The organism is Streptomyces sp. SAS_272 (genome assembly GCF_052543235.1).
In genome coordinates, this window is sequence record NZ_JBMNDR010000002.1 from 1 (window position 1) to 57,671 (window position 57,671).

The window sequence follows — 57,671 nt, forward strand, 5'->3', positions numbered from 1 at the left end:
GCCCTTAAGCCCGGACAAAGCCCCCGGCGCACCCCTCCCAGGCCCCCTCCGAGGCCAGGACCGCGCCCGTCCACCGGCTGCGCGCCGTCGAGAACCTCCACCACCGCCCGGAGCGGTGGGGCCGGGCGGGACGCGGGGAGCGTTGGGATCAGACGGTCGCGGGGACCGGCGCGGCGGCCCGGGAGGCCAGGTAGGTGCGCGCGCCCTTGCCGGGCGTCTTGCGGCCCAGGTGCCCAGCGGCCACCAGCTGCTCCAGCAGCGGGGCCGACCGCGGCGACCGGCAGCGCGGGTCGGCATGGAGACGGCGCTGCACCTCCAGGGCCACATCGGCGCCGACCGTGTCGAGGAGCCGCACCGGACCCAGCGGCTGGCCTCCCACGCTCCGGGCGGCCGCGTCCAGCGCCGCGGTCGTCGTCGCCTCCGCGTCCAGCAGCTCGAGGGCCTGATTCAGATACGGGAAGAGCAGCGCGTTGACGATGAACCCGGCCCGGTCGCCGCAGCGCACGGCCTGCTTGCCGAGCCGTTCGGCCACCGCGCGGGCACGGGCCAGGTTGTGCGCGCTGGTGCCCTTCGCCGCAACCAGTTCCACCAGGCGCATCACCGGGGCCGGGTTGAAGAAGTGCAGGCCCAGCACGTCCGCCGGCCGGCCCGCCGGCTCGGTGCAGTCGGCGACCGACAGGCTGGAGGTGGACGTCGCCAGCAGGGTGCGCGGCGCGCAGACCTCGCCCAGCTCGGCGAACAGCGCTCGCTTGACCTCCAGGTCCTCCACCACGGCCTCGACGACGAGGTCCACCGCGACCAGCACCGAGCGGTCCGCGGTCGCCGTGAAGCAGCTCTCCCCGCCCTCCACGTCGGGGCCCGTGCGCTGCAGCGCGAACTCCACGCGCTCCGCGGCCGCCTGAGCCTTCTCCTCGGTCCTGGCCAGCAGCGTGGTGTCGAAGCCGCCGCGCACGAAGGACTCCGCGATGCCGGTGGCCATCGTCCCGGAGCCGACGACCACCACCCGGCGTCCGGGCGGGGCGGTCGGCTCCGCCGGACGGCCCGGCCCCGGGCCCCGGTCGTGGCGGTGGAAGCCGCGGCCCGTCTTGCGGCCGAGCGCGCCCCGGGCGATCAGCTCGTCGAGCACCGGGGCCGGCGACGCGTGCCCGTCGGACGTCTCGGCGAGGCGGGAGAGCAGGTCGCGGGCCGTGTCCAGGCCGATCGCGTCGAGCACGGCGAGCGGCCCCTCACGCCAGCCGCAGCCGAGCCGCATCGCGGTGTCGACGTCCTCGGCGGTGGCGTACCCGTCGTGGACCATCCACGCGGCCCGGTTCAGCAGGCCGAGCAGCAGACCCGGCGCGAGCGAGCCGGGGCGGTCGACGACCCGGTGCGCGGTGATCCCGGCCGCCGTGAGGATGTGCTCCACCCGCTCGGCGGCGGCGTCCCCGGCGCGGGCGGCTCGGGCGACCTCCACGGCGTCGAGGTCGTCGGCGCGCAGGAAGCGCAGCGCGAACAGGTCGGGGCCCGCGGCCTCCTCGAGGTCGGCGAGGGACGTCGTCAGCGCGGTGGTGAGCACCGGGGTGCCCGGCCGCAGGTGCCGGCGCACCTTGGCCAGCACCAGCCGCTTCAGCGCGGCCGGTTCCGGCACCGCCTCGATGACCAGGTCGGCCGTGGCGACCCCGGCGGGGAAGCGGGTCACGGTGCGGGGGCGCTCGGACGGGCTCAGGTCCCGGACGCGGCCCAGAGCCGCCGGGTCGTCGTCGACGCCGACGACGGTGAGCCCCGCGCCGGCCAGTCGGCGCACCAGGGCCAGTCCGGTGCCGCCCAGACCGACGACGGTGACGGTGTACGGAGACGGCGCGGGGGCGCCGTCCGGCTGATCGGGCATGGTGTGCTCCTGCTTGTCGAGGCGGTCAGGGCGGTCAGGGCGGTCGGGGCGGTCGGGGGTTGCCGAGGGTCGTCCAGCGCGGTCGAGGACGGTCGGAGACCGTCGGCGGGTCCGTCGGCGGGCGCCGGGGCGGGGGCCGGTGCGCCGTCAGTAGCGGCTGCCGGTGGGGGCGGGGGCGGTGTCGAGGTCCCGCAGGTCCTGCGCGGTCAGGCGCAGGGCGGCCGCGGCCAGGTTGTCCGCCAGATAGCGGGGCTGCTTGGTGCCGGGGACGGGGACGACGTGGTCGCCCTGGGCGAGGGTCCAGGCCAGGGCGACCTGGGCGGCGGTCGCGCCGTGCCGGGCGGCCACCTTCTCCACCGTGTGCGTGATGCGCAGGTTGGCGGTGAACGCAGGCCCGGTGAAACGGGGGTTGGCGGCCCGGAAGTCGCCGGCCTCGAAATCGTCCGGCCGGGTGTAGCGGCCGGTGAGGAATCCCCGGCCGAGCGGTGCGAACGGCACGAAGGCGGCGCCGTGCGCGGCGCACCAGCCGGAGATCCCGGTGCCCGGATCGAGCGGTTCGCGGGTCCACAGCGACAGTTCGGACTGCACCGCCGCCACCGGATGGACGCGGTGGGCGACGTCGGCCTGCTCCCGGGTCACCTCCGACAGCCCGAGGTGGCGCACCTTGCCCGCGCGCACCAGTTCGGCCAGCGCGCCCCACGACTCCTCCAGCGGTACGGCGGGATCGACGCGGTGCAGGTAGTACAGGTCGATGACGTCGACGCCGAGCCGGCGCAGGGAGGCGTCCGCCGATCGGCGGATGTGCTCGGGGGAACCGTCGCGGCTCAGTGCGCGGGTGGCCAGGTCGTCCACGACGATGCCGGTCTTGGTAGCCACCACGGCGTCGCCGCGGCGTCCGGCGAGGGCACGGCCGACGAGGGTCTCGTTGTGGCCCTCGCCGTAGGCGTCGGCCGTGTCCAGCAGGACCGGGCCGGCGTCCAGGGCCTGCCGGATCACCGCGACCGACACCGTGTCGTCGCGCTGGGACTCGGCATAGCCCCAGCTCATTCCCATGCACCCGAGGCCGACGGGATGGACGTCGAATCCGGTCGGACCGAGGCTGCGCGTGCTCAAGGGCACGTTCCTTCCTGTGAGGCGGTCGGGCCGGGGCCGGGGTGGTGCGGACACCCCGGCCCCGTCAGGCCGCGGCGGTGAGGACCAGGGCGGCGTTGTGCCCCCCGAACCCCAGGGACGTGCTGGCGGCGACGCTCATCCGCCGGTGCCGGGCCGCTCCGGTGACGACGTCGATGTCGACGTCGATCGCCGGGTCCAGCGATTGCACGTTGGCGGTGGGCGGCACCGCGCCGTGGTAGAGCGCCAGCGCCGTGTACGCCGCCTCGACGGCGCCTGCCGCGGCGAGAGTGTGGCCGGTGACGCCCTTGGTGGAGGAGATCGCCGCGCGGTCGCCGAGCACCGAGTGCAGGGCACGGGCCTCCGTGAGGTCGTTCATCGGGGTGGAGGTGCCGTGCGCGTTGACGTGCTCCACCTCGTCGGGGAGCACGCCGGCGTCGTCCAGGGCGGCCCGCAGCGCCCGGGCCAGGCCCTCGCCCCGCGGGTGCGGGGCGGTGGCGTGGTGCGCGTCGGACGTGGCGCTGAAACCGGCGATGTCCGCATAGCGGCGGGCGCCCCGGGCGGTGGCGTCCGCGCACCGCTCCAGCACCAGGATCGCCGCGCCCTCGCCGGCCACGAAACCGTCCCGGTCCGCCGCGAACGGCCGTGAGGCCGCGCCGGGTTCGTCGGTTCGGCCCGACAACGCGCCCATCCGGGAGAGTCCGTTGAGCGTGCCGGGGCTGATCGCCGACTCGGTGCCGCCGGCCAGGACGACGTCGCACAGTCCGGACAGCAGCCATTCGCGGGCCGTGCCGATCGCGGACGCCCCCGACGCGCACGCGGTCGCGGTGACCAGGCTGGGACCGTGGATGCGCAGATCCATGGCGACGTATCCGGCGACCATGTTGACCATGCTCATGGGGATCATCAGCGCGGACACGTCCTCGGGGGTGCCCTCGGAGTACGTGCGCAGCTGCTTCTCCAGGGTGGCCGCGCCGCCCAGCGAGTTGCCGATGACCACGCCCACCCGGGTGCAGTCCCACGACCCGGTGTCCAGACCGGAGTCGGCGACCGCCTGCCGGGCGCCGACCACGGCGAGCTGGGTGAAGCGGTCCAGCTTCCAGGCGGTGCGCCGGCCCAGCTCGGCCGTCGGGTCGAAGCCGGGAACCCGGCACGAGATGTCGACCTTCTCGCCCTTCAGCTCGGGGTCGGTGGCCCCGGCGGAGACGCCGGACAGCACGCGCCGCCAGTTCTCCGCCACCCCGATGCCGGCCGGGGTGACCAGGCCCATGCCGGTGACCGCGACCCCGCGGCCCCGGGCCACGCCGCTCATGCCTGATCCGCCTTCGCGCGGATCACGCTGACGGCCTCGTCCAGGGTGAAGGCGGACTTCAGCTCGCCCTCCTGAAGGACGATGCCCATTTCCTTGCGCAGGATCAGGCTCAGCTCCACGAGGATCAGGGAGTCGATCTCCAGCTCGTCGAAGGTGGCGCCGGAGAGCAGTTCCGCCTCGTCGAGGCCGAACTTCTCGCTGATCAGGACGGAGACGCGGTGCTTGAGGGACTCCTGGACCTGGATGACGGGAGTGCTCATGGTGGTTTCCTCTCGTGGTTCTTTTCTCGGTGTTGCCGGTTTCGGGGTGTTCTCGGTTTTGTCGGTGTGTTGTGGGGCTGTCGGTGGTGGGGCTGTGGGGTGGTGTGGCCCTGGGGGTTGTCGGTGCGCCGGTGTCTCTCGGCGCGCCGGTGGGGTCAGCCGGCTTCCAGGGCCGGCCAGACCAGCGCGGCCGAGCCCCAGGTGAGGCCGCCGCCGAACCCGGTGAGGAGCACGCGGTGGCCTGGCCGCAGCTCGCCGTCGGCGGCGGCGTCGCGCAGGGCGAGCGGGATCGAGGCGGCCACGGTGTTGCCGACCCGGTCCAGATTGGCCACGATCTGCTTCTCCTCCAGGCCGAGTTGCTCGCCCACGGCGTTGAGGATGCGGATGTTGGCCTGATGCGCCACGACCTTGTCCACCTCGGCGGGCGTCCAGCCGATCCGGTCGAGGAGGGTCTGCGAGGACCGGCTCATGTCCAGCACGGCCCGGGTGAACACCGGGCGGCCGTCCATGGTGAAGAAGTGGTCCCCGTCGTCCGGGGGCCCGGGCGTGGAGCGCTGCCGGGAGCCTCCGGCGCGCACGGTGATCAGGTCGGCGCCCGATCCGTCGCTGCCCAGGTCGAAGCCGAGCAGCGCACCCGGCTCGTCCGCCCCGCCCGCCCGCAGGACCACGGCTCCGGCTCCGTCGCCGAAGATGGCCCGGGTGGTGCGGTCGGCCGGGTCGAGGATGGTCGAGAAGGCGTCCGCCCCGATCACCAGGGCCCGTTCGGCGACCCCCGCGGTGATCATGGAGGTGGCTGTGGCCAGCGCGTACACGAACCCCGTGCACACGGCGGACACGTCGAAGGCGGGCACCGTCCCGAGGCCGAGCCGGTGGGCGACGTCCGGCGCGGTGGCCGGGCACGGCCGGTCCGGCGTGCTGGTGGCCAGCACCACCAAGTCCACTCCGGCCGCGTCCTCCCCGCCGGTCCTGCGGGCCGAGGCGAGGGCGTCCCGGCCGGCCGCCACGGCGAGGTCGGAGGTGGCCTCGCCGGCGGCGACGACATGACGCCGGCCGATCCCGGTCCGGGTGCGGATCCACCGGTCGGAGGTGTCGAGCTGTTCCGCCAGCTCCTCGTTGGAGACGGCCGTCTCCGGCAGGGCGCCGCCGAGACCGCACAGGACCGCGACGCGGCTCATGAGGCCAGCTCCCCCGGCTCGCGGCCGCCCGTACGGTCGGCGTGCGCCGCCAGGGCCGTGACCCGGGCGGCCGGAGCCTGCGGCAGCGCCGCCGCCGCGGCGACCGCGGCGCCGGGCGTGCCCCCGGCGTTCGGCGCACCCACGTCGACCGGCGCATCCGCCTCGACCGGCGCATCCGCCTCGATGGGCGCATCCGCCTCGACCGCCGCGCCCCCGGCGTCAGGCGTGCCCGCCTCGGCCGGCGTGGCCCCTGCGGCAGGCTCAGGGGTGCTTCCCGCCCGGAGGCCGATTCCCGCCCGGAAGCTGCTCCCCGCCCTGCGCAGCGCCGTACGGACCGCTGTCGGCTCGGGCGGGACGATCGCCGCCACATGGCCGTCGGGGCGGACCACGAGGGCCCTGGGGGCGGTGCCGAGCAGGGGGGTGAAACCCGGCCACGCGGAGATGTCCCGGACCGGGACACCGTCGGGGGCGGCCGCCGAGACGGACGCACGGGCGGTCAGCCATGTGGAGTCCTGGCGTTCGCCGGCCCAGAGCAGCAGCGTCAGGCGGGCCGGGTCGATCGAGGGCCAGCGTTCGGCGCCCGGCTGCGGTTCGTCGTGCGCGGCGAACACCGGCAGCCGGTCGCCGACGCGGATCCTGCGGGTCAGCCCCGGCAGGGTGTCGCGCAGGGACTCGGCCGGCCGGTAGCTGACGTCGTGCTGCGCCATCAGCGGGCCGCCGAACCGCTGCAGCACCCCGGTCCGGTGCGCCAGCCGTACGGTGACGTCGCGCAGGGCGAGCTCGTGGCGCCGCTTGAACAGCCCCCAGCCGGTCTGCTTGGCGGTGGTCAGCACGATGCGCTCCGCGGCCAGACGGCGGTCGCTGTCGTAGGTGTCGAGGATGCCCGGTTCGAAGGCGCCCCGGACCACGCCGGCCAGCTTCCAGGCGAGGTTGACGGCGTCCTGGATGCCGGTGTTCATGCCCTGCGCGCCGGCGGCGCTGAACACGTGGGCCGCGTCGCCCGCGAGGAAGACCCGGCCCGCGCGCATGGTCTCGGCCACCCGGCGCCGGGCCCGGAAGATGGTGGACCAGTCGAGCTCGCCGACGACGCCGGGTCGCGGGGAACGCTCGTCGAGGAAGCGCTGGAACAGCTCGGGCGGCGGCCCCTGCTCCCCCCGCCAGTCCGGCACGCTGATGGCGAGCCGGTACTGGCCGTCGCCGAAGGGGGCGATCCCCAGTGCGCCGGAGCGGGAGTAGCAGTACACCAGCGCGTGCTGGTCCAGGTCGCCGGCCACAGGACCGTCGCCGATCGCGAACAGCACGTCGTCGCCGGCGCCCAGCAACTCGATCCCGGCGAAGCGGCGCACCGCGCTGTGCGCGCCGTCCGCGCCGATCACCCAGTCCGCCTCGATGCGCTCGGTGCGCCCGTCGGCCCGCAGCACCTCGGCGACCGGCCGGGGCCCCGAGGTGTCGAGCCCGGTGAGGGAGCCGGACTCGATCTCGCCGCCGTACGCCGCCAGCCGGGTGCGGATCACCTCCTCCGTGGTGTCCTGCGGGACGACCACGCCGAAGGGATAGGGGGTGTCGGTGAGCCGGCTCATCTCGATGGCGCCGAGGTGCCGCTTGTCGGAGTAGTACTGCACCGAGTCCAGCCGGTTGCCCAGCTCGATCAGCGGCTCGGAGGCGCCGATGCGGCCGAGGAGCTCGAGGCTGCGCGGCCAGACCACGCTGGCCCGGGAGTGCTGGGCGGGGCCGGCGGCCGAGTGGTCGACCAGCCGTACCGCGACGCCCTGCGCGAGCAGTTCGGTGGCGAGCACCAGTCCCACGGGGCCGGCGCCCACGACGAGGACGGGACGCCGCTCTCCGGGGTCCTCGCGCTGGGGGAACGCCATGACAGTCCTTTCGACGAAGTTCAGCGACATGCGAAGAGGTTCGGCACGTGCGGTGGGGTGGAGCGGGGTGCACAGCGAAGGGGGCGGGTGACGTCCGCCGGGTCAGGTCCGCCGCACCACGGCGGCGCTCCACGTGAACCCGGCGCCCGCGCTCAGCACGGCCGCGTACGCGCCGCGTTCGAGGCGGTGCGGGCCGCTGTCCGCGGCCAGGGCGGCCAGGTTCGACAGCAGGTCGCCGGCGCCCAGATGGCCCGTGTACTCGCCCAGGTCGGCCGGCGGTGCGTCGGTGACCTCGGCGACGGCGGGGCCGTACACCTCGCGTGCCGTGGCCCGGCCGAGCCGCGGCAGCAGCACGGCGCTCAGCCGCTCCCCGCCGGCGCCGACGCCCGCCTCGGCCAGTGCGGCGGCCAGGACGGCCGTGGTCTCCCGGCGCAGCCGGTCGAGGAAGCGCGGCTTGCCCTGTTCGGCGAGGAACGCCTTCTTGGTCCGGCGGACGTCGACTGCCGCACCGCGGGTGTGCGGCGCCGGGTGGAAGCCGTCGGTGTCCCGGTGGGCGCTCTCCAGTTCCGGCGCCGCACGCGTGCACAGGGCGCGCAGGGAGAGCGCCCCCCTCGGCACGGGCCCGGTGCCGACGACGGCCGCGGTGGCGCCGTCGCCGTACCAGACGCCGTAGTCGCCGCCCCACCGGTCGAAGCCCGGCGGTGCGAAGCGGTCGGCGGTGGTCACCAGGACCGGACCGTCGCCGGGCCGCGCCGCGAGCTGGTGCACCGCGGTGCGCAGGGCGGCGGCCGCGCCGTTGCACATCTGCTGGACGCCGGTCGGGACGGCCTCCAGGGCGCCGATCCCGGCGGCCACGTAGTGGGCCGGCGACCAGAAGTCGTGGCCCTGGTAGTACGTCCAGGCGTGCAGGACGGCGGAGAGGTCCCCGGCGGGCGCCCCGGCCCGGGTCAGGGCGAGCCGGGCGGCGCGCACCGCCATGCGGGGGGCGGACAGCTCGGGGGAGACGGGCAGTTGCCCGTACCCCATGGCGTCCGCCTCCTCGGCGGTGATCCGGCCGGCGGCCAGCGCGTCCACCGTCTTCTCCGCGGTGGGCGGCAGCCACTCGGCGGGCGCGAGCCAGACGCCGTCGGGGGGCATGCCGCCGGCGGCCGTGCCGTCGGGGGTCATATGCACTCCTCGCCGTCGAGCAGCGGGACGCCCGTGGAGGCGGTGGTGGTGTGCATCCGCCCGGAGGCGATGACGTCGCCGTCCTGCTCGAAGTCGATGTGGAAGGTCCGCAGGTCCGGCAGCATCAGGCTGAGGTTGTCCTCGTGCGCGTACGGCTCGGTCTTGCGGATGTGCACCGTCGTGGGCACGTCCAGTTCGGCGTACCGGGTGAAGGAGAACTCGAAGCCGGCGACCGTGCTGCGGCTGACCGAGGCGCCCCACAGGTCGGACACGCCGAGCATGCACAGCTGGCGGGCGGCCTCCATGAGCACCATGCCGGGCACGTGGTCCTGGCCGTGGTCGAACATGCTGCGGTTGTCCAGCGGCACCCGCACGGACGCGGAGGCGTTGTCGCTGCCCACGGTGACGGAGCTGAGGACGACGTTCGCCGGGTCGCTGCGGCCCACCAGGTGCGGGGCGACGTACGCGGTCTGCCGGGGCAGGTCCTGGAACGGCACCAGCGGCCGGCCACGGCCCTGCAGGCGGACCGTGTCGTAGACCTCGGAGGGGATGTAGCCGACGTCCATCCGCACGAAGCCGAGGCAGCGCTGCGCCAGCTTCATGTCGACGCCGAAGGACAGCCGGCGCACATCGCCCGGGGTGCCGCGGCGGTTGCTCGTGCGCACCGAGATGCGCAGCTCGCCCGGCCGCTCCTGCCGCGGGAGGGTCAGCAGCCCCGGCAGCTCCATCGACCAGGACCGCAGCAGGAACTTGCTGCTGCGCGAGACCCCTGCGTACTCGTGGCCGCCGTAGGTCTCGGCCTGCCGGCAGCACTCCAGCAGCAGCATCGGGTCAGGGGTGCCGAGCCGCGAGGTGTGCTCGGTGTAGTAAGCGTGCAGCGGGGGCAGTTGGGCGGCCGCGAGATATTCCTCCTCACCGGTTTTGCGGGCGTCGGTGAGGAACACCTCGGAAAGCGCCCAGCGGTGCAGCAGGGAACGGTCCACGGTGCGCATGAATTCGAGGTTGGCGGCACCCGGCAGGCAGGTCTTCTTTTCTTCAGAGGTCATTTCCTTCGTCCTCCTGATGCGGCGCGAGTGGGGGTCGATTCCCTTTTCTCTCGCGTGATTTCATTGTCGAGGGGGGTGGCAAAGCGCTCACTAAAAGCGGACTCAAAGGGCGGGCGCCGCAAGCCGGCGCTCAGCCCACCCAGGCGAGCGGGCCGCGGTAGCCGTGGCCGGCCCGGTCCCAGTTCGCGCGGGCGGCGGCGGGCTCGGCCGCGTCGCCGGCGCCGCTCTCGGCGCGCGCCCGCAGCACGGTCAGCACGCAGGCCAGCGCGGCCAGTTCGGCGGGGTCGGGGTTGCCGCGGACGACACGGAACGCGGCCTCGCGCAGCGCGTCGGACGGCGACGGCACGCCGGGCTCGGCGCTCACAGCGGGGTGATCCCGTGCTTGCGCTGCGGCAGCGCCCGGTGCTTGGTCCGCAGCATGGCCAGGGAACGCGCCAGCACCGCACGGGTCTCGCCCGGTTCGACGACGTCGTCGACCAGGCCGCGTTCGGCCGCGTAGTACGGGTGCATCAGCTCGGACCGGTACTCCTCGACCATCCGCGCCCGCATCGCCGCGGGGTCGTCGGCGTCGGCGATCTGCCGGCGGAAGATGACGTTCGCGGCGCCCTCGGCGCCCATCACCGCCACCTCGTTGGTGGGCCAGGCGAAGGACAGGTCCGCGCCGACCGACCGGGAGTCCATGACGATGTAGGCGCCGCCGTACGCCTTGCGCAGGATCAGCTGGATGCGGGGCACGGTGGCGTTGCAGTACGCGTACAGCAGCTTCGCGCCGTGCCGGATGATCCCGTTGTGCTCCTGGTCCACGCCGGGCAGGAAGCCGGGCACGTCCAGCATGGTGATCAGCGGGATGTTGAAGGCGTCGCACAGGGAGACGAACCGCGCGGCCTTCTCGCTGGCCTTGATGTCCAGCACCCCGGCGCTGGCGAGGGGCTGGTTGGCGACGATGCCCACCACGTGCCCGTCGATCCGGGAGAGCGCGCACACGACGTTGGGCGCCCAGGTCGGGTGCGTCTCGAAGTACTCGCCGTGGTCGACGATCTCCTCGACGACCTCCCGCACGTCGTAGCCGCGCGAGGGGTCGGCGGGGACGAGGCCGGCGAGCCGGTCGGTGCGCCGGTCCGCCGGATCGTCGCAGGGCAGCACGGGCGCGGACTGCCGGTTGTTGGACGGCAGGTACGACAGCAGGTAGCGCACGTCCTCCAGGCAGCTCGCCTCGTCGTCGTACGCGAACGCGGCCACCCCCGACACCGACGCGTGCACGTCGGCGCCGCCCAGTTCGTCCATGGTCACCTGCTCGCCGGTGACCGCCCGCACGACGTCCGGTCCGGTGATGAACATCTGGGCCACGCCCCGGACCATGAAGGTGAAGTCGGTGAGCGCAGGCGAGTAGGCCGCGCCTCCCGCGCACGGGCCGAGGATCACGCTGATCTGCGGGACGACGCCGGAGGCGCGCGCGTTGCGGCTGAAGATCCCGCCGTACCCGGCGAGCGCGGTCACCCCTTCCTGGATGCGGGCGCCCGCGCCGTCGCAGAGGCTCACCAGCGGGGCGCCGGCCGCCTCCGCGAGGTCCATCAGCTTGTGGATCTTCGCCGCGTGGGACTCGCCGAGCGCCCCGCCGAAGATGCGGAAGTCGTGTGCGTAGACGAAGACCTGACGGCCCTCGACGGCGCCCCACCCGGTGACCACGCCGTCGGTGTGCGGCCTGCGGCGCTCCAGGCCGAAGCCGGTCGCGCGATGCCGGCGCAGCGGCTCCAGCTCGGTGAACGATCCCTCGTCCAGCAGAAGTCCGATGCGCTCGCGGGCGGTGAGCTTGCCTCTCGCGTGCTGCGCCTCGGTGGCCCGCTGTCCTGGGCCCGCGTGCACCTCCGCACGCAGCCGCCGCAGCTCCTCCACCCGCACATGCATGCTGTCGGGCCGCTCGGGTTCCGGCGCGGCAGGCGGCGCCGGGCTGTGCGCCACGGGGTTCTCGACCAGGGTCGTCATGCCTTGTCCTCCCATCCGGACGCCTCTGGAACGAGGCCGCCCGAAAGAAGGGTTCGGGGTCACGGACAATGCCTGACTCAAGCCCTGAAACAGGCGCCGATTCCTTTTCCGGGCCTTGAGCGAAGGGCAGGCCGGGGCGTGAGGAGAACACGGTCCGGAACTTGAGCGGCGTCACCGGACGATGTTTCCGGCCGTTGTCGGAAGCATCGAGAGGGCAGATCATGGTCGCGCACGTTCACGCATTCACCGCCGAGCCGCGGTACGCCGTCCTTTTTCCGGGCCAGGGGGTGCAGCGCCCCGGCATGGGCGAGCCGTGGCGGGCCACGCCGTCCTGGGAACTGGTCGACACCGTCTCCCGGGCCAGCGGGTTCGACGTCGCAGAGCTGCTGCTGACGGCGGATCAGGACACCCTGTCCCGCACCGACCACGCTCAGATCTCGGTGTTCACCGCGTCATTGCTGGCCTGGTCGGAGTTCCGCCGGCACGATCCGTCCGCGCAGGTGGCGGCCGTCGCCGGACACAGCCTCGGGGAGTACTCGGCTCTCGTGGCCGCCGGGGTGCTGACGCCCGCCGACGGCGCCTGGCTGGTGGGCGAGCGGGGCCGGGCCATGGCGGCGGCGGCCCGGCGGCGGCCCGGAGCGATGGCCGCCGTGATGGGCGGCGGCCCGGAGCAGGTCAGGGCCCTGGTGGAGGAGGCCCGCCGGGACGGCGCCGAGCTGTGGGTGGCCAATCACAACAGCCCCCGGCAGACGGTGGTCGCCGGCAGTCGCACGGCCGTGGCGGCCACCGCCGCCCGTGCGGCCGGAGCCGGTCTGCGCTACGCCGTCCTGCCGGTCACCGCCGCCTGCCACAGCCCCTACATGGAGCCGGCCGGCACGGCACTGCGCAGCGCCCTGGAACGGACGCGCTTCGCGGCGGGGTCGATCCCCGTGGTGGCCAACGTCGACGCCCGGGCGCACCGGGGCGGCGACCACTGGCGCGAGCTGTGCGCCCGGCAGCTGGTCAGCCCGGTCCGCTGGGCGGACACCCTGCACGTCCTCCACGAGGAGCTGGACGCCACGGCGTTCCTGGACATCGGTCCCGGCGCCACCCTCGCCGGCCTGGCGAAGCGGACCCTGCCGCAGGTCCCGGCGCCGCGGTTCGCGGTGCCGGCACCGCAGGCGGCCTGACGACCGCACGGCCGTCCGGCAGTATGAGGCCTTGTGACCGGCATCTCGGAGACCCGCGGAGCCGCCGCCGACCCGCCGCGGACCAGGCGGGCGGCGGCCGGCGCCGCGGTCCTGACCCTCGGCGCGGGGCTCGGGCTCCGGGCCGTGGCGGCCGGTGACGTGGCCAAGTACGGCGGGGACGCGCTGTACACCGTCCTGCTGCTCACGCTGATCGTCGCCCTCGCGCCACGGGTGACGCCTCTGACGGCCGCCGGAGGCGCGCTGGCCGCCAGTTGGGCCGTCGAGTTCCTCCAGCTCAGCTCCGTGCCGGCGGACCTCTCCCGGCGCAGCGCCCTCGCCCGTCTGGTGCTCGGCTCCACCTTCAATCCCCCGGACCTGCTCTGGTACGCGGTCGGCGCGCTGGCCGGCTGGGGCGTCCACACCGCGCTGCGCTCCGGCCGCGCGGGCGGAGGTCGCGGGGCAGGCTGAGGCGTCCGGCGTCCGGCGTGCTGCGTCCGGCGAGCGCTGTCCGCCGAGCGGCGTCCGTCCAGCGCTGTCCGCCGGCGCGTCCGTCGTCCGGCGGCTCGGCGGAGGGCCGCTCCGCCGAGCCGCCGGAGCGGCCGTGTCTCAGCGCAGTGCGCTCTTCTGCTGCCATTCGGCCCACGAGAGGTTCCACGTGCCGAAGCCGTTCCCGGGCGCGACCACGCCCTTGGTCTCCTTGCCGGTGATCTCGAACGGGTCGCCCGGCCGCACCTGCCCGTACAGCCAGGCCGCGTTCGCGTCGCTCATCCCTATGCATCCGGAACTGTGGTTGGCGGAGCCGAAGAAGCGGGCGTTCCACGGCGCGGCGTGCGCGTACATGCCCGACCAGGTCAGCCGCATCGAGTAGTCGACCATCTTGTCGTAGGCGTTGCCCAGGCCCACCGTCTCGGAGTTCATGTTGATCGTGCCCTCCTTGGCCATGAGCACGGCGGTGCCGCGCCAGGAGCGCTTGTCGCCGCCGGGCGTCCCGCCGGACACCGGTATGCGCCGCACCGTCCGGCCGTTCCGCTCGAGGGTGAGCTGATGGCTGTCGAGGTCGACCTTGACGATCTGCCGGGCGCCGACGGTGAAGGTGGTCGTGTAGTCGCGCACGAACCAGCCGCCGTCCGGGCCCGAGTCGGTGCCGTTCAGCTCCGCGTTCAGCGTGACCTCGGTCCCGGGCTTCCAGTACGCCTCGGGCCGCCAGTCCACCCGGTCGCCGCCCGACCAGTCGCGTATCCATCCCCAGGAGCCCTTGGTGCCGTTCGAGGTGGTGATCCTCAGCTGCTTCTCGACCTCGGCGCGGTTCTTGACCGGGCGGTCGAAGACCAGGGAGACGGGCTGGGCGACGCCGACGGTGGCGCGGGCGCCCGGTCGCCAGTCGACCTTGTTGACCTTGCCGGCCGGAGCCGTGGTGAACGCGGCCCTGGTGCTCCTGGCGGTGCCGCCGTCGGTCCGGGTCGCCGCCGTCACGGTGTACGCCGCGCCGGGCACCGCCTTGCGGTCGGAGACCCATGAGCGGCCGTCGGCGGCGACCTTCCCGGCGAGCCGGTGGCCCTCGGCGTCGGCGACGGTCACCGAGGTGAGTCGGCCGCCCGCGGCGGTGACCGTCACGGGCCGGCCCGCCGGGACCCCCGTTCCCGTCGGTGTGACGGTGACCGTGACCGGGCGGTCGGCGGCGCCCGCCGGTCCCTTGGCGTCGGACCCGCTCGGGTCGGCGCTCGACGAGCAGGCGGCGAGCGGCGCCAGCAGGGCGGCCACGACGGCGGCCCGGACGCGGGCATGGGTGAGTACGCGTATACGAGGCAACGGGACCTCCGAGAAGGACGCGAACGGCGTCGGTGAGTCGGCGATGACGTGACTGTAGAGCCGGAAAACCCGAGGTCAGACACTATGGAGCAATGTGACGGCCACTGGTGAGGAACGGTCATGGTCCGGTCACATTCACCGCGCGGAGCGGTCATGGGCCGCGGTGAGCATCTGCTGTGTCCCCGCGACAGGTCCGGGGAGAAGGAGAGGCTCAGACCGTGTCAGCGCTGCTCGTGCCGCCCAGTCGTGTGTGCCAAGCCCGGGACCGGGGCGTGACGTTGCGCCCCATCACCGCCGAGACCTACCGCGCCTTCCTCGAGACCCCGGACGGCGCCGCCCTCGGCGCCGGCTTCCTCCAGTGCCCGTCCTGGGCCGACGTCAAGGAGGGCTGGCGCGCCCGACTCCTCGGCTGGGGACCGGATCCGCAGGCGGGCGCGCTGAACGGCGTGGCCCTGGTGCTGCTGCGGCAGTTCCCCGGCACCCGCAAGTACTTCGCGTACCTTCCCGAAGGGCCCGTCGCCGACTGGAACGACCCCGACGTCGACGGCTGGCTCGACCCGCTCCTCGAACACCTGCGCCGCTCGGGCGCGTTCGCCGTGCGCATCGGCCCGTCGCCCGCCTACCGGCGTTGGGACGCCGCCCTGCTCAAGCCGCTCACCGGGCCGGGCCGCCGCCTGGGCGACGTCCTCGCCAGCGAGGTCGACCCGCTCGGCACCGCCGTCGCCGAGCGGCTGCGGGCCCGGGGCTGGCGCCGCTGCGGCGGCGACGGGACCGGCGAGGACGGTGACGCCCAGCCCCGGCACGTCTTCCAGGTGCCGCTCGCCGGACGCACTCCGCAGGACCTGTGGTCCGGCCTCAACCAGGAGTGGCGACGCAATGTGCGCCGGGCCCGGAAGGAGGGCGTGGAGGTGGTGGTCGGCAGCGCGGCGGATCTCCCCGAGTTCCACCGGCTGCTCGGCATCACCGAGCGGCGCGACGGCTTCCGGCTGGGCCGCTCGCTCGCCTACTACGAGCGTCAGTACGCCGCGCTCAACGCCGAGGAACCGGGCCGCATGCGGCTGTACCTCGCCCGTCACCGGGGAGAGGTCCTGGCCGCCCACACGCTGATCACGGTCGGCCGGCGGGCCTGGTACCAGACCGGCGCCTCCGCCGACCACCGTCGAGAGGTCCGGCCCTCCAACGCCCTGCAGTGGCGGATGCTGCTGGACGCCCACGCTCTCGGGGCCGACGTCTACGACATGCGCGGGGTACCCTCCACTCTCGATCCCGACGAACGTGCGTACGGACTGCTGCGCTGGAAGCTCGGCACCGGAGGACAGGTCGTCGAGACGCTGGGGGAATGGGAGAGACCGATGACCGGCAGCGCCAACCACGCGCTCCACCGTGCCTTCCAGGCATACCTGAACCGCCGATGAAGCGGACGCCGATACCGGCCGACGCGGCCGACGCCGGGAGCGCGGGGGCGACGGGGACCACGGAAGCGACGCAGGCCACGGGCGCGACGGAGGCCACGGGCGCGACGGAGACGACGGGCGCGGCGAAGACGGCGAAGGCGTCCTCCGCGGGACGCAGCACCGCCGTCATGGCCGCCGGGTCCGTCGTCTCCCGGGCCACCGGTTTCGTCCGGTCCGCGGTCGTCGCGGCAGCGGTGGGCACCATCGGGCGGACCGCCGACGGTTACGCCGTCGGCAACGCCCTGCCCACCATCGTCTACATGCTGCTCCTCGGCGGCGCGCTGAACGCCGTCTTCGTGCCCGAACTGGTCAAGGCCGCCAAGGAGCACGACGACGGGGGGCGGGCGTACACCGACCGGCTGGTCACCGTCTGCGTCGTCGCCCTGCTGGCGATCACCGCGACCGCGGTGTGGGCGGCTCCCGCCATCGTCGACGCCTACACCGACTACACCGGCCCGCAGGCGGCCATGACCACCGCGTTCGCCCGCTACTGCCTGCCCCAGATCTTCTTCCTCGGACTGTTCACCCTGCTCGGTCAAGTCCTCAACGCGCGGGGCCGGTTCGGCGCGATGATGTGGGCGCCGGTCCTGAACAACGTCGTCGTCATGGCCGTCTTCGGCGGGTACCTGGCCCTGGCCCTCGGAGGCGGGGAGACGCTCACCGCGACCGAGACCGCGGTGCTCGGCTGGGGCACGACCGCCGGCATCGTCGTCCAGGCGCTCGCCCTCGTTCCCGCGCTGCGCGCGGCCCGCTTCCGGTGGCGGCCCCGCTTCGACTGGCGCGGCAGCGGACTGACCCGCCCGCTGCGCTCGGCCGGCTGGCTGGTGCTGCTGGTGCTGGCCAACCAGGCCGCGTACTGGGTCACCACCCGGCTGGCCACGACCGCGGGCCTCGAAGGCGGCCCCGGATACGGCGCGTACAACAACGCCTATGTCCTGTGGGTCGTCCCGCACGGCATCGTCACCGTCTCCGTGGTGACCGCGCTGATGCCCCGGATGAGCGCGGCCGCCGCCGACGGGGACACCGCCGCCGTGCGACGCGACGTCTCCCACGCCCTGCGCGTCAGCGCCTCGGCCGTCGTCCCCGCCGCCTGCGCGCTGTTCGCGCTGGCCCAGCCGGTGATGGCCCTCGTCTTCGGGTACGGCAGGACCAGCGCCGACGACACGGTCGCCATGGCGGGGATCCTCATGGCCTTCGCGCCGGGACTCGTCGCCCTGTCGGGCCAGTACGTCCTGTCCCGTGCCTTCTACGCGCTCTCCGACACCCGGACGCCGTTCCTGCTCAACCTCGTGATCGTCGCCCTCAACGCGGCGCTCTCCCTGGCCGCCGCACACCTGCTGCCGGCCCGCTGGGCGGTGACCGGCATGGCGGGGGCGTACTCACTGGCGCTGTGCGCCGGCTGTGCGGTGACCGGCCGGGTGCTGAGCCGCCGGCTCGCCGTCGCCCACCCCCTGCGCTCGTCCGCCCTCGGCGCCCACGGGCGGCTGCTGCTCGCCGCCGTCCCCGCCACCGCGCTCGGCCGCCTCGCGGCCCTGGGCGCGGCGGGCGCGGGCGCCCTGGCCGCCGCAACTGCCGGCGCGGTCGTCGTCGTCCTCACCTTCGCCCTGCTCGCCCGTCCGCTGCGACTCGCCGAACTCGACACGCTGCTCCGCGGCCTGCGCCGGCGACCGCGACGGACCTGACCACCACAGAGGGAGAACCGCCGATGCCCCGCGTGCTCCTCATCGAGGACGACCCTTCCGTACGCGAGGGCGTCGAACTCGGTCTGCGCCGCCGCGGCCACGAGGTACGGGCGGCCGCGACCGGCGAGGCCGGCCTCGCCGCGCTGGCCGAGTTCCGCCCCGACCTGCTGCTGCTGGACCTGATGCTGCCGGGAATGAACGGCGTGCAGGTCTGCCGGCAGGTCCGCGAGCGCAGCCAGCTGCCGATCATCATGCTCACCGCGCGCGGCGACGACTTCGACGTGGTCATCGGTCTGGAGGCCGGCGCCGACGACTACATCGTCAAGCCCGCCCGGACCGAGGTGATCGAGGCCCGGATCCGGGCCGTGCTGCGCCGCCTGGACGACGGCAACCCGGGCCGCCCGGCCATCGAGGTGTACGGCGCGCTCACCGTCGACCGGGTCGGACTGACCGTCGCCAAAGCCGGCCGGCCGCTCGCCCTCGCCCCCTCGGAGCTCAAGCTCCTGCTGCACCTGTGCGCCGCCCCCGAGCAGGTCTTCAGCAGGCAGCAACTGCTGGAGCACGTCTGGGAGCACAGCTACCACGCCGACGCCCGGCTGGTCGACGCATGCGTGGCACGGCTGCGCGGCAAGATCGAGGACGAGCCCGGCAGCCCGCGTTACGTGCAGACGCTGCGCGGCTTCGGGTACCGCTTCGGACCGCTGTGATCACCGGCTTCCGGCGCGGCGTCCCGCGTCGCGGCGACGACGCGGGGCGAGACGGCGCGCCCGCCGAAGAGCGGTCGCGGGTCAGGGCGTTCGGTCTGCGTACACGGCTGCTGCTCGCATTCCTGCTGGTCGCGGCCGTCAGCGCCGGCACGACGGCCGCGCTGACCTACCGTGAGGCCCGCAACGCGCTGCTGGAGACCGCCCAGGACACGGCGGTCACGTCGTTCCGCGACCAGGTCCAGCAGACGGGCTTCTCCCTGCCGGTGCGCAAGGAGGGCCTGGAGGAGGTCCTGCGGGACATCGCCCGCAAGGGCAAGCCGCACCCCTGGGTGGTGTTCGCCGAGTACGGCTCGCTGCGCGCCTCCTCGGGCGAGAACCCCGTCTCCACCGTCATCACGCCCGAACTGCGGCGCGCCGCGGTGGCCGACCCGCACGGCAGCTTCGAGCGGGTCGTCAAGGACGGCGTCCCCTACCTCACCATCGCCATGCCCACCGTCTTCAAGGCGAGCGCGTCGAGCGTGCTGCCCAGCGGTCTCGTCCTGTACGCCGTCATGCGGATGACCGACGAGCAGCTCAACGTCGACGCGCTCCTCACCGCCGCCCGGGACGGCGCCGTGCCCGGCCTCGTCGTCGCGCTGATCCCCGCCCTGCTCGCGGCCCGCAGCGTGCTGCGTCCGGTGCGGGAACTGAGCCGGGCGGCCCGCAGCATGGGCAGCGGCAGACTCGACACCCGCATCCCGGTGCGCGGCAGTGACGAACTGGCGGACCTGGCACGCACCTTCAACGAGTCGGCGGCGCAACTGGAACGCTCCGTCAAGGAGTTGCGCGATGCCGAGGAGCGCGCCCGCCGGTTCGCCTCCGACGTCTCGCACGAACTGCGCACCCCGCTCGCCGGGATGCTCGCCGTCACCGAGGTCCTCGACGAGGACGCGGACGACCTGGACGCCGACACCGCGCGGGCGGTCCGGCTGGTCAGCGCGGAGACCGGAAAACTCGCCGTGCTCGTCGAGGACCTGATGGAGATCTCCCGCTTCGACGCCCGCGCGGCCGAGCTGAACACCGACGAGGTCGACGTCGCCGAGGCCATCGGCAAGACGCTGCAGCACCGGCACTGGACCGACGGCCGGGTCCGCGTCGAACTGCCCGGCGGCATCCGGGCCCGTCTCGACCCGCGCCGCTTCGACGTGGTGGTCGCCAACCTCGTCGGCAACGCCCTGCGGCACGGCGGCGCGCCCGTCACGGTGCGCCTGCGCACCGAAGCGCGTCCCCCGGGCCTGCCCGTGCTGGTCACCGAGGTCGTGGACAGCGGTCCCGGCATCCGCCCCGAGTCCCTCCCGCACATCTTCGACCGCTTCTACAAGGCCGACGCGGCCCGTGCCCGTTCGGCGGGCAGCGGCCTGGGACTGGCGATCACCCAGGAGAACGTGCGGTTGCACGGCGGAACGATCCACGCGGGGAACCTGCCGGGCGGCGGCGCCGTCTTCACCGTCGAGATACCGCTCCACGCGGAGGAGGCCGGCGGATGAGCGTTGCGCGGATGCGCCGGCGTGCCGCCGCCGTCGCGGCGGCCCTCGTGCTCGGTGCTCCGCTGCTCGGCGGCTGCGGCATCCCGGAGACCGACGTCATCGAGGCGGGCGGTCCCGCCACCGTCCAGGCCTTCCTCACCCGCAGCACCGACCTGCTGCTCTTCTTCCGCTCCCCCGACGGCCGGGTGCGCCCCGTGATACGGACGGTGAAGGTCTCGACCGTGACCGTCGGGGACGGCTCGGCGGACGCGGGCTCCGGCCCGCCGGCGGCACCGGTGGCGCCGGAGAAGATCGTCATGATGCTGCTCGCCGGCCCGCACGAGGAGGACCGGGCCGCCGGCCTGGACACCTCCCTCCCCGCCGCCCTCCCCGGCGTGCCGGTCCGGATCGGAGCCGCCACGGCCGGCAGGGTCACGACCCGCGTGCCCCTCGCCCTTGACGGGCTGGACGACACCGCCCTGCGTCAGCTGACCTGCACGATCGCCTACAGCCTGGACGTCGACGGTCGGATCGTCGTGGAGATGACGGGACAGGACGGCGCGTCGAGGTCCGGCGCCTGCGGACTCGCCCCCGGCAGCGCCGGAGCCGATGCCGTCACCCGTTGACGGGCATGCCGGCGGTCACCGCTCGCCGGTGGACCGATCCGCGCCCGGTGTGGAGTCGGGGTCGGGGTCGGACTCGGGGTCGGGGTCGGACTCGGGGTCGGACTCGGACTTGGGGTCGGACTCGGACGCGGGTTCGGAGTCGGGTTCGGCGTCGAGTTCGGGTTCGGCGTCGGGTTCGGGCCTGCCGGGGCTCCCGGCGGGGGTGGCGGCGGCGGGGGACGTCCACCGCGCCCCGGTGCGCAGCCGGAAAGCGGCGACGGCGGCCTCCACGGTGGGGAAGAAGTCCCGGGCTCCGATGGCGCCGGTCAGCCCGTACCGCTCCAGCTTGCGCCGCACCGGGTCCTTGAGCTCGGCGAACACCAGCCGCACGCCCCGGGCGTCGAGAACCGCGTCGAGTTCCTCCAGGACGTCCGCGGCGGTGGTGTCCACGTCGGTCATGGGCTCCGCCGCGATCACGATCCAGGCCGGCCGCGGGTCGGCGTCGGCCAGCCGCCTGACCTCGTCCCGGAAGGCCTTGGCGTTGACGAAGACGAGCGGGGCGTCGAACCGGTAGATCACCAGCCCCGGCAGCCGCCCGGCCCCCGGGTAGGAGCGGACGTCGTGGAAGCCCTCCAGGTCCTTCACCCGCCCCAGCACCGTGTTGTACGGCCACCAGGCGCGCCGGAAGACGTTGAGGACCGACAGGGCCACCGCTATGGCGATCCCGGGCAGCACGCCCAGCAGCGCCACGCCGACGAAGGCCGCGAGGCACAGCAGGAACTCCGCCCGGCGCTGCCGCCACAGCCGCACCGCCCCCGGGACGTCGGCAAGGGAGAGCGACGCGGTGATGACCACGGCGGCGAGAGCCGGCTGGGGAAGGTTGCGGAACAGGCCGGGCGCCAGTACCAGCATCAGGACGATGAGCGCCGCCCCGACGACGCCGGTGAGCTGGCTTCTGGCTCCCGCGCGTTCCGCCACCGCCGTACGCGATCCGCTGGTGCTGACCGGGAACCCCTGGAAGAGGCCGGCGGCCAGGTTCGCGGCGCCCACCCCGGCCATCTCCTGGTTGCCGCGGACCTCCTGCCCCGTACGGGCCGCGAAGGCCGACGCGTTGGAGATCGTGTCGGCCAGCGACACCAGGGCGATGCCCAGCGCGCCCCCGAACAGCGGCGCGAGGTCGGCGAGTCGGACGTCGGGGATCGTGAACGGCGGGAATCCCTCGGGAAGTTCCCCGACCAGACTGACGCCGTGCTCGCCGAGGTCGAAGACCGTGGCCGCGGCGATCGCGAGGACCACCATCACGAGCACCGCCGGGACCTTCGGCAGGACGCGCTGGAGCACCAGGATCAGGACGATCCCGCCGCCGCCCACCGCGGCGGCCGCCGGCACCGCCGCCCCGTCGCCGAGTTCGCGCACGAGGCCGACGCATTCGCCGATCAGGTCGTCCGCCTCGACCTTGAAGCCGAGCAGCTTGGGCAGCTGGCCGATCAGGATGGTCAGGGCCAGGCCGTTCATGTAGCCGATCATCGTCGGCTTGGAGATCAGGTCGGCGATGAAGCCGAGCTTCGCCACCGAGGCCAGGATCATGACGGCCGCCACCATGAGCGCGAGGACCGACGCCAGGGCGACGGCGCGGTCGGGATCGCCGTCGGCCGCCACCAGCGGCAGCACGGTCGCGGCGATCATCGGCCCCAGCGAGGAGTCGGGGCCCAGCACCAGGATCCTGCTCGGCCCGCACACCGCGTACCCGAGCAGGCAGAGGATCGTCGTGTACAGGCCGGTGATGGGCGGCAGGCCCGCCAGCTCGGCGTACGCCATGCCCTGCGGCACCAGCAGCATGGTCAGGACGACGCCCGCGACCAGGTCCTTGACCAGCCACTCGCGGCGGTAGGACGACACCGCGCGGATCCCGGGCACGGCCCGCCACCACGGGGAGGACGGCCTGCGGCCGGTGTGCTGGCTCGTCACGGGCCGTCCTTCCGTTCTGCCCCGCCGCCCGCGTCAGGCGCGCCTGATCCTACGGGCCAGGAACTTGCCCAGTTCCCACAGGAGCAGCAGCGCGAGGGCGGCGAGCAGGGCCCAGCCGAACTGCCGCGCGTCGATGCGGGTCGTGCCGAGGATGCGGCGGAAGCCGTCCATCTGGGTCACCAGCACCGCGAGCACGAACTGGGTCAGCGCCACCCAGTTCATCTGCCTGCTGTCGAAGGCGGACGTCGTCAGCACCGAGCCCGTCTCACTGCGGCACTCGAACGCGGCGACGATGAGACAGAGGGCGAAGGCGGTGAACGCGATCGACTGTCCGGTCCCGACGCTGTCGAAGTGGCGTTGGCCGAGCTTGATCAGCGCGAGCAGGAGGACGGTGATCGCGAGGCCGCCGGCCCCGACCGTCACCAGGACGGGCCGGGTCAGCACCGACTCCCCGCGCGGACGCGGCCTGCGGCGCATCAGCCCGGGGCTCTCCCGGTCGAAGCCGAGCGCGAAGCCGAACGAGGCGTTGACCACGAAGTGGATCCACAGCACCTGCGGCGGGGTGAACGGCTCACCGGCGGCGATGTCGAGGACGGTGGCCCCGAGGAAGGTCAGGACGAAGGTGACCAGCAGGAGCAGGACGAACCGGATGTACTTGGTGAGGTTGTCGTAGATCCGCCGGCCCTGCTCCACGGCGTAGACGATGGTGGCGAAGGCGTCGTCGGAGAGGATCATCCGTCCGGCGTTCTTCGCCACGTCCGTGCCGCTGCCCATCGCGATGCCGATGTCGGCGGCCTTGATGGCGGGCGCGTCGTTGACGCCGTCCCCGGTCATCGCCACGACGTCGCCCTTCTTCTTGAGCGTGTCGGCGAGCAGCACCTTGTGCTCGGGTGCGACGCGTCCCACCACGCCGATGTCGTCGATGCGGGCGAGCCGTTCGTCCTCGCTCAGGGCGGCGAAGTCGGCGCCGAGGACCGCTTCGCCGGGGATGCCGAGCTGCCGGGCGATCGCCGCGCCGGTGGTGACGTCGTCGCCGGTCACCATGCGGACCCGGATGTGCCCCGCCTGGGCGCCGGCCACGGCCGCCCGGGCGTCCTGGCGGGGCGGATCGACCATGCCGACGAGGCTGGTGATCCGCAGCTCGGTGACGTGGGCGAGGAGGTCGCCGTCGGGGTCGAAGCCGGCCGGGTCCAGATCACGGGTGGCCGCGGCCATCACCCGGCGGCCCTCGCCGCCCATGCGCCGGGTCTGCGCGTCGGCGCGGGCGACCAGTTCCGCGTCCCACGGGACGGTCTCGCCGGCCGCGAGCGCGGTGGCGGCCCGCGCCAGGACCGCCGGAACGGCGCCTTTGACGAAACACCGCACGACCTGCCGTCCGGAGGCGTCGACCGCCGCGTTGAAGGTGGCCATCAGCTTGTACTCCGGGTCGAACGGCAGCGTGGCGAGCCGCGGGAGGCCTTCCCTGGTGGCGTCGACGTCCAGCCCGGCCTTGTGCGCGAGCACCAGCAGCGCGCCCTCGGTGGGATCGCCCACCACGTCGCCGTCCACCAGCTTCGCGTCGCTGGCCACCAGGTACGGCAGGATCGCGTCCTCCAGGCCGGCGGCGGAGTCCGTCGCGCCCGCCGCATGGTGGATCCGCCCGTCGAGTCCGTACCCCGTGCCGGAGACGGTGTACCGGTCGGTGGGACTCAGGACCTCGACGACGGTCATCTGGTTCATCGTCAGGGTGCCGGTCTTGTCCGAGTTGATGGCCGACGTGAACGCCAGGGTCTCCACCGACGGCAGTTCCTTGACGATGGCGTTGCGCTTCGCGAGGTTGAGGCTGCCGACGGACAGGATCGCCTGGGTCACGGTCGGCAGGGCCTCGGGGATGGCGGCGATGGCCAGCGAGACCGCGCTGACGAAGAGGACGTCCCAGGCCTGGTCCCGCTGACGGCCGAGGACGAACATCACGACCATGGTCAGGGCCGCCGCCCCCGTGATCCACAGCGTCAGCCTGTCGAGCTCCCTGGTGAGCGGCGGTGTCTCCCTCTCGGTGGCCTGCAGCATCCCGGAGATCTTGCCTACCTCGGTCCCGGCGCCGGTCGCGGTGACCACGACCACCCCGCTGCCGTGGGTGACCGGCGTGTTCATGAACGCCATGTTCGTCCGGTCGCCGGGCGCCGGCAGGGGGCCCGCCAGGGTGCCGGCGTCCTTCGAGGCGGGCACGCTCTCGCCGGTGAGCGTCGACTCGTCGATCTGCAGTGCGCTGGCCTCGATGATGCGTCCGTCCGCGGCCGTCTGGTCCCCGGCGGCGATGAGCACGATGTCGCCGACCACCAGGTGCTCGGCGGGGATCTCGGCCTCCGTCCCGTCCCTGCGCACCCGCGCCGTCGCCTTCATCATCGACTGCAGCGCGTTCATCGCGCTCTCGGCCCTGCCCTCCTGGCGCAGGCCCACGACCGCGTTCAGCACGGTCAGGACGATCAGCAGGATCGCGGTGGTCCACTCCTGGACGATCAGTGACACGACCGCCGCGGCCACGAGGACGATCTGCATGTAACTGCGGTACTGCGCGACGAACCGGTGCCAGGCCGCGGGCCGCTTCTCCTCGGGCAGCGCGTTCGGGCCGTGCGCGGCCAGGAGCTGCGCGGCCCGGGCCGCGGAGAGACCGGACGCCGGATCGACGTCGAAGGCCGCCACGACCGCTTCGGGAGTGCGCGCGTACCAGTCGTCCACGGGGGGCCGGGACCGCTCGCCCACGGCATGCGAAGGCACCGTCATCGTCCTGCCCTCCGATCCGTGGCCGCGGAGGTGTCCGGGCCGGTCGTTCGCTGGTGCGACAAGCCCTAGCCGTGCTTCCTGCCGTGCTTCCTGCCGTGCTTTCTCCTGTGTGTCCTGCCGTGCCGTCCGCCGTGCTTCCTCCCCGCCGGCGGATGCCGTTCGGCGTACGGATCGGCCGGCGCTCCGGCGGGGGCCTCCCGCTCCAGCTCCCGTCTGGTGGCGAGCAGTTGCCCGCGCGCCTCTTCCCCCACGTCGGGGTACCGGGGGTCGATGTCCATCAGGGTGTGCACGAGGATCGCCGCCGCGCAGATGCGCGCGAACCACTTCCGGTCCGCCGGCACCACGTACCACGGCGCCCACGGCGTACTCGTGGCCGACAGCATCTCCGAGAACGCGTGCTGGTAGTCGTCCCACCGGCGCCGCTCCCGGACGTCGGCGGCGGAGAACTTCCAGTTCTTCTCCGGCAGGTCGATCCGTTTCAGGAAGCGGGTGCGCTGCTCCTCCTTCGACAGGTTCAGGAAGATCTTCACGACCTTGAACCCGTTGTCCGTGAGGTGGCGCTCCCAGTGGTTGATCTCGCGGTAGCGCCGCTTCCACAGGTTCTTCCCGCGCGCGCCGTCCGGCAGCTTCTGACGGTCGAGGATCTCCGGATGGACGCGCACGACGAGAACCTCCTCGTAGTGCGAGCGGTTGAAGATGGCGATCTCGCCGCGGGAGGGCAGCCGCCGGGCGTAACGCCACAGGTAGTCGTGATCGAGCTCCTCGGCGGAGGGCACCTTGAAGCTGCTGACCCGGACGCCCTGCGGATTGACGCCGCTCATCACATGGCGGATGGTGCCGTCCTTGCCGCCCGCGTCGAGAGCCTGCAGACACATCAGCACGCCGTACGCGTCCTGGGCGGCCAGCCGGTCCTGGTACTCGGCCAGCAACGACACCCCGGTCCGCAGCAGCTCGGCCCCGTCCCGCTTCTTCAGGCCGTGCTTGTCCCGAGGGTCGAAGTCCCGGTGCAGGCGCACGTGCGACCCCGGTTCCACGCGGAGCGGCCGGATGAAATCCGCGATGCGTTCGGCTCTCTCGTCGGACATCACGATCAGCCCTTCGCTGGTGGGGCGAGTGCGGAGCACCGCGCCCGGGACCCGCTCCGGCGGTCCCGGAGCGCGCGACGTGATCCCTCGCGCTCATTGTCCGCGCGCCCGGACAAGATCGCCCGCCGGAGGACGGGCACGGCGATCGCTCCCCGGGTGGCGAGGGCGATCGGCGCCGGGCGGCTACCGGGCCAGGGCGTCCGCCGCGCTGTCCGGCCGGCAGATGACGGTGGCGGCGCTGCTGAAGACACCGCCGTTCGGCAGGTTCAGGGCCTTCTCCTGGGCCATCGCGTCGCGTCCCCGGATCGACGACCACGGGAAGCCGTTCCGCACCAGCGGCAGCCGGGGCCGCCTCGTCCCCTCCAAGCGTCCTGGTCGGCGGCGCCGGCTGGCCGCGCGCCGGAGAACACCGGCGCGGACACGTCCTAGGAGGCCCCCTGGCCGGCGGATGCGGCGGTCCAGACGATCTGCGGAGGCTCGACCCGTGCGCACAGCGGCCCGCCCTGCGCGTCGGTCAGGCCGAGCCGTCCGACCAGCAGCCCTTCGCGTGCCGCGGCGGCGAGGACGTCGGCGGGGACGGCGTCGAGCATGAGCTTGGCGCGGCGGAACATGGTGAAGACGCCTGCCTCGTCGACCGTCCCCCACGACAGGTAGACGAACCGCCGGCCCAGGCGGTGCTGCACATACGGCCCCACGACCTCGGTGCCGGCCGGTGTGGCGCTCGTGGTGCACTCGAGGGTCCAGGTCGCGGACGACGCGTCGCCGGGGTGCGGGTCGAGGAGTTCGGCCGGACGGTCCCGGCGCTGCACGGCGACATGGATGTTGGCGTAGGCGGGCGTTCTGCCGTCGGCGGAGGCGGGGCGGGTGAGGCCGGGCAGGTCGACGGCGTCGATGCGGATACGCATGCCGCCCATCCTCCCGCCCGCGCCCACGCCGGGCGAGGCCGACCCCGCGGAGACGAACTCCACCCGGCCCGGCGGCGGAGCCGGCATCACCCGCGTCCCCCACGGCGCCACCCGCGAGGGCGCGGCCCCGGACTCTCTCGCGCGAGGTCGCGTCGCGCGGGGATGCGTGCTGTCCTGGAGGTATCCGCAGGAGTACACGCCGATGCGTCCCATCCGGAGTTCCGTCTTCGCACCCGCCCGGTCGCCCGCGCCGACCGGAGCGGGCGGCGGCCTGTCGCCGGCGCGGGATCTCGCGGTCGCCTGGCTCGTGGTCGTCCTGATCGCGGTGCCCGCCTGGGCGCTCACGATCGCGCAGTCGCGGGACATGGGGGTCGAGGCCGGCACGATGGGAATGGCGCTGCCGCTGTTCCTGCTGCTGTGGGTGACGATGATGGCGGCCATGATGCTGCCGTCCATGGCGCCGGTGGCCCTCACCTGGGTGCGTGGCATCGGCCGGCAGTCCTCCGGCTGGACGCGGACCGGGCGCACCGCCGGGTTCGTGTGCGGCTATCTGCTGGTGTGGACCGCGTTCGGACTGCTCGCCTACGCCGCCCTGGCCTTCACCGGCGGCCTGGTGGACGACCATCCGACCGCGGGGCGCTGGATCGGCGCGGCCGCCTTCCTGCTGGCGGGCCTGTATCAGCTCGGCCCCCTCAAGAACGTCTGTCTGCGCCACTGCCGCGACCCCATGGCTCACCTCGTGCGCTACGCGGGGTTCCGGCGGCCGGCCCGCGATCTCCGGGTCGGCTGCCACCACGGCGCCTACTGCGTCGGCTGCTGCGCGGGACTGATGGTCGTCCTGATCCCGCTCGGGATGATGAACGTGGCGGCGATGGCCCTGCTGGCCGTGGTGATCTTCGTGGAGAAGCTGTGGTCCCGTGGCGCGCTGCTCGGCCGCCTCGTGGGCGTCGCGTTCCTCGTCCTCGCCGTGCTCGCGCCGTTCCAGGACTGGCTGCTGCCCGGGCTGCAGGCGCCGACGCCCTCGATGGACGGCATGTGACGCACTCGTCTCCTCGAGCCGCCGGCCCCCACGGCGGTGGGTCGCGCAAGATCAGCCGCTACCGGCCGCAGTGGCCGGGGACGCGCGCCGGCTCCGCCTCACTCAGGTCCGCTCCAGCCGCCTCACTCAGGTCCGCTCCAGTCGAAGGTGAAGTGCTTGCTCGACTTCCCCGAGCGCTCCCAGGAGAAGCCGAACGCGTCGGCGCGGTCGGCGGTGGCCCGTCCCCAGGTGGCGACCTGGCCGGGGCCGACCTCGGCGCCCGGGGCGTTGTGGACCTGGACTCGGGCACCGTCCGGAGTCGTCGGGCCGGTGAGCGCCTCGGCGGCGGCCGTGACCCGGCCGGGAATCTCCGCCCGCCAGGCGGCGAGGTCCTCGTCGATCTCCACGTGGATGGGGGCGACGTCCATGCCGCGCATCTCGGGGTGGAACATCGCCCCGAACTGCGCCGGCCATCCGCCCGCCTCACCGCCGAAGATCGCTCCCAGTGCACCGCGCTGCCGCTCGTCGGCGCGCTCGTCGAGGAAGACCGCGGCGTAGGGGTCGGTGTGCGTGCCGGCCCAGGGACTGCCGACGAAGGAGGCGAGCATCAGGACGTTGAGACCGTCGAGTCGCACGTCGCCGAAGCCGCCCTCCCGGATGTGCCAGACCAGCACGCCTTCGCAGTCGCCGTAGGTCGGGGGCTGCGCGAACGTGCAGGGGCACGGTATGGCGCACTTGCACACGTCGAACCAGTCACCGGCCAGGCGCCAACGTGTGCCGGTGGTGACCTGCTCTGTCATCTCGCTTCCCTCCTGCCGAGCCCGAAGGGGCCCACTCGGAAGTGGCGAGACCGCGTGTCCCGAGCCCACTCCCGGAACCGGAAGGCGGCCTCCCTTCCAGCTTGCACCTCACACGCCGGCGGGGGAACCCGCGATCGCGGCCCTTCATGTCGCCGCCCTACGACAGGCCGTCGTCGCGGACCCGCTGCACCGACGGGTCAGCCGTGACGCACAGGGGCGGATCGGGGACGACAGCCTCCCCTGCCTGGCGGCTTTCGCCGCTTCGCTGGACGGCTGGCAGGGGGACAGCGACCCGGGGTGGCGCGTCCAGGCGACGAGCCGGCACCCCCTGATCGGCGACGAGACCTTCACCGTGATCGTCGAGGCCACTGCCGGCGCGCCCGTGCAGGCCCACGTGACGGTGGCGGCCACGGTCAGGCACCGCCGCTTCGGCCTCATCCCCTACCGGGCGGACCTCCCCGCCGCCCTGCCCGCCATCGACCTCCGCCACCGGACCGCAGCTCGCGGGGTCCGTGACCGCAACGGTCCGGCGATCCGGTGAACCTTCCGGTCACGGCTTCGGCTAGAAGACGCCCTTGTACTTCTGCCAGCCGGCGCCGATCTTCACGCGCGCGCCGAAGGCGCCGGAACCGGTGCCGTTCTGCCGGTACAGGTTGCCGCCGGTGTCGCGGGCGACGAGGTCGGCCTTGCCGTCACCGGTGATGTCGCCGGCGCCGACGACCGCGTCGTAGGTCCCGCCCCAGCCGGCGAAGAGCTTCACGCGGGCGGAGAAGGTGCCGTTCCCTCTGCCGAGGAAGCGGTACAGATTGTTGGAGGTGTCCTGCGCGAGAAGATCCCCGATCCCGTCACCGTTGAGATCGCCGACGCCGACGACCTTCTTGTACGAGCGCCAGTCGTCGTAGAGCTTCACGGGGGCGGCCAGCCGGCCGGTGCTGGTGCCCCTGTAGAGGTAGACCTTGCCCGTGGAGGGATTGCGGGCGATCAGGTCCGGGCGGCCGTCCTTGTTCACGTCACCGGGTGAGGTCAGGACGTCGAACTGCTGGAAGCCGCCCGACGCGACCGTCGTGTACGGAGTCGTCGACTTCAGCGCCGCCCCGCACGCGGGCTTGTAGAGGCGCAGGGCGCCGGTGCTCAGCCGGACGAGGACGTCGTTGCACCGGTCGCCGTCGAGGTCGCCGACGGGCACCGCCCTGACCGACGCGGACCATCCGCTCCCCGACACCGTCCCGGCGAACTTCCCGGCTCCGTCGCCCTGCTGGAAGGCGAGCGCCCCCGTGGAGTCCAGCGTCAGCAGGTCACCGACGCCGTCGGGCAGCGCCGAGCCGCCGGCGTGGTCCCGCCGCACCGCCGTGCCACCCGTCAGCCGGACCGTGGCGGACTGCACCAGCGCCGCACCCGGCCCGTTCGCCGGCCGGGCCGTCAGCGTCCAGGTGTACGAGCCGTTGGAAAGCAGTCCGCCGGTCGTGCCACGGCCGTCCCACGTCGTGGCGATCGCGTACTCGGCCGCCCCACCGGTGCGGGTGGCCACCACGCGGCCCGTGGCCCGGTGCCGGATCTCCACCTTCCAGGAGGCCGCCGGCTCGGACAGCCACCACTCCGCGCTCCAGGAGACCGGAGTCGCGTCCGTCTCCACCCGCGAGGCGACGTTCCGGTAGGGCGAGACCAGGGCCGCTTCGGGCCGGCCGGTGCGCAGGACGTGGACGGACTGGTCCCTGGAGTAGGCGAGGTCGCCGCTGCGCGGGTCGAGCGCCACGAGCCCCGCGGCGTCGGTCGACCACCGCCGGACGGCCGTACCGGTCTCCAGCCCGTAGAGAACCAGCCCCTGCTCCTCCTCTCGGACGGCGACGACTCCGTCGCCGAGGAACGCCTCCCCAAGGGACGCGAGCGGGATGCTCCTGCGTGACTGGAGGTCGTAGACGCCCGCTCTCAGGTACGGAGCGGCGTTGGTGTTGCACCGCCAGTACAACCGGCGTCCGACGGCCTGGAGTTCGGTCATGCTGGTGCACCCGGTGTCGACCGCGAAGGACGTCAGCGAGGTCCCGGTGCGCGCGTCCTTGGCCGTCACCGTGGCGCCCGTGGCCGCGGACCACACGGTGGTGCCCCAGATCGCACCCACCCGACCGGGCTCCCTGTGCAGCACCTTGCCGGAGTCGATGTCGACGACGCGCAGTTCCCGGAGGCCGCCGCCCACGGGAACGCCGTCGACCAGCAGCAGGTTCCCGGACGCCCCCACGATGCTGGTCTGGTTCCTGCCGGCGCCGTAGGAGTCCTCGAGTCCCGTGTCGAGCGGGGTGCCGGGGAATGCGCCGCCCTTGCCGACGACGGACAGCGCAGGCTGCAAGCCGCCGTCCGTGGTCACGGACCCGCGGTAGACGGTCCGGCCGTCCCCGGTGGCGTACAGCTCGGGGCACGGCTCGTCGAGGTAGCACCTGTAGTTCGGGGACCACGGGCTGCCGATCCTTGCGCGCTCGCCGTATCCGGGCGCGGCGTCGGCGAGCGGGCGCTCGTACGCGGAGGTGAGCCGATCGCCGTACTCCAGTGTCCTGACCCTGCCCTGATCGACCGTCAGCCGCTGGATCGCCATGGGGACCGGCGGGATGCGGACCGCGAGCGTCGCGTACGGCGCCCCGTCCGCTCCGGCGGTGACGGCCTGGTAGCCGTACTCCTGCGCGGTTCGACCACCGAGGAGCTGGACGCCGCCGTCCGGCCGGATCACGACGTGGTCCGCCGCCGCGCGCGCGAGCAGGACGCGCTCGCCGGAACCGTCGAACGGGACGGCCACGACCTTGTAGTGGGCCCCGTCGAAGACGTTGTCGCCGAGCGAGGAGTCGTGGCGGGCGACGATCAGCGCTTCGCCGACGACACCGATGACCTTGGAGTCCGCCAGGCGGACCGACACCTCACGCACCGGCGTGTCGAACCGGCCCTGCTCGTAGATCCGTACGCCGCCGGCCTGGGGAGTGACCAGGTGGTGGGCGGTCACCACGGAATTTCCGTACACCGTGCCTGTCGGCAGATATGTGGCCTGCGCGGTGGCGAGGTCGATCCAGAAGTCCCGGCTGGAGGCTTCTCCGGGGAGCTTCGCCCACGAGAGCAACCCGTGTACGCCGGCCCGCAGGGCGAAGGAGAGGGACGCCCCCTCCGGAAGGCCCGTCACAGCGCGGTCGACCGTGGTCCCGTTCTCGGCGGTCAGCAGATGAACCTCCGTCCGGGTGCCGTCGGTGCGGATGCCGCCTTCTGTCACGACCGTGGTCCCGATCGTCCTGCTGTACCTCTGGCCGGCCGGAACGGTGACCGTCGTGGTCTCGTCCGTGACCATGTTCCGCAGCTGTACGTCGCCGGTAGCGCCGCTGGGCGGCAGCGCCACGACGTCCGACGCCGCCCCGTAGTACTCCACCGGGGCCCGCGGGCTGGTCCCCGCGAGCTTTCGGTCAGTGCCGTCGACGCCCGTCCACACCAGTTCGGAGTCACCGCTCGTGGACCGGTGCAGGAACCCCGACGCGCCGACGGTCGCCACAAGCCCGAGGCCCGGGGTGACGCGCATGGTCGCGGGGATCACGGTCTCGCGGTACGCCCCGGGGTCCGCCGACGCGGTCCCGGCGGCCGGACCGACAGCCAACGGCAAGGACAGGACCACGCAGGCGGCGACGAGCCGCAGACGTGCACAAGCATGACGAGTCAAGAAGACCCTCCCCCGGAAGCGAGGCGGAACCCGCACCGTCAACTCGGTGCCACCGGCTCCCCAGCCGTCGCACCCGCCTCTACAAAGTCGGCTGATCCTACAAGTAGCGCACCCGTTCGGATGACCGCTTTTTCGGACGCAGTCGACCGCACACTCGTGCGCTGTCGGGCCCGCCCCCGGCCCACGGCCCCCTGCTCCAGGCCCTGTTCCGGCCGGCCCCCGGAAGCGCGGCTGCACACGGTGAAGGTCGACTAGAGAAGAGCGAAGGAGCGGGCAAGCGTCCCCTGGCGCCGATCCCGGACGTTGCTGTGCACGACCGCGCTGCAGCGTCCGGGCCGCGTGACGATCCTGACCCCCGACGTGGAGGACATCGGACTGTGACTGCTCACCGCCGAGCATCCACGCGTGCGTGTTGAGAAGGTCTGATATTGCCGCCTTCGGGACCGTCGGTGACGCTCACCCGCTCAACGGCCGATCGCCGACGGGTGCTTGTCAGTGCTTGCCTCTATGGTCTCAAGCGCGCGGTCGGCTTCCGGGGGTTCCAGCTCTGAAGGGATGGCTTCATCCCCGGCCTGTCTGGGGGCGGCTCGGAGACTCGTCCGGGACCTAACCGACGGCCGGGCTTCGTCGATGGCCACGAGGTGACCTGCCAGCGCCGGCCGCGCGCCCCCTCTCGCGGGGGCGACCGCACGCCTTCCCACTGTGCCGGTGGAGCCTCGGGCACTGTGCAGGGGTGTTCACCTGCGTTCATGGACAGGTGGTCACTGATACGGCGCGCATCTGGCACGCGGCGAGTGATCGCCAAGCACAGCAATAAGGCCCGGGTCGATGACCTGGGCCTTCGTCATGGAGCGGGTGACGAGAATCGAACTCGCGCTCTCAGCTTGGGAAGCGACGGCGCTTGCGCGGCCATAGGGCAGCTCAACTGGGCAGATTCGTTGTCAGGCGGCAGGCGTGAGGGACTGGTTGCACCGTTGTTGACCGTGGTCGGGAGCGGCCCGGCCGACCGGCCGACCCCTCCGGCTCGCCGTCCTCCACGAGCCCGGTGAAGCCCGCTCGTACTGAACGCTCGTACTGAAACGGCAACAGAGGAGGAGCCCGCCGAGGAGTCGGACGAGGGGGCGAGGTGGTACCCAAGACGGACGCCCCGGCCGCCGAGAGGTCGCCCGCGGAGCGGTCGGTGGCCGCTCACCCGGACCGGCGCCGAGGCCCCCTCGACCTCTCCGACCGGCGGATTCCCGTGTTCGCACTGGGCGTGGGGCCGGCTCCGGTGGGCCTCGGCATCGGCTTCCTCGGGGTGCGGATGCGCCACCGCTGAGCGGCTCGCGACGGCCCGGGTCCCCCTTGAGTCGGACCTCCGGCGTCCGCCTCAGGACGCTTGTCCACACGGACTTACTCGGTATACATACTCGGTATGTCCATCCGTCACGGGCTTCTCGCCCTCCTCGAACACGGCCCGCGCTACGGCTCACAGCTCCGTACGGAGTTCGAGTCCCGCACCGGCTCCACCTGGCCGCTCAACGTGGGTCAGGTCTACACGACGCTCAGCCGGCTCGAACGCGACGGCATGGTCGTGCAGGACGGCGAGGACGGGGCCGGCCACCCGCTCTACGCGATCACCGACAGCGGTCGCGTCGAACTTCGCAGCTGGTTCGAGAACCCTGTCGACCGCACCAGCCCGGCCCGTGACGAGCTGGCCATCAAGCTGGCCATGGCCGTCGGGGCGCCCGGCGTCGACATTCGTGACGTCATCCAGTCCCAGCGCCGGCACACCGTGAAGGCCATGCAGGACTACACCCGGCTGAAGGCGCGGGCTCTCACCGCCGTGGAGAAGAACGGGGTCCGTGAGCGGGACGACCTCGCCTGGCTCCTCGTCCTGGAGCAGCTGATCTTCCAGACCGAGGCCGAGGCGCGCTGGCTCGACCACTGCGAGTCCCGGCTGATCCGTCTCTCGGCGACCGCCCCGGCGGCGGGGCCGGAGCCGGCCTCGCCGGGGGCGGCAGAGGGAGCGGCGAGGACGGGGGCGCGGGCGGCGGGGGCCGGGGCAGAGGGGGCCGCACGCCACCGCCCGTGATGTCCGCCCTTCACGACCGGCCTTGAGCACCCGAACGACCGGATCCACAGGGCCGACCAAGCCCACCGGCTCCACCCGACCCACCCATAGCACCGGAAGACTCCAAACCACCCGACCAGACCCATACCGTACGCGCGGCGCCGCTGACGACCGTCCGTCGCACCGATGTCCGGCCGTTCGCCGGCGTACGCCCGAGGGGGAACCATGTCCACACAGCAGCAGCCCGTGCTGCGTCTGCAGAACCTGACCCGCGTCCACGGCTCCGGCGCCACCGAGGTGCACGCCCTGCGCGGCATCGACCTCGACGTCCACCCCGGTGAACTCGTCGCCGTCATGGGCCCGTCGGGCTCCGGCAAGTCCACCCTGCTCACCATCGCCGGCGGCCTCGACAACCCCACCTCCGGGCAGGTCTTCGTCGAGGGCACCGACATCACCGTCCTCGGCATCAAGGGGCTCGCCGCCCTGCGCCGCCGCAGCATCGGCTACGTCTTTCAGGACTACAACCTCATCCCGGCCCTCACCGCCGCCGAGAACGTGGCCCTGCCCCGCGAACTGGACGGCATATCGGCCCGCAAGGCCCGCACCGAGGCCCTCGCCGCCCTCGCCGAGATGGACCTCGGCCAACTCGCCGACCGGTTCCCCGACGAGATGTCCGGCGGCCAGCAGCAGCGCGTGGCCATCGCCCGCGCCCTCGTCGGCGACCGCCGGCTCGTCCTCGCCGATGAGCCCACCGGCGCCCTCGACTCCGAGACCGGCGAGTCCGTGCTGGCCCTGCTGCGCTCCCGCTGCGACGCCGGAGCCGCCGGCGTCATGGTCACCCACGAGCCGCGGTTCGCCGCCTGGGCCGACCGGGTCGTCTTCCTGCGGGACGGCGCCGTCGTCGACCAGACCGTACGCAGCGACGCCGACTCGCTCCTGACCGGCCGGGCGGCCCAGCGGTGACGACCTGGTTCCACTCCTGGCGGGCCGCGGTCCGCATCGCCCGCCGTGACGCCTGGCGCTTCAAGGGCCGCAGCTTCCTCGTCCTCGCCATGATCGCGCTGCCGATTCTGGGCGTGAGCGCCCTGGACCTGACCCTGCGCAGCGCCGAACTCACCCCCGCGCAGCGGATGGAGCGCACCCTGGGCGCCGCCGACGCTCGCTTCTCCGACCCCCGAACGGCCGGCGTGGCCATCCTGCAGGACCCCGAGGGCGATCAGCACACCCCGGCCGGGGACTACGACTCGCCGGGCACGTCCTGGCCCGACGGCCCGACCGATGTCACCAAGACCATCCCGGCCGGTTCGACGGTGCTGACCGACAGCACGGGCAGCGCCAAGCTGACCACCAGGTACGGTCTGCTCCAGACCGAGGTCCGTGAGCTGGCCGCCGTCGATCCCGTCGCCCGGGGCATCATGCGGCTGCAGGAGGGCCGCTTCCCCGAGAAGAACGACGAGATCGCCGCGACCACCCGGTTCCTGGAGAGCAGCGGGCTGTCCGTCGGCTCCACCCTCACCGCCCGCGGCTTCGACCGCACCTATGTGATCAGCGGCTCGTACGAGTTGCCCAGCGACCTCACGGCACAGCAGGTCAACGCCCTGCCGGGGGCCTTCCTCGCGCCGTACGCCAAGGCGGTCGAGAAGGCCGGACTGCCGAAGCCCGACATCTCCACCACCTACCTGGTGAAGAAGGCCGGTGGTTTCACGTGGAACACGGTCCAGGCGATCAACGCCAAGGGTGTCCTGGTCACGTCGCGCGTCGTGGCCCTCGACCCGCCCGCCGACTCCAAGGTGCCGCTCTACCAGAAGGAAGGCTGGGCCACCTACGAGAGCAGCGGGGGCGCCGACGCCGCCGCGCTCGCCGCCGTGGGCACGGTCGTCGGCCTGGCGATGCTGGAGATCTGCCTGCTCGCCGGTCCCGCCTTTGCCGTCGGCGCCCGTCGTTCCCGCCGCCAGCTGGGCCTGGTCGGTGCCAACGGCGGTGCCCGCAGCCACATCCGGGCCATCGTGCTGAGCGGCGGCCTGGTCATCGGCGTCGCGGCTGCCCTGGTCGGCATTGTCCTCGCCCTGATCCTGACCTTCGCCCTCCGGCCGCTCCTCGAGGACTACATGGGGCAGCGGTTCGGCGGCTTCACCGTCAGGCCGCTGGAACTGCTCGCCATCGCCGCGCTCGCCGTCCTCACCGGCCTGCTCGCCGCGATCATCCCGGCCGTCACCGCCTCCCGGCAGACCGTACTGGCCTCCCTCACCGGCCGTCGCGGCGTGCGCCGCAGCAACCGCGTGCTGCCGCTGATCGGCTTCGGCGCCGTCCTGCTCGGCGCGGCCATCGCCCTGTACGGCTCGGTCGTATCCGACCAGTTCGTCCTGGTCGCGGGTGGCTCGGCCATCGCCGAGCTGGGTGTGGTCGCCATGACGCCCGCCCTGGTCGGCCTGTTCGGCCGGGCCAGCCGCTGGCTGCCGCTCTCGCCGCGCCTCGCCCTGCGGGACGCCGTCCGCAACCGGGGCCGTACGGCACCCGCTGTCGCCGCCGTCCTGGCCGCCGTCGCGGGCACCGTCGCCGTCTCGACGTACGCCGCGAGCCGCGACGCCCAGAGTCTGGCCGAGTACCGGGCCAGCCTGCCGTACGGGGCCGGCGCCGCGCTCGTCACCGAGGAGGGCGGCCGGGACGTCCCCGCGGTCCGCGACGCCGTGCAGCGGACGCTGCCCGTCGACGTCCGCGCCGACGTGTTCCGGATCGCCGTCGGCAAGCCCGGCTGCGCCCCGTACGGCGAGGGCGAGGGCTGTGGCCGCTTCGAGGTCGTCATCCCGCCGGCCAACGAGTGCCCGCTGTGGGCCAGCACCCCCGACGGCTCCGACCCGGCGGAGAAGTACACCAAGGAGCAGCGGCGCGCGCTCGCCAAGGACTGGCGCTGCCTCTCGCACGACGGCAACGGCATCTACGTCGAGGGCGGTCTCCTCGTCGCCGACGCCCCGCTCCTGAAGGTCCTCGGCATCGACGACCCGGGCGCGGCCAAGGCCCTCGCCGACGGAAAGCTCCTCAGCTTCCACAAGCCCCAGGTCGACAGGAACGGCACCGTCGGCATCAAGCTGATCACCGACCAGAAGGCCGCCGACCGCGCCGTCGAGCAGAACAAGCCGGTCCCGGGCGAGCTGAAGTCCTTCCCCGCCTACCAGGTGCCCGGCTCGCCCGACTCCTACGGAGTGCAGAGCGTGCTCAGCCCCGCCGCCGCCAAGGCCGCCGGACTGACCACTGTCCCCCTCGGCGCCTTCTTCAGCACCGACCGGATGCCCAGCACCGAGCAGCGGCAGAAGCTCGACGCCGAGATCGCCAAGCTCGGCAGCAACGTCGAGCTGACCGTGGAGCAGGGCTGGGTCGACGAGAACGGGCTCGTCCTGCTCGCGCTGACCGTCTTCGCCGGCCTGGTCACCATCGGTGCGGCCGGCATCGCCACCGGTCTCGCCCAGGCCGACGCGGAGGCCGATCTCAAGACGCTCGCCGCGGTCGGAGCCCCGCCCCGGGTGCGACGCATGCTCAGCGGCTTCCAGTGCGGTGTGGTCGCCGCGATGGGTGTGATCCTCGGCTCGGCTGCCGGTGTCCTGCCCGCGGTCGGGCTGCGGCTCACCGAGGAGCGCGAGCAGACGCGCTTCTACCAGGAGGCTCTAGACAAAGGCTGGGGCGGCGCCGGTGACGCCCCGCCGTATGTGCCGATCGTCGTCCCCTGGGAGACACTCGCCGCCCTCCTGGTGGCCGTTCCCCTCGGCGCCGCCCTGCTGGCCGCGCTGGTGACCCGCTCGCGCGGGGCGCTGGCCCGCCGCGCCGCGCACTGAGCCTCCGTTGCCGGACCGTGCCCCTGGACGAGGGTGGCTCACTCCCGTCCAGGGGCACACCGTGTGGGAAAGCATGCGTGCGAGAGAAACGGCGGCTCGGAGATGCCGAGGAATGACCTGTCGCAGGAGAGCCCCGAGGTCCTCATCCTGGGCCAGGACGGGATGGCGCTCGGCGGCACCGACTAGGGATCACGGCGGCAGGGCACGCCACGTGGTGGTGACGAGGCAGTCCCCGTCCGGAGGGATGCTGCTCGAAGCCGGCCAGAGCTTGCGGGCACCTCTACCTCTGGGCGCGACGACCGTTGCGCGGGGCCCCATCTCGGGGTGCGGGAGTGCTCGCAAACCGCAACACCCCTATGAAACAAGCCCCGGGTCGCCGACACGGGGTCGACCAGACGGCGCTCGCCGCATGCATGGCCCAGGACCCTGACAGCTGCCTGACCGCCGTTCCCGGACTCGCACAGTGTGTTCAGACCGTGCAGAAGTGCAACGCGACCGCGCTGGCAACGAAGGACACAGACGAAGCCCGGACGTCGGCTTCCAACGTCTCCGGCGCCAGCCGCGGGCAGATCCTGGAACGTGCGGCCGCGTCCTTCGGCGTGCCCGCCCAAGCGTTGGACATCACCTCCGCGGAAAGCACCGCAACCGCACTCTCGGCCTCCGGCTCCGCCTCAACGGACGCTGTCTGGACCGTGGAGTCCTCGTCCTCGACGCACGGCCTGGAGCAGCGCGATCGCCTGTTCCACGGCTTCCGAGCCACTTACTCGGCAGTGACCGGCCGACTCCTCGACGCCTGCTGGGGGACGATGTGCAGCTGATACGACTCAATGAAAACCATCGCGCCGCCCTCCAGTTCGCAGGCCGAGCACCCGGCTTCGCCGTCCGTCCAAGACTGATCACCACAGTCCTGGCCGCCTTCGCCACCCTCGTGGCCATCCTGGTGCCGACGTCGACAGCAGAAGCGGCGACGGACGCTGCGCCGCGACAGCGGACGACTGCTGCGCTGGTTGCCGAGGCCGATGACCTCCGCGCTGAATGCGCCGACCACCCCGAGGCCAACTCCCAGACCGGCTGGGTCAAGAGCCGCTTCGAGACCTGCGTGCACCAGCCCGTCAACCTGACCCTCAAAAATGCCAACCAGCAGATCCTCGGCCACCTGACGTTCGATCTGTGGGTCCTCGGCTTCGCCTACGACGGCTCACGCCGAGTGGACTACGTGAGCAGCATCGAAAACATCGTGCCGGTCTCCGTCAGCGGCGACGACCCCGCCACCTGGGTCCTCAGCCAGCAGTACTCCGACACCGTCAACCTCGGAGACTCCGGCACCAACCCCGTCATCACCCCACCGACAGACACCCTGCGCAGCGCTCCACTCGCCGAATGGGTGGCCCTCCCGCAGTGGATCCTCACCTACACCTCGCCCGACACCGGCGGCTACGACCCGGCCAACTCACAGATCGTCGCCGGCCGGATCACCCTGGCGATGACCCTCACCTCACCGACCGCCGTACCCTGGATCGAACCGGACATGGCCCACTCCAATATCCGCTTCGACTACGCCGGACCGGTGGCCGGCAAGTACCAGGGCACCGTCTTCACCGACGCCCGCGTCGAACTCCAGCTCAGCCTGAGCGATCCCGAAGTCGACCAGAGCGCTCGCCACATCCTCGATGCCCAGCAGTTCCCGGAGCGGACATTCCCCTCATGGCCCGGTAAAACCGTCCCCGGCGCGCAGGAGCCGCTCCACCGGCTGACCGATACCACGCAGAGGGATGCCAACAGGAATCAGGCCATCAAGACCTGCAAGGACGTGTGGGGCGACTACTCTGGAACCGGCCTGGAATGCGATGAATACCCCTTCGCGAGCACCAAGGAGCGTGGAGAGGATAACGAGCGCTACTCGGCCAGACTCATCGACGGAACCGACAACGGAAAGGGAGGCAATCGATTGAACGCCATGTACACGATGAACCGCGTCCTCGACGGTGACGCCTTCTATGTCACCATCGTCCCGTAACACGGAGAAAATTTCCCGATCATGACGCTCATCACGGAGTACCGCACGAGTGCTCGGCCGGACCGCTGTGTGATCGAGGTCTATGACGCCGATGCGTACGAAGGCGACGCCGAAGCCTGGGACCGGGCCGAGACTGAAGTGGTCGCTGGGAACGGCTACCACCTGTATCTCCGCACTCTGCAGCCCGATTTGCGCGTCGAGGTCGCCATCCGAGTCTGGGATGACCCGCAGGATCCCCCCGAGGGCGTCGAAGGCTGGATCAGTATTTGCTTGGAGTCAGAAACCAGCGAACTGGTTGTGAACCAACTCGCTTCCGGTCCGGTCGGCACGACCAGGTTGCCCCGCCCGGGTGTCTATGCCGGTCATGCATGGTGGACTGGCCGACAGGCTGCGGCGGCTTACTACGACCAGAACATCCGGGGAGGCTCCCAGCAACTCGACACCGTTGAAGATGTTCGTCGTGTGCTGGAACTGTCACCGGTCGTGGAACGATACACTCTCGACCTGTGGTTTCTTCGCGAGTGTGCGCCCGACGACGAAGAGGGATGAATGACCCAACACCCCGCGCCTGAGAGGCGCGGGGTGTTCCCCTGCCGCGACGCACTCGTATTCGTCGCGTGATCACTGCCTATCAAACAGACCCACGCCCAACCACTAACCTGCGCGTCAGGGCACCCGAATTGGGAGAATGACGTGCGAAATTTCCGCGCTACCCTGCGGGAATTCTGCTTACCAGCGTGCTTCCACGGTCACTACCCTGAAGCTGCCCGCTCCTGAGGGGCCACGAAGTTTCCGGACGGGCACCCAATAAGGTTGTCCTGAACAAGGAAACGAGGAAGAAGTGGCGCCACCCAGCAAGTACTCGCCGGAGTTCCGTGAGGAAGCCGTCCAGATCGCGTTGAGGCAAGCAAGACGATCTCCGAAGTCGCCCGAGAGTTTGAGCTGAACTCGGAGACGCTGCGGGGCTGGGTGAAGAAGCACCAGAAACAACAGGAACCGGCCCCAGATGCGGAACTGACGGTGAACGAGCGGGCGCGGCCGAGAGAACTCGAACGACGCAACCTCGAGCTGGAGATGGAAGTCACCTTCCTGAAAAAAGCCGCAGCGTACTTCGCGAAGGATCCCCGGTAACAAGCAAGTACGAGTTCATCGACGAGATGCGGCTCGACACCGAGAAGTACGCATACAGCGTCGAGTTCATGTGTGGCCGGCTCGGCGTCTCCAGATCCGGCTACTACAACATTTCCTTGCCTTCGCCGGCATAGCCGCAGACCTCATCTGTCACCGCCGACTCGTCCGTGTCGACGGGCATAACCAGTCAGTGTGAGGCTCCGACACTGCTGACCCAGACACCGAAGGGCCTGATCTCCGGCTCGGTCTCGGTCTGCTCCGAGAGGCTCTGCGCGTCGTCCAGGTCTGACCAGGCGCTGAAGCCTGGCTCGCTGTCGGCCAGAAATCCCTCGACGACCGGACCGAGGTCGTCGGAATCCACATAGGTACCGCTGAACGGCAACGCATCCGGGGGCACAGAACCGGTCGAGCACCGGAGCTGTCCTGCCTGTTTGTCGTGCCACACGTAGAACGTCGCCACCCCAGGAAAGCCCAGATCGCGAATGCGTTCCCCGATGGCAGCAGCAGTCAGCTCGAAGGCAGCCACCACCTCGGCGACGGACAACGAACTCCTGTCCTCGTCAGCCGCACCCAGCGACCAGGTGTTGGTCTCCCACTCCACCCGCCGGTCAGCCGGCTCCAGCACCAAAGGCTCGTCCGCCACCTCAGCGATCCACGTCAACAGCACCACAGCAGTATCGCTGCACAGCTCTTCCAAAAGAAACGACGTCTTAGGGCACGCGGAGGGCACGCCACCCGCAAATTGGTCTAGACAATAAACAAACCCCAGGCCGCTGACCTGGGGTTTCTCTCTGGAGCGGGTGACGAGAATCGAACTCGCGCTCTCAGCTTGGGAAGCTGATGTTCTACCATTAAACTACACCCGCGTAAGACGCCGGTCTGAACCGGTGTCGGAACGCTCCGTCACTCTACCTCATGCCAGGCCCCGGGCGTTGAAGCCCTCGGGGCCCGCCTGCGTTCCGGGGGAGGGATCGGTGTGTGGGCGACCGGAGTTGGGGCGTACGGTGGTCGCGTGTAAGTGGGGTCGGGCGGGGTCGGAGTGCCGCCTGGAGGGTCGTCCCGTTCGTCCCGTAATGTGGCTTTCAGTGTCCGGCGAGCAGCAGCCGGACGCGGCTCTTGGGGAAGGGACTCATGGACTTGATGGAGCGCACCGTCGTCCGTTGTGCCGACGGGCACGTGTTCAGCACCGCTTCGTTCCCGATGCAGCAGGCCGAGCGGCTCGGTCCCGGACGGCTCGTCCGGTGTCCTCGTTGCGCCCGGTTGCGCAGTGCCGTGCCGGTGATGCTCGAGAAGCGGTAGCGGCGGGCGGAGAACGGTAGGCCCTGGCGCGCGGAGTCGTCCGATGGTGGTCGCTCCGCGCGCCTTGCGTATCCTCGGGACGTGCTTCTCTCAGACAAGGACATCCGGGCCGAGATCGACGCCGGGCGGGTACGGATCGATCCCTACGACGAATCCATGGTGCAGCCGTCGAGCATCGACGTGCGACTCGACCGTTACTTCCGGGTGTTCGAGAACCACCGCTACCCGCACATCGACCCCTCCGTGGAGCAGGCCGATCTGACCCGGCTCGTGGAGCCCGAGGGCGACGAGCCGTTCATCCTCCACCCCGGGGAGTTCGTGCTCGCCTCCACGTACGAGGTCGTCAGCCTCCCCGACGATCTCGCCTCACGGCTCGAGGGCAAGAGTTCGCTCGGACGGCTCGGGCTGGTCACCCACTCCACCGCCGGGTTCATCGACCCCGGCTTCTCCGGGCATGTGACGCTGGAGCTGTCCAACCTCGCCACCCTGCCGATCAAGCTGTGGCCCGGTATGAAGATCGGGCAACTGTGCATGTTCCGGCTCAGTTCGCCGGCCGAGTTCCCGTACGGCAGCGACCGCTACGGGTCCCGCTACCAGGGCCAGCGCGGGCCGACGGCGTCCCGGTCGTTCCTGAACTTCCACCGGACCCAGGTGTGAGCGGCGGCACGGACGACGCGGAGCCGGCGCGCGAGAACCTCACCTACGAGCAGTTCGGGACGGCCGTCCGGGATCTCGCGCAGGCCATCGCGGACGACGGGTACGTCCCGGACGTCGTGCTGAGCATCGCCCGTGGGGGCGTCTTCGTCGCCGGCGGGCTCGCCTACGCCCTCGACTGCAAAAATCTCCACCTGGTGAACGTCGAGTTCTACACCGGCGTCGGGACCACGCTCGACATGCCCGTCATGCTCGCGCCCGTTCCCGACGTCATCGACTTCTCCGACAAGAAGGTCCTCATCACCGACGACGTGGCCGACACGGGCAAGACGCTGAAGCTCGTCCGCGATTTCTGCCTGGACGCCGTCGCCGAGGTGCGCAGCGCCGTCGTCTACGAGAAGTCGCAGTCGCTCGTGAAGTGCGAGTACGTGTGGAAGCGCACGGACGACTGGATCAACTTCCCGTGGAGCGTTCTGCCGGTGGTGCGCAGGTCGGGGGAGCCGGTCACGCCTTCGACGGAAGCCCTCTGACGGGCTGCCCTGACCGGAGTTGACGACGGGTCGTCAGCGCAGTCGGCGGGCCCGCAGCACCACGTCGTCGGCGTGGTGCGCGCCCGCGCCGCCCTCGGGCGCCGTCCGTGGCCGCTGCTCGTCCACCTCCACGCACCAGTCGTCGTCGAGCAGAGCGGCGACCATCGAGGGCCAGACGTAGTCGGCCGGGTCGAAGCCGCCGTCGTGGTGCTGCCGGGTGTCCATCCCCGCGTGGTGGACGAGCAGCAGCACACCGCCGGGCGCGACGGCCGCGAGCAGCGCGCGTTCGGCTGCGGCGCCGGGGGTGCGCAGCAGGGCCGGGTACTGCGCGGAGACCAGGTCGAAGGAGGCCGGCGGGAGCGCCGCTTCGGTGAGTTCGGCGTGTACCCAGCTGACGGTGACGCCGGCGTCCCGCGCGTGTCCCGCCGCCCGCTCCAGCGCCACGCCCGAGACCTCGAGGGCGGTCACGTCCCAGCCGCCGCGCGCGAGCCAGACGGCGTCCGCGCCCTCGCCGCAGCCGACGTCGAGCACCCGCCCGGGCGTGAGCCCGGCGACCTCGGCGACGAGGGCGCCGTTGGGCCGGCCGCTCCACAGTTGGTGCCGGTCGGCGTACCGGTCGTCCCACTCCGCCCGCACGGCGGGGTCTCCGACGTATCCGTCGGCGGCCTGGATGACGTCGGAGGCGGTGTCGGAGGCGATGCCAGGGGCGATGTCTGAGGGGATGTCGGACGCGGGCGGTTCTGCGATGTCGTCGGTCACGCGCCCACCGTCACTCATCGTGTCCCGGTCACGCGACTCCTGTTGCCGTTCCGGCAAATCGGCGCTCACGGGGAGCGGGGAACAACCTCCGGTGTCGTCGCCGGCCGTCGTCGGACGGGGTTCGACGGTGCACTGCTGCACGGCGTGCAGCACCCGTGCCGCGCACGGCGCACGGGTGCTCCCCCCGCCTCCGGACCACGGCAGCGCGGGTCGCCCGGGTGGGGCCGGAGACGGTCAGAGGACGGTGTCGAACCTGGCGCCCTCGCCCGTGTAGAGGTCGGTCGTCAGCCGGCCGAGCGGCGCTGTGGCCGAGCCGGTCGAGCGGTAGACGTACGTGCCGTTCGGGCCGTGGGCGATCAGGTCGGGGCGGCCGTCGGCATCGACGTCGCCGGCGCCGACGAGGTGGGTGAAGGCCTTCCAGCCGGAACCGATCCTGACCCGGGCGGTGAAGCCGCCCCTGCCGTTGCCCTGGTACATCCACAGGACGCCCGCGGCGTCACGGGCCGTGAGGTCGCCGGCCGTGCTGCCCGCGATGTCGCCGACGGCGGTGATCCGGTCGTAGATCTGCCAGCCGCCGCCGAGCCGGACGCGGGCGGCGAAGGGGGCGGACGAGCTGCCGGTGCCCTTGTGGAGCCACAGGACGCCGGAGGCGTCGGCGGCGAGGAGGTCGGGTCGGCCGTCCCCGGTGAGGTCGCTGCCACCGGTGATCTTCTTGTAGGACTGCCAGCCGGCGCTGACCTTGACGCGCGCGGCGAAGCCGCCCCTGCCGTTGCCCTGGTACATCCACAGGACGCCCGCTGCGTCGCGCGCGACGAGGTCGCCCGTCGGGGCGCCGGCGATGTTCCCCACGGCCGCGATCTGGTTGTAGGCCTGCCAACCGCTGCCGACCCTCGTCCGCTTGGCCACGGTCACCCGGCCGTCCGACGTCCAGTCGAAGAGGTCGTCCCGCCACAGCACGCCCGAGGCGTCCCGGGCGAGAACGTCGGTGGAGCCGTTGTCGGTGAAGTCGTGCGGGTCGGCCCGGCGCGAGACCTGGAGGCTCCCCCGTGCGGTCGCCGGCGCGCCGACGCCGTCGGCCGGGGCGGCGGTGATCTGCCAGGTGTAGGCGCCGTTCGGGGCGCTGACGCCGTCCAGGAGGCCGTTCCAGACGAAGCCGAAGCGGCTGTCGGAGACCGGCCGGGAGAGGCGCGCGGTGAGCTTTCCGCCGGTGGCCGTGTGGGTGAGCGTGAGGTCCACGGCAGCGTTCGCGCGGGACAGCGTCCACTCCAGCGGGACCGTGGTGCCCGGCTTCTCCAGGCTCACCGCGGTGGGCACGTTCGACGCGGTCACCTCGACGGCCTTGAGCCGGCCGGTGTCCGCCACGAGCGTGAGACCCGGGAGGCCGCCGTTGCCCTCCCGGACGCGGAACAGCCCGTCGGCGTCGGCCGTGGCGCCGCGCACGAGCAGGCTGCCGTCCGGCGCGTGGGCCACGCTGGAGAAGTGCTCCAGCAGGGTGTACGGCGCGGCGGCGGGGTCGGTGACGCTCCGGGCGTACAGCGGGCTCGGCGTCCCGTCGGCCGCCCTGCCCGGGACCCCGTAGAGCAGCGTGTCCTCGGTGACGCCGGCGATGACGGCGCCGCTCAGGGAGCCGTCCAGGGCGAACCTGCGGTGGACGCGCGTTCCCTCGACGACGAGTTCGGCGGCGCCGGCCCGGTACTCGACCCACGCCTCGTAGTCGGCGGTGCAGGCGCCCGTGGAGGCCTGGGTCCACGGGGCGGTGTTCTCCCTGCTGCCCGACTCGATCATCGCGTCGCCGTCGACGGTCGTGCGCGTCTTCCAGTACTCGGTGCGGAAGGTCGACGCGCTGGGGAAGACCCGGTTGCTGCTCAGGACGATCAGCACGTCGCTCGTTGCGGCGACGACCTTGAAGTCCATGCTGTAGGGGTTGGACGAGCGTTTCGTCTTCCGCGAGACCCCGTCGACCCGGGAGAGCTGCCACAGCTCCTGGTAGCCCCCGCTGCCGGTCGGAACCTTCACGAAGAGGTTGTCGCCGACCACTCCGGCGAGCTTCGCGCCGGGCGCGAACTCGGACGCGAGGTCGTAGGACGCGGACCAGGCGGCGCCTTCCCTCATGTCCCGCAGATGGACCGTGCTGCCGCCGTCGCCGGTCACGACGACGTCGGAGGCGCTGTCGTGACCCACGGGGCCCGTGCCGATCGGCAGCACCGAGCCGTCGGCGTACCTGTGCCACTCCAGAACCCTGCCGCCGGAGTCGTCCACCCGGGACGTGAGGAATCCGGTGTCGCCGGTGCTGACGACGTCGGCGCCGAGGGCCAGACTCGCCTGGCCGGCGGTGGCGGCGACAGCCCCGGTCGTCGCGAGGGGAGCGGCCGCGGCCGCGGGCGAGACCAGGAGGCCGGCGCCGACCGTCACGGCGAGAACGGTGGCGGCGCAGGCGCCGAGACGGCGTCGGGCGGTCTGTACGGAAGCCAAGGAGGTCCTTTGTGACGAGCGGGGAGGTGCGCGCGGGTGCGCGTGCCGCTCGATCGGACCTGTGAAGAGGGAGAGGGGTTGTACGAGTTGCTCGTGATGATCCGAGCCGTCTTCGGACTCGGGCTGTTCCAGGGGGCTTTGGGAGGGGAGTCTTCCAAGCCCCCTGCGGACGGCCGCGCCCCCTGTGGACAGCCCCCTGTGGACGGCCGCGCCCCCTGTGGACAGCCCCCTGTGGACGGCCAAGCCCCTGTGGACGGGCCTGATGAGGCTTTCACGGTGAGAACCCGGTCCCCGTCACCTCTTGTGCAGCGCCTTCACACCGTCCGGCTCGAAGTCGTAGACGTAGTCGTTGAGCCGGAGGCCGTCGACCGCGCCGGTCCACATGAAGTCACGGCCCTTGCCCACCGAGACCGTCAGGACGGTCGGCTTGGCGTTGCGCGACGTGAAGGCGGCCTTGAGCGCGCTGAAGGTGCACGGGGTGGCGAGAGCGCAACCCGTCACGGCGCCCGCGTTGCCCGTGAGGAACCAGCCCCCGGTCGTCGTGGCGTCGAGGAAGGGGCTCCAGCTGTTCACGGTCGGCGACGCCGCCGGCAGCCACACCAGAGAGGAGTAGTCGGAGGTGCTGTTCAGGTTCGGATCGATCTCGATCCTGATGTTCGGCATGTTCGTCACGCCGCCGTACGAGATGTTCTCGCCCGTCTGGAAGACGTGGAATCCCGCTCGGCGCAGGCTCAGCAGCGACTTTCCGTAGAAGTCCACCTCGTTGCCGAAGTCGATCTTCTCGACGACCGGCGGGTTCACTCCCGGAGCGGCGCCCACCACCTCGATGCCGAGGCTGCCCCGGCCGTACGGCGGTCGTGCGGAGGTGCCGGTCACGCCGAACGAGCCGAACGGCCCGTTGCGCAGCGCGGCGACGGGGGAGCCGATCGTGTTGCGGGTGATCACGCCCCAGTGGTCGGCGCGGGCGCGGCCGTCGTCGGTGCCGGCGACGGCCGTGCCCGGAAGGATCATGGCGATGACGGCGACCAGCAGGGCGGCCACGAGCACCGGTCCCCGTCTCGAGCCGAAGCGAGCTTTCACGGACACTCCCAGTACGAGGTGGTAAGGAGCTGTCACGTTAACTGACGCTCTGTAGTCGACGTGGTGCGACATGCGGCTGATGTGATATTTACACCCGTCCGGGATGCGTGTTCCATCGCTCTCTGTTATGGCGTCGAGGCGACGCGAAAGGGCCCCCGCCTTCTGGTCGGCGGGGGCCCTCTCACGCTGGGGTCTGTCCTAGAAGGTGCCCAGTTTCACGATCGACAGCAGTGCGATCAGCTGGATCGACGACGCGCCGAGCGCCTTCGGCCACGGCAGGTCGTGGGAGCGGCTGACCATCATGGTCAGCAGGGCGCCGGCGGCCACCCACGTCACCCAGCCGAGCAGCTGCACGAACGACGCGTCGCCGCCGAAGAACATCGCGACGACCAGCCGCGGTGCGTCCGTCAGGGACATGATCAGCATGGAGAGGCCGACGGTGGGCTGCCATGCGCCGTCCCCGCCGAGCTGACGGGCCAGCGTGTGGGTGACCACGCCCAGTACGAACGAGCTCAGCACCATCGCGACGGCCGTCGTCAGGACGATCGGGATCGCGTTGGAGAGCGTCGCGTTTATGGCGTCCGAGCGGGCGCCGTCGAAGCCGAAGACCGCGAGCAGGCCGTAGAGGAACGTGACGACGAGGGCGGGGCCCCACATCGTGTAGTCCCGCATCTGGTGGAAGGTCTGCCGGGGGGCGAGGACGATGCCCTTCAGCAGCGCCTTCCAGTGCAGGCGCGGACCGATCGGGCCGGCCGGCGCCGACCCGGCGTGGTAGGTGCCGCCCTGGTTGTACTGGTCGTACTGCTGGTGGTCGTCGATCGAGAAGGCCTGGGTGTGGCCGGGGTTGTTCGCCGCGTACGGGTCGTGCGGGACGCCGTGTCCGCCGTGTCCGCCCGGGGCGCCGTACGGCGCGTCGCCGCCGAAGTACTCCGGCTCGTCGCCGCTGCGGCCGCCGTTCGCCTGCGGCGGCCACTGACCGCCGCCCGCGCCGCCGTACTGCGGGCGCTGCGGGAACGGCTGCTGGGCCGACGGGTAGCCGTAGGACGGCCCGGAGGGACCCGACGGCGCCGCGGGACCCGAGGGTCCTGAGGGCCGCGACGGTCCCTGGGGCGTCTGCTGCCCGTACGGAGGGTGTTGCGGTCGCGTTTGCGGGGCTCGGTTGTCCCGGCCGCCGCGTCCGATCCTGAATCCAGCCACGTCTTCGAACGTACCTGCTCCTGCAGGGTGACGTGCCGAGGCCGCCGTTCGCGCACGGCTTTGCTGCCGACCTGTGACATCCCCTAAGGGGAGTAACGGGGCTGGAATCGGTGGTTCTTCAGGGAGTGTCACGGGGTGTCGTAGGGGTGTGGGCGCAGGGCGGAGGGGAACGGCGACGCCCCCGCGTCCGGGTGGGACACGGGGGCGTCGGTACGGCCGTCAGGGTTGCTCACCGGCCTGTTCACGGGCCGGAGCAACCAGGTGCGCAACCAGGTGCGCAACCCGGTGCGCGGTTCACTTCACCGGCTGGGGCTCCGGTTCGCTCTCGGTCTCCGACTCGCCCGCCGGGGGCTCGTCGTCGACCGGCGTCTTGACCGACTCCAGGAGGAGCTGGGAGACGTCCACGACCTGGATGGACTCCTTGGCCTTGCCCTCGTTCTTCTTGCCGTTGACCGAGTCGGTCAGCATGACGAGGCAGAACGGGCAGGCGGTGGAGACGATGTCGGGGTTGAGGGAGAGGGCTTCGTCGACGCGCTCGTTGTTGATGCGCTTGCCGATCCGCTCCTCCATCCACATCCGCGCGCCGCCCGCGCCGCAGCAGAAGCCGCGCTCCTTGTGGCGGTGCATCTCCTCGTTCCGCAGACCCGGGACGCTCGCGATGATCTCGCGCGGCGGCGTGTAGATCTTGTTGTGCCGGCCCAGGTAGCAGGGGTCGTGGTAGGTGATGATGCCCTCGACCGGGGTCACCGGGATCAGCTTGCCCTCGTCGACGAGGTGCTGGAGCAGCTGGGTGTGGTGGATGACCTCGTAGTCGCCGCCGAGCTGCGGGTACTCGTTGCCGATCGTGTTGAGGCAGTGCGGGCAGGTGGCGACGATCTTCTTCGCCGACTTCGGCTTCTTCGACTCGGGCGTGACGTTGCCCTCGTCGTCCGTCTCCTCGCCGAACGCCATGTTCAGCGCCATGACGTTCTCCATGCCGAGCTCCTGGAAGAGGGGCTCGTTGCCGAGGCGGCGGGCGGAGTCACCGGTGCACTTCTCGTCGCCGCCCATGATCGCGAACTTGACGCCCGCGATGTGCAGAAGCTCGGCGAAGGCCTTCGTCGTCTTCTTGGCCCGGTCCTCGAGGGCGCCGGCGCAGCCGACCCAGTACAGGTACTCGACCTCGGTGAGGTCCTCGATGTCCTTGCCGACGACGGGCACCTCGAAGTCGACTTCCTTCAGCCACTCCAGGCGCTGCTTCTTGGCCAGGCCCCAGGGGTTGCCCTTCTTCTCCAGGTTCTTGAGCATCGTGCCCGCCTCGGACGGGAACGCGGACTCGATCATCACCTGGTAGCGGCGCATGTCGACGATGTGGTCGACGTGCTCGATGTCGACGGGGCACTGCTCGACGCAGGCGCCGCAGGTGGTGCAGGACCACAGGACGTCCGGGTCGATGACGCCGTTCTCCTCGGCGGTGCCGATGAGGGGGCGCTCGGCCTCGGCGAGAGCGGCCGCGGGAACGTCCTTGAGCTGCTCCTCGGAGGCCTTCTCGTCGCCCTCCATGGTCTTGCCGCCGCCGGCCAGCAGGTACGGCGCCTTGGCGTGCGCGTGGTCGCGCAGCGACATGATGAGGAGCTTGGGGGAGAGCGGCTTGCCGGTGTTCCAGGCGGGGCACTGCGACTGGCAGCGGCCGCACTCGGTGCAGGTGGAGAAGTCCAGCAGGCCCTTCCAGGAGAACTGCTCGACCTGGGAGACGCCGAAGACGTCGTCGTCGCCCGGGTCGGTGAAGTCGATCGGCTTGCCGCCGGACGTCATCGGCTGCAGGCCGCCGAGGGCCGTCCCGCCGGTCGCCTCGCGCTTGAACCAGATGTTCGGGAACGCCAGGAAGCGGTGCCAGGCCACACCCATGTTGGTGTTGAGCGAGACCACGATCATCCAGATGAACGAGGTGCCGATCTTCACCATCGCGGTGAAGTAGACCAGCGTCTGGAGAGTGGGGACGCTCAGCCCCTTGAAGGCCAGCACCAGGGGGTACGAGGCGAAGTACGCGGCCTCGTAGTGGTCCACGTGGTGGATCGCGCCCTCGAGGCCGCGCAGCGTGTAGATGGCGAGGCCGATGGTGAGGATGACGTACTCGACGAAGTACGCCTGGCCCGCCTTGGAGCCCGCGAAGCGGGACTTGCGGCCCGGGCGCGACGGCAGGTTCAGCAGGCGGATCACGATGAGCACGGCGATGCCGAGGATCGTCATCACGCCGATGAACTCGATGTACAGCTCGAACGGCAGGAACTCGCCGATCCAGGGGAGCGTCCAGTCGGCCTGGAACAGCTGGCCGAAGGCCTGCGCCAGGGTCGGCGGCAGCGTCAGGAAGCCGATGGCGACGAACCAGTGGGCGAAGCCGACGATGCCCCAGCGGTTCATCCGCGTGTGGCCGAGGAACTCCCGTACCAGGGTCACGCTGCGCGCGTAGGGGTTGTCGGTCCGGGCGCCGGCCGGCACCGGCTGGCCCAGTTTGAAGTACCGGACGAACTGACCGATGGCGCGTGCGAGCAGCGCGACGCCGACCACGGTCAGGACCAGCGACACGATGATCGCGGCGAGTTGCATTCGGGGGCTCCTCGGGCCTGCGAGGGGACTTCGATCAGAGATTACTAAGCGGTAACTTATGCAGTCCGTCTGAGAGTACCCCTTATTCTGCGTCGCACTGTAGCGGGGGGCGGAGTGATCTGAGTCGCTGAGGGTTGCCTCAGAATCAGGGTTCAATCCGGCCGTGTTATTCGTACCAAATTGGTACATTTATGACTAATTTATATCCGTGCTCTACGGGATCGCTGCCGCCACCGCCGCCCTGCTCCTCGCCGCCGTCCTCGCCGCGCTGCTGCGCGTGCCCGCCCTGCGTCTCGGTCTGACCGACCGACGGCAGCGACAGCGGCGCGTGCCCCTGTCCGGCGGCGCCGCCGTCGTGCTCGCCACCTGTGCCGTCGCGGTCGCCGGCGACCGGACGGGCGTCGCGCCCCTCGGGGACGGCATCGAGGTGCTGCTCGCCGCGGCCGGCGCCGTCGCCGCGCTGGGCCTGGTCGCGGACGTGTGCCGGCTCAAGACCCGCTTCCTGGTCGTCGGCACGGCCGTCGCGGCGGCCTTCGTGGTGCCGTACGGAGAGATCTACGGGGACGCCGGGACGGTCGCCGGGGTGGTCTCCGCGGCGGTGGGCGTCGGCTGGATCACGTTCGTAGCCCTCGCCTTCCGGGCGCTCGACCACGCCGACGGCGTCGCCGGGACCGTCGGCGTGCTCACCGCGTTCGGGGTCGCCGCGTGTGTCGCCGTCGAGGTCATGGACGGGCTGGTGGTGCTGCTGAGCGTGCTCGCCGCCGCGCTGACGGGCTTCCTGATGCACAACTGGCCCCCCGCGCGTGTCGCCCTCGGGGCCTGCGGCTCGCTCTTCGCGGGCTTCCTGCTCGCCTCGGCCGCCGTCTTCGCCCGCGCGGGGCACGATCCGGTCGTCGGCACGGGGGTGCTGTTCGCGCTCACCGCCGTCGGCGGGGCGGACGTCCTGCTGGTGGCCCTGTCGCGGCGGCTGGCCGGACGGCCCCTGCTGCGCGGCGCGCCGGACCATCTCGCCCACCGGCTGCGGCGGCTCGGGCTCACCGCCCAGGGCGCGGCCGTCCTGCTCGGCCTCGCGGCCTTCGGCGCGGTGCTCACGGGGGTGCTGGTGCACGCCGCGGTGGTCGACGTGCAGGCGGTGTCATGGGTCGCGGGCGGGGCACTCGTCGTCGTGCTCGCACTGGTGCGGGTCCCGGTGTACGGGCCGCCACGCGCGCGTGGGCGTCGGCTCCGGGGCGCCGGTCGTGCCCGGCGGACGCCGGAGGCCCGACCCTCCCGGGAGGCGCGGCGAGCGCCTGTTTATGCGCCTCGGCGTCAATCCGAGGGCCGCGCGCATCACCCGGAACCCGGTGAACGACGGGCGGGACGCGCTGTGTCGACGCAGGTCAACGGCTCCTTGCGTGTAAGGAACGGATAAGAGTTGAGTGCGCTCGACTCAGGTCTGTTGACCGGGCGGTGAGCTTCGTGCACACTTGAGTCCGTTCCACTCAAGTCAGCTGGAGGAAGATCACCATGGCACGTGCGGTCGGCATCGACCTGGGCACAACCAACTCCGTCGTCAGCGTTCTGGAGGGCGGCGAGCCCACCGTCATCACCAACGCCGAGGGTGCCAGGACCACGCCGTCCGTCGTCGCCTTCGCGAAGAACGGTGAAGTCCTCGTCGGCGAGGTCGCGAAGCGGCAGGCGGTCACGAACGTGGACCGGACCATCCGCTCCGTGAAGCGCCACATGGGCACGGACTGGACGATCGAGCTCGACGGGAAGAACTTCAACCCGCAGCAGATGAGCGCCTTCATCCTGCAGAAGCTCAAGCGCGACGCGGAGGCCTACCTGGGCGAGAAGGTGGCCGACGCGGTCATCACCGTCCCGGCGTACTTCAACGACTCCGAGCGTCAGGCGACGAAGGAAGCCGGCGAGATCGCCGGTCTCAACGTCCTGCGCATCGTCAACGAGCCCACCGCGGCCGCGCTCGCGTACGGCCTCGACAAGGACGACCAGACGATCCTCGTCTTCGACCTCGGCGGCGGCACGTTCGACGTGTCCCTCCTGGAGATCGGTGACGGCGTCGTCGAGGTGAAGGCCACCAACGGCGACAACCACCTCGGCGGCGACGACTGGGACCAGCGTGTCGTCGACTACCTGGTGCAGCAGTTCAAGGCCGGCCACGGCGTGGACCTCGCCAAGGACAAGATGGCGCTGCAGCGTCTGCGCGAGGCCGCCGAGAAGGCGAAGATCGAGCTGTCCTCGTCCACCGAGACCTCGATCAACCTGCCCTACATCACGGCGTCCGCCGAGGGCCCGCTGCACCTGGACGAGAAGCTCACCCGCGCCCAGTTCCAGCAGCTGACGGCCGACCTGCTGGAGCGCTGCAAGACGCCGTTCCACAACGTCATCAAGGACGCCGGCATCAACCTCTCCGAGATCGACCACGTCGTTCTCGTCGGCGGTTCGACCCGGATGCCCGCCGTCGCCGAGCTCGTCAAGGAGCTGACCGGCGGTCAGGACGCCAACAAGGGCGTGAACCCGGACGAGGTCGTCGCCATCGGCGCCGCGCTCCAGGCCGGTGTCCTCAAGGGCGAGGTCAAGGACGTCCTGCTCCTCGACGTCACCCCGCTGTCCCTCGGCATCGAGACCAAGGGCGGCATCATGACCAAGCTGATCGAGCGCAACACCACGATCCCGACGAAGCGTTCGGAGATCTTCACCACGGCCGAGGACAACCAGCCGTCGGTGCAGATCCAGGTCTACCAGGGTGAGCGCGAGATCGCGGCCTACAACAAGAAGCTCGGCATGTTCGAGCTGACCGGTCTGCCGCCGGCGCCCCGCGGCGTCCCGCAGATCGAGGTCGCCTTCGACATCGACGCCAACGGCATCATGCACGTGACCGCGAAGGACCTCGGCACGGGCAAGGAGCAGAAGATGACCGTCACCGGCGGCTCCTCGCTGCCGAAGGACGAGGTCGACCGCATGCGCCAGGAGGCCGAGCAGTACGCGGACGAGGACCACCGCCGCCGCGAGGCCGCCGAGGCCCGCAACCAGGGCGAGCAGCTCGTCTACCAGACGGAGAAGTTCCTCAAGGACAACGAGGACAAGGTCCCCGGCGAGGTCAAGACCGAGGTCGAGGCCGCCGTCGAGGAGCTGAAGGCCGCGCTCAAGGGCGAGGACACGGCCGAGATCCGCACGGCCACCGAGAAGGTCGCCGCGGTCTCGCAGAAGGTCGGCCAGGCCATGTACGCCGACGCCCAGGCCGCGCCCGGCGCCGACGCCCCGCAGGGTGACGCCCCGAGGGCCGACGACGACGTCGTGGACGCCGAGATCGTGGACGACGAGCGCAAGGACGGTGCCGCGTGACGGAGGAGACCCCGGGCTTCGAGGAGAAGCCCGACGTCCCCTCCGGCGCCACCCCTGAAGACGCCGAGCCGAAGGCCGCCTCCTCGTCCGCTCCGGCGGACGGGGCGGCCCCGGCCGGGGACGCGAACCAGACAGCCGGTCTGGTGGCCCAGCTGGACCAGGTGCGCACCGCCCTCGGCGAGCGCACCGCCGACCTCCAGCGCCTCCAGGCCGAGTACCAGAACTACCGCCGCCGGGTCGAGCGCGACCGGATCGCGGTCAAGGAGATCGCCGTCGCGAACCTCCTGACCGAGCTCCTGCCCGTGCTCGACGACATCGGCCGCGCACGGGATCACGGCGAGTTCGTCGGCGGCTTCAAGTCGGTGGGCGAATCGCTGGAGACCGTCGCGGCGAAGATGGGCCTGCAGCAGTTCGGCAAGGAGGGCGAGCCCTTCGACCCGACGATCCACGAAGCCCTGATGCACAGTTACGCACCCGACGTCACCGAGACGACGTGCGTGGCGATTCTGCAGCCGGGGTATCGGATCGGCGAGCGCACCATCCGCCCCGCGCGGGTGGCCGTCGCCGAGCCGCAGCCCGGCGCGCAGGCGGCGAAGGCCGACGAGGCGGAGGCGGGCGACGACAAGGAGAGCGGTGGCCCGGACGAGGGCTGAGCTTGAACGGGTGAGCAGGCGGAAGGAGGGACGTCGAGGATGAGCACCAAGGACTTCATCGAGAAGGACTTCTACAAGGTCCTCGGCGTCCCCAAGGACGCCACCGAGGCCGAGATCAAGAAGGCGTACCGCAAGCTCGCCCGCGAGTACCACCCGGACGCCAACAAGGGCAACGTCAAGGCGGAGGAACGCTTCAAGGAGATCTCCGAGGCGAACGACGTCCTCGGCGACCCCAAGAAGCGCAAGGAGTACGACGAGGCACGCGCGCTCTTCGGCAACGGCGGCTTCCGTCCGGGCCCGGGCGCGGGCGGCTCCTTCAACTTCGACCTGGGCGACCTCTTCGGAGGCGGCGCCCAGGGCGGAGGCGCCCAGGGCGGCTTCGGCGGCGGCATCGGGGACGTGTTCGGCGGCCTGTTCAACCGCGGCGGCGCGGGCGCCACCCGTACCCAGCCCCGGCGCGGCCAGGACATCGACACCGAGGTCACGCTCACGTTCACGGAGGCGATCGAGGGCGCGACCGTCCCGCTGCGGATGTCCTCGCAGTCCCCGTGCAAGGCGTGCTCGGGAACCGGCGACAAGAACGGCACACCGCGCGTGTGCCCGACCTGCGTCGGCACCGGCCAGGTGGCCCGGGGCTCGGGCGGCGGCTTCTCGCTGACCGACCCCTGCCCCGACTGCAAGGGCCGCGGCCTGATCGCCGAGCACCCCTGCCTCGACTGCAAGGGCAGCGGCCGTGCGAAGTCGTCGCGGACCATGCAGGTCCGCATCCCCGCGGGAGTGACGGACAACCAGCGCATCCGGCTGCGCGGCAAGGGCGCCCCCGGCGAGCGCGGCGGCCCGTCGGGCGACCTGTACGTCGTCGTCCACGTCGGCGCCCACCCGGTGTTCGGCCGCAAGGACGACAACCTGACGGTGACCGTGCCGGTGACGTTCACCGAGGCGGCCCTCGGCGGCGAGGTCAAGGTGCCCACGCTCGGCGGCCCGTCGCTGACCCTGAAACTCCCGCCGGGCACGCCCAACGGCCGCACCATGAGGGCGCGCGGCAAGGGCGCGGTCCGCAAGGACGGCACCCGCGGCGACCTGCTGGTCACCGTCGAGGTGAGTGTCCCGAAGGACCTTTCGGAG

The 57,671-nt window shown here is 71.9% G+C and carries 47 protein-coding genes, 1 tRNA gene and 1 pseudogene (1 of these 49 running past the window's edge); 24 read left to right on the forward strand and 25 right to left on the reverse strand.

What is annotated here, in order from left to right:
• Positions 1 to 148 precede the first annotated feature (148 nt).
• From ACN6LD_RS01625 to ACN6LD_RS01670, 10 genes are all read right to left on the reverse strand, one after another.
• Positions 149 to 1,867: a 3-hydroxyacyl-CoA dehydrogenase family protein gene (locus ACN6LD_RS01625; protein WP_445042309.1), complete on the reverse strand. Its 1,719-nt coding sequence runs from the start codon at positions 1,865 to 1,867 to the stop codon at positions 149 to 151.
• Positions 1,868 to 2,014: 147 nt separating this feature from the next.
• On the reverse strand, positions 2,015 to 2,980 hold the full coding sequence (locus ACN6LD_RS01630; RefSeq protein WP_445042310.1) for an aldo/keto reductase: 966 nt from the start codon (positions 2,978 to 2,980) through the stop codon (positions 2,015 to 2,017).
• 64 nt (positions 2,981 to 3,044) lie between these two features.
• Positions 3,045 to 4,289, reverse strand: a complete 1,245-nt coding sequence (locus ACN6LD_RS01635) for a beta-ketoacyl-[acyl-carrier-protein] synthase family protein (RefSeq protein WP_319190713.1) — start codon at positions 4,287 to 4,289, stop codon at positions 3,045 to 3,047.
• Positions 4,286 to 4,549 carry an acyl carrier protein gene (locus ACN6LD_RS01640; protein WP_266723075.1) on the reverse strand — a complete coding sequence of 88 codons (264 nt, stop codon included), beginning with the start codon at positions 4,547 to 4,549 and terminating at the stop codon, positions 4,286 to 4,288. The genes ACN6LD_RS01635 and ACN6LD_RS01640 overlap by 4 nt, the downstream gene beginning before the upstream one ends.
• 155 nt (positions 4,550 to 4,704) lie before the next feature.
• A complete protein-coding gene (locus tag ACN6LD_RS01645) occupies positions 4,705 to 5,724 on the reverse strand; it encodes a beta-ketoacyl-ACP synthase III (RefSeq protein WP_445042311.1) in 1,020 nt (339 codons plus the stop codon).
• A complete protein-coding gene (locus ACN6LD_RS01650) occupies positions 5,721 to 7,595 on the reverse strand; it encodes an FAD-dependent monooxygenase (protein WP_445042312.1) in 1,875 nt (624 codons plus the stop codon). Before ACN6LD_RS01650 ends, ACN6LD_RS01645 begins: the two co-directional genes overlap by 4 nt.
• 102 nt (positions 7,596 to 7,697) lie before the next feature.
• Complete coding sequence (locus ACN6LD_RS01655) at positions 7,698 to 8,762, reverse strand: beta-ketoacyl-[acyl-carrier-protein] synthase family protein (protein WP_319190707.1); 1,065 nt, start codon at positions 8,760 to 8,762, stop codon at positions 7,698 to 7,700.
• A complete protein-coding gene (locus tag ACN6LD_RS01660; RefSeq protein ID WP_266723083.1) occupies positions 8,759 to 9,808 on the reverse strand; it encodes an AfsA-related hotdog domain-containing protein in 1,050 nt (349 codons plus the stop codon). The genes ACN6LD_RS01655 and ACN6LD_RS01660 overlap by 4 nt, the downstream gene beginning before the upstream one ends.
• A gap of 130 nt (positions 9,809 to 9,938) precedes the next feature.
• Complete coding sequence (locus tag ACN6LD_RS01665; protein ID WP_445042313.1) at positions 9,939 to 10,172, reverse strand: acyl-CoA carboxylase subunit epsilon; 234 nt, start codon at positions 10,170 to 10,172, stop codon at positions 9,939 to 9,941.
• On the reverse strand, positions 10,169 to 11,713 hold the full coding sequence (locus ACN6LD_RS01670) for an acyl-CoA carboxylase subunit beta (RefSeq protein ID WP_319190720.1): 1,545 nt from the start codon (positions 11,711 to 11,713) through the stop codon (positions 10,169 to 10,171). The genes ACN6LD_RS01665 and ACN6LD_RS01670 overlap by 4 nt, the downstream gene beginning before the upstream one ends.
• Before the next feature lie 299 nt (positions 11,714 to 12,012).
• On the opposite strand from ACN6LD_RS01670, the gene ACN6LD_RS01675 reads away from it, so the two are divergent.
• Positions 12,013 to 12,960, forward strand: a complete 948-nt coding sequence (locus ACN6LD_RS01675) for an ACP S-malonyltransferase (RefSeq protein WP_445042314.1) — start codon at positions 12,013 to 12,015, stop codon at positions 12,958 to 12,960.
• A gap of 33 nt (positions 12,961 to 12,993) precedes the next feature.
• A complete protein-coding gene (locus ACN6LD_RS01680) occupies positions 12,994 to 13,428 on the forward strand; it encodes a ribosomal maturation YjgA family protein (protein ID WP_445042315.1) in 435 nt (144 codons plus the stop codon).
• Positions 13,429 to 13,566: 138 nt separating this feature from the next.
• Here ACN6LD_RS01680 and ACN6LD_RS01685 read toward each other — a convergent pair whose 3' ends face one another.
• Entirely contained in the window at positions 13,567 to 14,769 is a 1,203-nt protein-coding gene (locus tag ACN6LD_RS01685; protein WP_445042316.1) for an Ig-like domain-containing protein, read from the reverse strand.
• A gap of 218 nt (positions 14,770 to 14,987) precedes the next feature.
• On the opposite strand from ACN6LD_RS01685, the gene ACN6LD_RS01690 reads away from it, so the two are divergent.
• Genes ACN6LD_RS01690 through ACN6LD_RS01710 form a run of 5 tightly spaced genes read left to right on the forward strand, consistent with a single transcriptional unit; the run spans position 14,988 to position 20,743 of the window.
• Positions 14,988 to 16,184, forward strand: coding sequence for a lipid II:glycine glycyltransferase FemX (locus ACN6LD_RS01690; protein ID WP_319190697.1), 1,197 nt, complete (start codon positions 14,988 to 14,990; stop codon positions 16,182 to 16,184).
• Entirely contained in the window at positions 16,181 to 17,905 is a 1,725-nt protein-coding gene (murJ, locus tag ACN6LD_RS01695; protein ID WP_445042317.1) for a murein biosynthesis integral membrane protein MurJ, read from the forward strand. The genes ACN6LD_RS01690 and murJ overlap by 4 nt, the downstream gene beginning before the upstream one ends.
• A 23-nt stretch (positions 17,906 to 17,928) precedes the next feature.
• Entirely contained in the window at positions 17,929 to 18,612 is a 684-nt protein-coding gene (locus ACN6LD_RS01700) for a response regulator transcription factor (RefSeq protein ID WP_107443160.1), read from the forward strand.
• On the forward strand, positions 18,609 to 20,138 hold the full coding sequence (locus ACN6LD_RS01705) for an ATP-binding protein (protein WP_415924883.1): 1,530 nt from the start codon (positions 18,609 to 18,611) through the stop codon (positions 20,136 to 20,138). The genes ACN6LD_RS01700 and ACN6LD_RS01705 overlap by 4 nt, the downstream gene beginning before the upstream one ends.
• The gene (locus ACN6LD_RS01710; protein WP_445042318.1) at positions 20,135 to 20,743 is read left to right on the forward strand and encodes a hypothetical protein; all 609 of its coding nucleotides are present in this window, start codon (positions 20,135 to 20,137) and stop codon (positions 20,741 to 20,743) included. The genes ACN6LD_RS01705 and ACN6LD_RS01710 overlap by 4 nt, the downstream gene beginning before the upstream one ends.
• A 15-nt stretch (positions 20,744 to 20,758) precedes the next feature.
• Here the strand turns inward: ACN6LD_RS01710 and ACN6LD_RS01715 are convergent, their stop codons facing one another.
• The 5 genes from ACN6LD_RS01715 to ACN6LD_RS01735 all read right to left on the reverse strand — a co-directional run bounded on the left by ACN6LD_RS01715 (position 20,759) and on the right by ACN6LD_RS01735 (position 27,443).
• Positions 20,759 to 22,690 (reverse strand): SulP family inorganic anion transporter, encoded by a 1,932-nt coding sequence (locus tag ACN6LD_RS01715; protein ID WP_445042319.1) that lies wholly within the window; start codon positions 22,688 to 22,690, stop codon positions 20,759 to 20,761.
• 33 nt (positions 22,691 to 22,723) lie between these two features.
• Positions 22,724 to 25,453, reverse strand: a complete 2,730-nt coding sequence (locus ACN6LD_RS01720) for a cation-translocating P-type ATPase (protein WP_445042320.1) — start codon at positions 25,451 to 25,453, stop codon at positions 22,724 to 22,726.
• Positions 25,454 to 25,518: 65 nt separating this feature from the next.
• On the reverse strand, positions 25,519 to 26,538 hold the full coding sequence (locus tag ACN6LD_RS01725) for a polyphosphate kinase 2 family protein (protein ID WP_445042321.1): 1,020 nt from the start codon (positions 26,536 to 26,538) through the stop codon (positions 25,519 to 25,521).
• 183 nt (positions 26,539 to 26,721) lie between these two features.
• The gene (locus ACN6LD_RS01730; RefSeq protein ID WP_445042322.1) at positions 26,722 to 26,904 is read right to left on the reverse strand and encodes a hypothetical protein; all 183 of its coding nucleotides are present in this window, start codon (positions 26,902 to 26,904) and stop codon (positions 26,722 to 26,724) included.
• A gap of 59 nt (positions 26,905 to 26,963) precedes the next feature.
• Complete coding sequence (locus ACN6LD_RS01735; RefSeq protein WP_319190685.1) at positions 26,964 to 27,443, reverse strand: DUF5990 family protein; 480 nt, start codon at positions 27,441 to 27,443, stop codon at positions 26,964 to 26,966.
• A gap of 202 nt (positions 27,444 to 27,645) precedes the next feature.
• Here ACN6LD_RS01735 and ACN6LD_RS01740 point away from each other — a divergent pair, with 202 nt between their 5' ends.
• Positions 27,646 to 28,482 carry a DUF2182 domain-containing protein gene (locus tag ACN6LD_RS01740; RefSeq protein ID WP_445042472.1) on the forward strand — a complete coding sequence of 279 codons (837 nt, stop codon included), beginning with the start codon at positions 27,646 to 27,648 and terminating at the stop codon, positions 28,480 to 28,482.
• Between the two features lie 122 nt (positions 28,483 to 28,604).
• Here the strand turns inward: ACN6LD_RS01740 and ACN6LD_RS01745 are convergent, their stop codons facing one another.
• Positions 28,605 to 29,261, reverse strand: coding sequence for a DUF1326 domain-containing protein (locus ACN6LD_RS01745; RefSeq protein ID WP_445042323.1), 657 nt, complete (start codon positions 29,259 to 29,261; stop codon positions 28,605 to 28,607).
• Between the two features lie 352 nt (positions 29,262 to 29,613).
• Between ACN6LD_RS01745 and ACN6LD_RS01750 the strand changes: the two genes are divergently transcribed.
• Complete coding sequence (locus ACN6LD_RS01750) at positions 29,614 to 29,802, forward strand: hypothetical protein (RefSeq protein WP_445042324.1); 189 nt, start codon at positions 29,614 to 29,616, stop codon at positions 29,800 to 29,802.
• A gap of 21 nt (positions 29,803 to 29,823) precedes the next feature.
• On the opposite strand, the gene ACN6LD_RS01755 is transcribed toward ACN6LD_RS01750, so the two are convergent.
• Positions 29,824 to 32,943 (reverse strand): FG-GAP-like repeat-containing protein, encoded by a 3,120-nt coding sequence (locus tag ACN6LD_RS01755; RefSeq protein ID WP_445042325.1) that lies wholly within the window; start codon positions 32,941 to 32,943, stop codon positions 29,824 to 29,826.
• Between the two features lie 1,126 nt (positions 32,944 to 34,069).
• Between ACN6LD_RS01755 and ACN6LD_RS01760 the strand changes: the two genes are divergently transcribed.
• The 9 genes and pseudogenes from ACN6LD_RS01760 to ACN6LD_RS01800 all read left to right on the forward strand — a co-directional run bounded on the left by ACN6LD_RS01760 (position 34,070) and on the right by ACN6LD_RS01800 (position 41,971).
• A complete protein-coding gene (locus tag ACN6LD_RS01760) occupies positions 34,070 to 34,261 on the forward strand; it encodes a hypothetical protein (RefSeq protein WP_445042326.1) in 192 nt (63 codons plus the stop codon).
• Positions 34,262 to 34,357: 96 nt separating this feature from the next.
• A complete protein-coding gene (locus ACN6LD_RS01765) occupies positions 34,358 to 35,017 on the forward strand; it encodes a PadR family transcriptional regulator (RefSeq protein WP_445042327.1) in 660 nt (219 codons plus the stop codon).
• A gap of 204 nt (positions 35,018 to 35,221) precedes the next feature.
• Complete coding sequence (locus tag ACN6LD_RS01770; protein WP_319197916.1) at positions 35,222 to 35,959, forward strand: ABC transporter ATP-binding protein; 738 nt, start codon at positions 35,222 to 35,224, stop codon at positions 35,957 to 35,959.
• Entirely contained in the window at positions 35,956 to 38,823 is a 2,868-nt protein-coding gene (locus ACN6LD_RS01775; protein ID WP_445042328.1) for an ABC transporter permease, read from the forward strand. Before ACN6LD_RS01770 ends, ACN6LD_RS01775 begins: the two co-directional genes overlap by 4 nt.
• Before the next feature lie 102 nt (positions 38,824 to 38,925).
• Positions 38,926 to 39,003 (forward strand): annotated as a pseudogene (locus ACN6LD_RS01780) (DUF2587 domain-containing protein); the annotation flags it as partial.
• A 296-nt stretch (positions 39,004 to 39,299) separates the two neighbouring features.
• Positions 39,300 to 39,641 (forward strand): hypothetical protein, encoded by a 342-nt coding sequence (locus ACN6LD_RS01785; RefSeq protein ID WP_445042329.1) that lies wholly within the window; start codon positions 39,300 to 39,302, stop codon positions 39,639 to 39,641.
• Positions 39,632 to 40,840, forward strand: coding sequence for a NucA/NucB deoxyribonuclease domain-containing protein (locus ACN6LD_RS01790; RefSeq protein ID WP_445042330.1), 1,209 nt, complete (start codon positions 39,632 to 39,634; stop codon positions 40,838 to 40,840). The genes ACN6LD_RS01785 and ACN6LD_RS01790 overlap by 10 nt, the downstream gene beginning before the upstream one ends.
• A 21-nt stretch (positions 40,841 to 40,861) precedes the next feature.
• A complete protein-coding gene (locus tag ACN6LD_RS01795; protein WP_319197619.1) occupies positions 40,862 to 41,389 on the forward strand; it encodes a hypothetical protein in 528 nt (175 codons plus the stop codon).
• A gap of 408 nt (positions 41,390 to 41,797) precedes the next feature.
• Positions 41,798 to 41,971 carry a hypothetical protein gene (locus ACN6LD_RS01800; protein WP_445042473.1) on the forward strand — a complete coding sequence of 58 codons (174 nt, stop codon included), beginning with the start codon at positions 41,798 to 41,800 and terminating at the stop codon, positions 41,969 to 41,971.
• A 187-nt stretch (positions 41,972 to 42,158) separates the two neighbouring features.
• Here ACN6LD_RS01800 and ACN6LD_RS01805 read toward each other — a convergent pair whose 3' ends face one another.
• Both ACN6LD_RS01805 and ACN6LD_RS01810 read right to left on the reverse strand, forming a co-directional pair.
• Positions 42,159 to 42,638 (reverse strand): hypothetical protein, encoded by a 480-nt coding sequence (locus ACN6LD_RS01805; RefSeq protein ID WP_445042331.1) that lies wholly within the window; start codon positions 42,636 to 42,638, stop codon positions 42,159 to 42,161.
• Positions 42,639 to 42,763: 125 nt separating this feature from the next.
• Positions 42,764 to 42,837: transfer RNA gene (locus tag ACN6LD_RS01810), tRNA-Gly, on the reverse strand.
• A 514-nt stretch (positions 42,838 to 43,351) separates the two neighbouring features.
• On the opposite strand from ACN6LD_RS01810, the gene dcd reads away from it, so the two are divergent.
• A complete protein-coding gene (gene dcd, locus ACN6LD_RS01815) occupies positions 43,352 to 43,927 on the forward strand; it encodes a dCTP deaminase (RefSeq protein ID WP_057577958.1) in 576 nt (191 codons plus the stop codon).
• Entirely contained in the window at positions 43,924 to 44,454 is a 531-nt protein-coding gene (locus ACN6LD_RS01820; protein WP_319193273.1) for a phosphoribosyltransferase, read from the forward strand. The genes dcd and ACN6LD_RS01820 overlap by 4 nt, the downstream gene beginning before the upstream one ends.
• Before the next feature lie 33 nt (positions 44,455 to 44,487).
• Here ACN6LD_RS01820 and ACN6LD_RS01825 read toward each other — a convergent pair whose 3' ends face one another.
• The 5 genes from ACN6LD_RS01825 to ACN6LD_RS01845 form a co-directional block, all read right to left on the reverse strand.
• Positions 44,488 to 45,213, reverse strand: a complete 726-nt coding sequence (locus ACN6LD_RS01825) for a class I SAM-dependent methyltransferase (protein ID WP_319193274.1) — start codon at positions 45,211 to 45,213, stop codon at positions 44,488 to 44,490.
• A 234-nt stretch (positions 45,214 to 45,447) separates the two neighbouring features.
• Positions 45,448 to 47,685: an FG-GAP repeat domain-containing protein gene (locus tag ACN6LD_RS01830; protein WP_445042332.1), complete on the reverse strand. Its 2,238-nt coding sequence runs from the start codon at positions 47,683 to 47,685 to the stop codon at positions 45,448 to 45,450.
• 294 nt (positions 47,686 to 47,979) lie between these two features.
• Complete coding sequence (locus tag ACN6LD_RS01835) at positions 47,980 to 48,765, reverse strand: hypothetical protein (RefSeq protein WP_319193276.1); 786 nt, start codon at positions 48,763 to 48,765, stop codon at positions 47,980 to 47,982.
• 198 nt (positions 48,766 to 48,963) lie between these two features.
• The gene (locus ACN6LD_RS01840) at positions 48,964 to 49,962 is read right to left on the reverse strand and encodes a YIP1 family protein (protein ID WP_445042333.1); all 999 of its coding nucleotides are present in this window, start codon (positions 49,960 to 49,962) and stop codon (positions 48,964 to 48,966) included.
• A 294-nt stretch (positions 49,963 to 50,256) separates the two neighbouring features.
• On the reverse strand, positions 50,257 to 52,548 hold the full coding sequence (locus ACN6LD_RS01845; RefSeq protein WP_319193278.1) for a (Fe-S)-binding protein: 2,292 nt from the start codon (positions 52,546 to 52,548) through the stop codon (positions 50,257 to 50,259).
• Positions 52,549 to 52,756: 208 nt separating this feature from the next.
• Between ACN6LD_RS01845 and ACN6LD_RS01850 the strand changes: the two genes are divergently transcribed.
• The 4 genes from ACN6LD_RS01850 to dnaJ form a co-directional block, all read left to right on the forward strand.
• Entirely contained in the window at positions 52,757 to 53,959 is a 1,203-nt protein-coding gene (locus ACN6LD_RS01850; protein WP_445042334.1) for an MraY family glycosyltransferase, read from the forward strand.
• Positions 53,960 to 54,054: 95 nt separating this feature from the next.
• Positions 54,055 to 55,893, forward strand: coding sequence for a molecular chaperone DnaK (gene dnaK, locus ACN6LD_RS01855; RefSeq protein WP_319193281.1), 1,839 nt, complete (start codon positions 54,055 to 54,057; stop codon positions 55,891 to 55,893).
• A complete protein-coding gene (gene grpE, locus ACN6LD_RS01860; protein WP_319193283.1) occupies positions 55,890 to 56,546 on the forward strand; it encodes a nucleotide exchange factor GrpE in 657 nt (218 codons plus the stop codon). Before dnaK ends, grpE begins: the two co-directional genes overlap by 4 nt.
• 39 nt (positions 56,547 to 56,585) lie before the next feature.
• A protein-coding gene (dnaJ, locus tag ACN6LD_RS01865; RefSeq protein ID WP_319193284.1) for a molecular chaperone DnaJ crosses the window boundary here: on the forward strand, positions 56,586 to 57,671 show its 5' portion. The gene runs 90 nt beyond the window's last position; 1,086 of the gene's 1,176 nt are visible here — the first part of the coding sequence; its start codon is at positions 56,586 to 56,588; its stop codon lies beyond the right edge, outside the window.

Excerpts from the sequence above, each read along its gene's own strand:
- ACN6LD_RS01845 (WP_319193278.1), bottom strand. The coding sequence starts at position 52,548 with ATGCAACTCGCCGCGATCATCGTGTCGCTGGTCCTGACCGTGGTCGGC.
- ACN6LD_RS01740 (WP_445042472.1), top strand. The coding sequence starts at position 27,646 with ATGCGTCCCATCCGGAGTTCCGTCTTCGCACCCGCCCGGTCGCCCGCG.
- ACN6LD_RS01795 (WP_319197619.1), top strand. The coding sequence starts at position 40,862 with ATGACGCTCATCACGGAGTACCGCACGAGTGCTCGGCCGGACCGCTGT.
- ACN6LD_RS01625 (WP_445042309.1), bottom strand. The coding sequence starts at position 1,867 with ATGCCCGATCAGCCGGACGGCGCCCCCGCGCCGTCTCCGTACACCGTC.
- ACN6LD_RS01640 (WP_266723075.1), bottom strand. The coding sequence starts at position 4,549 with ATGAGCACTCCCGTCATCCAGGTCCAGGAGTCCCTCAAGCACCGCGTC.
- ACN6LD_RS01635 (WP_319190713.1), bottom strand. The coding sequence starts at position 4,289 with ATGAGCGGCGTGGCCCGGGGCCGCGGGGTCGCGGTCACCGGCATGGGC.
- ACN6LD_RS01645 (WP_445042311.1), bottom strand. The coding sequence starts at position 5,724 with ATGAGCCGCGTCGCGGTCCTGTGCGGTCTCGGCGGCGCCCTGCCGGAG.
- ACN6LD_RS01725 (WP_445042321.1), bottom strand. The coding sequence starts at position 26,538 with ATGTCCGACGAGAGAGCCGAACGCATCGCGGATTTCATCCGGCCGCTC.
- ACN6LD_RS01770 (WP_319197916.1), top strand. The coding sequence starts at position 35,222 with ATGTCCACACAGCAGCAGCCCGTGCTGCGTCTGCAGAACCTGACCCGC.
- ACN6LD_RS01720 (WP_445042320.1), bottom strand. The coding sequence starts at position 25,453 with ATGACGGTGCCTTCGCATGCCGTGGGCGAGCGGTCCCGGCCCCCCGTG.
- ACN6LD_RS01700 (WP_107443160.1), top strand. The coding sequence starts at position 17,929 with ATGCCCCGCGTGCTCCTCATCGAGGACGACCCTTCCGTACGCGAGGGC.
- ACN6LD_RS01710 (WP_445042318.1), top strand. The coding sequence starts at position 20,135 with ATGAGCGTTGCGCGGATGCGCCGGCGTGCCGCCGCCGTCGCGGCGGCC.
- ACN6LD_RS01670 (WP_319190720.1), bottom strand. The coding sequence starts at position 11,713 with ATGCATGTGCGGGTGGAGGAGCTGCGGCGGCTGCGTGCGGAGGTGCAC.
- ACN6LD_RS01765 (WP_445042327.1), top strand. The coding sequence starts at position 34,358 with ATGTCCATCCGTCACGGGCTTCTCGCCCTCCTCGAACACGGCCCGCGC.
- murJ (WP_445042317.1), top strand. The coding sequence starts at position 16,181 with ATGAAGCGGACGCCGATACCGGCCGACGCGGCCGACGCCGGGAGCGCG.
- ACN6LD_RS01660 (WP_266723083.1), bottom strand. The coding sequence starts at position 9,808 with ATGACCTCTGAAGAAAAGAAGACCTGCCTGCCGGGTGCCGCCAACCTC.
- ACN6LD_RS01735 (WP_319190685.1), bottom strand. The coding sequence starts at position 27,443 with ATGCGTATCCGCATCGACGCCGTCGACCTGCCCGGCCTCACCCGCCCC.
- dnaK (WP_319193281.1), top strand. The coding sequence starts at position 54,055 with ATGGCACGTGCGGTCGGCATCGACCTGGGCACAACCAACTCCGTCGTC.
- ACN6LD_RS01675 (WP_445042314.1), top strand. The coding sequence starts at position 12,013 with ATGGTCGCGCACGTTCACGCATTCACCGCCGAGCCGCGGTACGCCGTC.
- ACN6LD_RS01745 (WP_445042323.1), bottom strand. The coding sequence starts at position 29,261 with ATGACAGAGCAGGTCACCACCGGCACACGTTGGCGCCTGGCCGGTGAC.
- ACN6LD_RS01655 (WP_319190707.1), bottom strand. The coding sequence starts at position 8,762 with ATGACCCCCGACGGCACGGCCGCCGGCGGCATGCCCCCCGACGGCGTC.
- ACN6LD_RS01650 (WP_445042312.1), bottom strand. The coding sequence starts at position 7,595 with ATGGCGTTCCCCCAGCGCGAGGACCCCGGAGAGCGGCGTCCCGTCCTC.